Genomic DNA, 57,671 nt, shown 5'->3' with positions numbered 1-57,671 from the left:
GTTTGCTTGCTTCCTTCGAAGCTCGGTCATGTAGGTGTCACGCATGTGGCTGCGAGTGTGAAAGTTTGCGGGATTTGCTGTGCGCTTCCCCGCAAGTGGTGTGTATGGCCCCGCAGGAGCTGTGTACGGCCCCGAAGCAGAGGTCGGCCCAGCGGTCGCCGTGGCGTCCGCTGGGCCGATTCCCTTCATCTCATGTCCCTCGGGTCGCCGACGGGCTCAGCCCCAGGTCGAGGCGTTGCTCTTCTCGGTGGCCTGGTAGTTCTCGGCGGCGTTCTGGAGCGCCGTGGAGATCTTCAGCAGGGTGGCGTGCAGGTCGGCAGCGGTCTGGTCCCACTCACGCTGCTTGCGCTGGTAGCCCTCCTGCGCCTCGCCCTCCCAGGAGTTGGCGACGCGCTTGACGGCGGCCTCGAGGTCGTCGAGCTGCTGCTTGATGCGGCCGGCGGTCGACTTCACGTCCGTGGACGCGTTGGTGATCGTGGCGTAATTGACGAGAATCGACATCGTCATTCCCTTTCAGGAAGATTCGTTGGAAGTCTGTGGAGATCGACTGGATCGACCGGGCCTGTTCCCTGGGCCCGGACCGACCCGGAGCGGCTGGAACAACCGGATTCGCTCGGTTGGATCAACCGGATTCCGCTCGGCTCGATCAGCCGAAGTCCGACATGATCTTGCTGATCTCGGAGTTCTGCTGCTCTTCCGACGCGGAGTAGTTGCTCCGCGTGGAGTCCACGGCTTCCTTGATGTCGTTGAGGATGTCGCTCATCCGCTTCGCGTCGGCGTTCCAACGGTCCTGCAGCTGGCGGTAGGACTGGGCCGCCTGGCCCTTCCAGCCGCCGGCGATCTGGTCGATCACTCCGTTGAGGCGGCGGATCTCGCCCTGAAGCGACCCGTTCACGGTGCTGATGTCACCGGAGAGCTTGGTGAGTTCGTCCTCTGTTACCCGGAACTGGCCGGCCATGTGAACCTTCCCCCATGTCGTCGTTGGTCCGGGAAACCTGCTTACGGTGCCCGGAGGTACTTCGCACGCTTGAGCGCTGCAAACACTCTATCGTCAGCCTGTCACTCAACCACAGGCAAGGCCAATCAGTTACACGGCTCACACACTTGGGCGACGATCCTGTGACCCGTGGATCGTCTTACCTTCAAGTGCCTTTGCCCACCGGCCCGTTGGCCACCGGGAGGGTGACCGGAGGACCGGCGGGCGGCACGCGTCACTGGCTCTGCGGCTGCGTCGCGCTCGTCGTGTCCAGCGTCGGGCCCTTCGGGATGAAGGTCGCCCAGGTCTGCGGCACGATCGACGGGCTGGACAGGTCCTCGTAGCCCAGTCGCGTGCGTGCCTTGTCCGTCTCGCTCGGCCCGTTCTGCGACGAGCCGCTGTCGGAGGACGACGAGGACGAGCCGGCATCGCCCTTCTCCGCCTCGCTGTCGTTGGTCGCCGGCAGCGAGTAGCGCAGACCCGTGTCCGTCAGCAGGTACACCGCGCCGCCGCCCTCGGCGGTACCGGCCACCTCCTGGAAGAGGAGGCCCGAGCCGGAGGACACGTAGGCGCTCAGCGAGTCACTGATGACCTTCTTGGGGTAGTTCGTCCCGGCCCAGGCGGCGAGCTGCGGCTTCTTGTCCGTGCCGAACTCGCCCGTGTAGACGCTGCACGAGGTGTCGCGGGCGTCGCCGGACGCCGTGGCCGGGGAGTTGGCCTGCTTCGGCACCACCTGGGGCCAGCCGTTGTCCTTGTAGAAGGCCTCCGCCGGACCGCCGTTCGCCGTGATGATGTCCGGGGTGCTGGCCTTGATGGGAGTGGTCCCGTCGTGGGCGACCAGCAGGGCGGCCACGAAGGGCGTGATGGAGGCGACCTCGTCCTTGAGGACGACGTAGAACTCGTCGGTCTGCGCGTCGCGGGCCCGCAGCACCTGGCCGACCGTGCTCACGCCGGAGAGCCCCTGGACCGAGGTCGCGGCGCCGGCGGACGGGACCGTCGGGAACTCGATGTCCTCGCCCTCGTTGAGGGTGCTCAGCCACTCCTGGCTCACCGGCTGCGGCTTGGCCGTGGTGCTGCTTCCGATGACGGCGGAACGCAGCTGCTCCATCGAGACATCGTCCAGGCCCGACTCGCCGCCCATCCGGAAGCGGTTGCCCTTGCCGTCGACCAGGTACTCGCGTGAGGTCTTGGTGTCCTTGACGTACAGGGCCTCCAGCGGGTCGACCTTCCCCGAGTTGCCGAGCGACTTGGCGTCGTCGGAGTCGAAGACGAAGACCGCGCGGTCGATGGAGCCCTCCGAGCCCGGCGCCGGACGCTCGCACACCGCCCAGGTCTTGGCCTTCTCCGCGTCCTCCTTGGAGGGCAGCCGGTCGGGGGCGTACGGAATGCCGATCGTCGCGCCGTGCCGGATGCCGCTCTTGTCGATCTCCTTGCCGGGGACCTCGAGCACGGTGCCCTTGCCCTTGTCGAGCAGGAGCTTGGCGGAGGCGTAGTTGAGGACGGGGTGGAGGACCTTCTCCACCTTGCTGTCCTTCGGGTTCGGGTCGAGCACGACGTAGCGCGTCGTGGAGTCGCTGTCCACGATGATGTACTCGCCGGGGGTGTCCCAACCCTTGGGCGCGGTGGGCTTGATGACGCCCCAGGCGATGAAGCCGATGACCAGCACGACACCCACGGCGAGGCTGGGCATCACCGTACGGACCGGACGCGGCGCGCCTTCCTCCGAACCGCCGGGTGACGGCGCGAGGAACGCCGCGACGGTGCGCTTGCGAGCGAAGGTGTAGGCGGCGAGCTCATCCCGACGCTGCTTTGCCATGGTCCCCGTTTCTCCCGTTTGTGATGCTCGATCGTGTTGCGGTACTCCGCGGCACTTCGCCGTACTCGATCGCGTTCGTGATGACCCGACCGTGCTCATGAGGCCGCGCGGGTCGCGCAGGCACCTACTATGCCCTGCGCCGCGCGAGGGGGATTCATCAGGTGCGCCGCCGCCCCCGCATCTTCACAGAGCTTCACCACTGCGCTCCACCACGCGGGACCGGTCCATGACAGGCTGGACCACCTGGGGTTTCGGTGTCCCCTGTGTCGCCTCGCGTTCCGCAACGGGTACCGTGAGCCACTCGCATGGATGTTGTGGGCCATCGGTGCCCCTGGCCCGTCGCCGGGATCCCGCACAGAGGATCTCGCCTACGTACGGCCATACTTCGCGAAAGGGATGTCCCGGGGGATGACCAGCGCTACGAGCACTCGGCGCGGACGCCGCGCACAGCAGCAACAGGGAGGGTCGAACGGCAGACGTACGTCGCCTGCTCCCGCCGCCCCCGCCGCCGCGTCGCCGCGCACGCTGCCCCGCCCGGGCGGTCTGGGCCCGGTCCGGCTGCAGCAGCTGATCCTGGTGGAACTCGCGGCCGCGGTCATGCTGGGCGCGTGGGCCGCCGACGCCTCCTGGCTGCTGGCTCCGGCCGGCGCCGTCGCCGCGCTGCTGCTCCTGATGGCGGTGCTGCGCCGCGGCCGGCGCCCGCTGCCCGAGTGGTACGAGACGACGCGGGCGCTGCGCCGGCGCAAGCGTGACGCCAAGTTGCCCGTCCCGCCCGGCACCGACGCGATGCTGGTGCCGGTCGTGGAGTGCGACCCCGCGCTGCGGACGTACTCCTTCGTCTCCCGAGACGACCGCTCCGTCGGCATGATCGGCGACGGCACGTTCCTGACCGCCGTCCTCTTCGTCCAGCCGGCCGACCAGCCGCTGCGGCCCGGGGCTGCCGGGCGTCAACTGCCGCTGGCGCTCGTCCAGGACGCGCTGGAGGTCGACGGGATCCGCCTCGCCTCCGCCCAGGTCGTCCAGCACACCCAGCCCGCGCCCGCACCGCATCTGCCGCAGCAGTCGCTCGCCGCGCGTTCCTACGGCCCCCTTCAGGCGCAGGCCGGTTCTCCCGCGCTGCGGCTCACCTGGGTCGCCCTCAAGCTCGACCCGGAGCTGTGCCCCGAGGCCGTGCAGGCGCGCGGCGACGGTGTTCCCGGCGCGCAGCGCGCACTGCTGCGCGTGGCCGACCAGTTGGCGAGCCGGCTGGCCGGCGCCGGTTTCAAGGCGACCCTGCTGGACGAGACCGAGCTGGTGCAGGCGCTCGCGACCTCCAGCTGCCTCAACCCGCGCGCCAACGCGCAGCACGGGCAGGACGGCCGCACCCAGCGCCGTACGGTCGAGGCGGTGCGCACCTGGCGTGTCGACGACCGCTGGCACAGCACGTACTGGGTGTCCCGCTGGCCGCAGTTGGGCAGCGGCGGTGCGGCGCTGCCGGAGCTGGTGACGCGGTTCACCTCGCTGCCGGTGCTCGCCACGACGTTCAGCATGACCCTGAGCAAGGCCGGCAACCGCGGTGTCTCGCTCACCGGCCACATCCGCGTGACCGCCCGCGGCGACAGCGAACTGGGCCAGGTGGGACGGGAGTTGGAGCGGGCCGCGAGCGCCTCGAAGGTCGGCCTGGTCCGCCTCGACCGGGAGCAGGTCCCCGGAGCTCTCGCCACTCTGCCGCTCGGAGGTACGTACTGATGTCCCACCCCGCTCCGCCCGTGCCGCAGGGACAGCAGGGCCGTCACCCCGCACGCACGCCCGCGCACGTGGCCTCGCCCACCGACACCGGCCTGATCCCGATCATCCGGGCGGAGACCCCGCAGCAGCAACGGCGCATCTTCAGCCCCGGCTTCGGGCTGCGCGGTCCGCGCCGTAACCGCCATGTCGTCACCGCCGACGAGCTCGCCGCGATCAGCATGCCGATCGGCGACGACGGCGTACTCATCGGCACCGACCCCGAGTCGCACCCCGCGGTGCTCGGGCTGGCCCGTCCGACCCCGTTCGACGTCGTGCTCGTGGGCGGGCTGTGGCTCGCCCAGGTGCTGGCGCTGCGGGCCGCCGCGACGGGTGCGCGCGTGGGTGTGGAGACCGGTCGTCCGCAGGCCTGGCAGCAGTTGGCGCAGGCGGCGGGCGGCGATCAGCAGTGCGTGACCGTCTACCCGGTGGGCCGGGTGCCCGCGCAGGGTCCCTCCGTGTCGAGCCCGGTCGTGCTGTTCCGGGACTGCGGCATCCGCCCGCCGCGCGGCCGGGTGACGTCCGTGCCGTGGCAGTCCGTCGTGACGGTGCTCCCCTTCGTCAGCGAGCACGCGCCGCGCTGGCTCTCGCAGGCCCATCTGGTGGGTATTCAGCGCATTTCGCCCTACGAGACCGAGGCCGTACGGGACACGCTGGGCATCCCGGAGGACCAGCTCCAGCACCTGCCGACCCTGCACGACGGGGTCGCCCTGTGGTGCACCCGCAAGCACCAGAAGTTCGTGATGACCGAACCCACCGATGCCGAGACGGGCCTGCTCGGTGTGGCCCGCCGTATGGACTGAGCCGTCGTCGTCGACGGGCGCGGACCGCGAACTGCGCCGCGCCGCAGGGGCGTTCCGTCCACACCCAGCAGACTCTTCCGTCCAGGCACCCGGGGCTATACCGTCCGCGCCCATGGGGGCTTTTCCGTAGCGCCATGCGAGTGATTAGGCTTCTGGTGGTGCGGTGACGATCGCAGTCGCGTGGGACTCGCCACTCGGTCCGCCCGGCCGCGACGACGACACGCTCAGCAGCAGTGGCTGACCAGGAGGCAAGCAGTGAACAGGGATCGGTCCGAGTACAACGGCGGGAGCCCTTCCTCGGACGGGGACGATCACGAGGTGGATCTCACCGGCGAGTTCGAAATCGTCTACACACCTCCCGCCTGGTACGCCCAAAGCACGCAGGGTGGTTCGTCCGGAGGCGGACAGCAGGACGCCGGTCAGACCTCACCACCACCGCCGACCGGTCCACCTGTCGGCACACCCACCGGGCCGCCCGGCGTCCCGGCGCAGGGGCCTCCGCCGGGTACTCCCGCGCCGGCGCAGCCCCAGAACTTCGGCGTTCCGTCGCAGCAGCCCGCCCAGCCGTCGCAGCCTGCTCAGCCGCCCCAGAACACCCCGGCACAGGGCACGCCCGCGGGTCAGCAGGGCGGCTACGGCTTCCCGCAGCAGCAGTCCGCCGCGAGCGGCACCCCGGCGGCCGGCGGGTACGGCTATCCGCAGCAGGGGCAGGACACCTCGGGCGGTCCGGGCGCCTACGGCTACCCCCAGCAGCCCCCGGCCGGTGCGCCGCAGCCGGGCCAGGACACGTCGGGTGGCTTCGGCGTGCCCCAGCCGGCTCACGACACCTCCGGCGGCTTCGGCGTACCCCAGCCCGGCCAGGACACCTCCGGCGGCTTCGGCGTACCCCAGCCCGGCCAGGACACCTCCGGCAGCTTCGGCGTACCCCAGCAGCACACGCCTGCCCAGCCGCACACGCCTGCCCAGCCGCCCGCCGCTGCCGCCGCCCCCACCCCGCCGCCCGCCGCTCCCGCCGCTCCCGCTCCCGCGGCTCCGCAGCAGCCGTCGCCCGGGCCCGCCGCGCCCGGTTTCCCCGTGCTGCGTCCGGTGGACGACGACGCACAGGCCGCCGCCCCGGCCCCGACCGCCACCCCGGCGGCCGGCGTCCCCGCGGCGCCCGCTCCCGAACAGCCCACCCCGGTACCGCCGGTGGCGGAGCAGTCCGAGGCCGAGCTGAACCACGCCGCGGCGGACGCCGAGGCGGCTCGGCTGTTCGGCGGTGGCGACGATGACGACGAGCCGGAGGCGGAGCACGCGACCGAGCCGGAGCCGGGCGAGGCCACCGGATCGGTGCCGGCCGCCGAGGGCGACGAGCCCGCACACGTCCAGCCCGACGCGGACTCCCCCGCGCAGGCGGAGGCCCAGGCCGCACCGGCGACCCAGGAGCCGCAGCCGGAGCCCCAGCCCGAGCCGCAGGCCCAGCAGGCCCCGACGCCTCCCGCTCCCGTGACCCCGCCCACGGCACAGGAGCCGCAGCCGCAGCCGCAGGCACACCCCACCGGCCAGGCTCCCGAGCAGCCGCAGCACCAGCCCCAGCCGCCCGTCGGCCAGGTCCCCCCGCAGCAGCAGGCCGGGCAGGGACTCCCCCCGCTGCCCCAGGGCTTCGTGCCCGCGCACCCCCAGCAGGGCGCGCCGCAGCAGCCGGGCCACCCGGACCCGCAGGCGGCTGCCGCCGGCCAGGGCCCCGGTTACGGCTACCCCCAGGGCCAGCCGCACCCCGACCAGCCCGCCCAGCAGCCCCCGGCGCAGGGCGCGTTCGGCCCGGCCCAGCCGCAGCCCGGCTACCCCGCACAGGCCGGGCAGCCCGGCTACCCGGCCGAGGCCGGACAGCCCGCGCAGGCCGGACAGCCCGCGCCGGTCGACCCCCGCCAGGCGGCACAGCAGCCCGGTTACCCGCAGCAGCCGGCACCGCCGCAGGGCGCCGGGTACGGCTACCCCCAGCAGGGACAGCAGCAGCCGCAGCAGCACCCGGGCCAGCCTCACCCTGCCCAGCCGCAGCCCCAGCCCCAGCCCGACGGCTACGGCTACCCGCAGCAGCAGCCCCAGCCCGGTTACGGCTACCCGCCCCAGCAGCCGCAGCCCGGCTACGGCTACCCGCAGCAGCCCGGCCAGCAGCCGCAGGCCCAGCCTCAGCCGCAACCCCAACAGCAGCCGCAGCAGGCCCCGCAGCCCCAGGCCCAGCCGCAGCAGCCGCCGGCCCAGCAGAACCCCGCCGCCTACGGCAACCAGGGCTGGAGTGCCCCGCCCGGTCCGCAGGCCGGACCCGGTGCGCCCCAGCAGCAGCAAGCGGCGCCCGGGACCCCGCTCGGCTACAACGCCGCGGTGGAGCTGTCCTCGGACCGGCTGCTGCGCAACCAGCCCAAGGCACGCAAGAACAACCAGGGCCCCTCGCGCTTCAAGCTCGGCGCCAAGAAGGAGCAGGCGGAGCGCGAGCGGAAGCTGGGTCTGATCCGTACGCCGGTGATGTCCTGCTACCGCATCGCGGTCATCAGCCTCAAGGGCGGCGTCGGCAAGACCACGACGACCATGTCCCTGGGCGCGACCCTCGCCACCGAGCGTCAGGACAAGATCCTGGCGATCGACGCCAACCCGGACGCCGGAACCCTCGGTCGCCGCGTGCGGCGCGAGACGGGCGCGACGATCCGTGACCTGGTGCAGGCGATCCCGCAGCTCAACAGCTACATGGACATCCGCCGCTTCACCTCGCAGGCGCCCTCCGGACTGGAGATCATCGCCAACGACGTGGACCCGGCGGTCTCCACCACCTTCAACGACCAGGACTACCGCAGCGCGCTGGACGTGCTGGGCCGCCAGTACCCGATCATCCTCACGGACTCCGGTACCGGTCTGCTCTACAGCGCGATGCGCGGCGTGCTGGACCTCGCCGACCAGCTCATCATCATCTCCACGCCGTCGGTGGACGGTGCGAGCAGCGCCTCGACGACGCTCGACTGGCTGTCGGCGAACGGCTTCGCCGACCTCGTCCAGCGTTCGGTCACCGTGATCTCCGGTGTCCGCGAGACGGGCAAGATGATCAAGGTCGAGGACATCGTCGCGCACTTCGAGACCCGCTGCCGCGGTGTCGTCGTGATCCCGTTCGACGAGCACCTCTCGGCGGGCGCCGAGGTCGACCTCGACATGATGCGTCCCAAGACCCGCGAGGCCTACTTCGACCTCGCGGCGCTCATCGCCGAGGACATCGCCCGCACCCAGCAGGGCTTCGGCAACCCGAACATGCAGTACCAGCAGCAGCCGCAGCAGGGCTACCCGGCTCCGCAGCAGCAGCCCCAGCAGCCCTACGCCCAGCCCGGCGGCGCCCCGCAGCCGGGTCAGGGCTGGGGACAGCAGGCCCCGCAGCAGCCCGCCCCGGGCCAGGGCTGGCAGCAGCAGGCACCCCCGCAGGACCCGCAGCAGGGCCAACAGGGTCAGCAGGGCCAGCCGGGGGCCGTACCGCCCGGCTGGACCCAGCAGTAGCGGACGTCCGAACGAGACGAAGGGCCGGCACCCTCACGGTGCCGGCCCTTCGCCGTCGTACGCCTGAAGCCGTCGTACGCCTGAAGCCGTCGTACGGAAGCCGCAGTACGTCTGGAGCCGTCGGGCGTCTCAGCCCGCGTTCTCGATCAGCTCACGGCAGCGCTGCACGTCCTTCGCCATCGCCTCCAGGAGCGCGTCCAGCGACTCGAACTTCTCCTGCCCGCGGACGTAGGCGAGGAAGTCCACGGCCACGTGCAGGCCGTACAGATCGAGCCCGACGCGGTCGATGGCGTACGCCTCCACCGTGCGCTCCGTGCCGTCGAACTGCGGGTTCGTGCCGACGGAGATCGCGGCCGGCATGATCTCGCCCTGGGCGTGCAGCCATCCGGCGTAGACGCCGTCGGCGGGGATGGCGGTGTGCGGCAGCGTCTCGACGTTGGCGGTCGGGAAGCCGAGCTCCCGGCCCCGCTGCGCTCCCCGGACGACGACACCCTCCACGCGGTGCGGGCGGCCGAGGATCTCGGCGGCGCCCGCGACATCGCCCTCGCCGACCAGGCGCCGGGTCAGCGTGGAGGAGAACGGCTCGCCGCCGCCCGCCTCGCCGGTCACATACAGGTCGACGACCTCGACCTCGAAGTCGTAGACCTTGCCCTGCTCGGCGAGGAACTCCACATTGCCCGCGGCGCGGTGGCCGAAGCGGAAGTTCGGGCCCTCGACGACCGCCTTCGCGTGCAGCTTGTCGACCAGGACCTTGACGACGAAGTCGGCCGGCGACAGCTTCGAGAACTCGGTCGTGAACGGCAGGATCAGCACCGCGTCCACGCCCAGCTCGGCCATGAGGTCGGCGCGGCGGTGGTGCGGGGCGAGCAGGGGCGGGTGGCTGCCGGGACGGACGACCTCGCTGGGGTGCGGGTCGAAGGTGACGACGACCGCGGGAACTCCCAGCTCACGGGCGCGGTCCACGGCATGCCGGATGATCAGCTGGTGCCCGCGGTGCACTCCGTCGTAGGAGCCGATGGTGACGACGCTGCGCCCCCAGTCCTGGGGGATGTCCTCCAAGCCACGCCAGCGCTGCACTGTGCCTGCTCCTTGTCGCAAACTCGTCGAACCCGTGTCCGTCTTTGCTCATACGGTCTTACGCAGCTCTAAGGGTGCCATGCCGGGCGCTCCCGGCCCGCATCGGCATGGACGCTGTGACGGGGTGCACGTGCCGAGGAGGGCGTCAGGCGGGGACCCGCACTCCGGCCAGGTTCTCGATCATCCGCCGGGTGCTGGGGCCGACCACGGCCGACCAGTCCTGCGGGGTGTCGGTGAGCCAGCCGGCGACCCGTACCGCGAACCCGGGGACGTGACGGCCCAGGTCGACCAGGCCGCGGTCGAAGCGGGCGGCGCCGTCCGGGGTGCGCACGAGCAGCAGGCCGGTGTGGTGGACCAGGCCGCGCAGGTCGTCGTCCGGCCGCTCGCCGCCCTCCTGGACGGTCGCGTGCAGGAAGGCGTCCAGGACGACGGGGGCGCGTTCGTGGGCGAGGAGGAATTCGCGCAGCTCGCGGCGGAGCGGACGGGACGCGGCGGTGCCGGGTGTGGCGAGTACGGCGGCGAGGGCGGCCCGCACCTGTTCGGCGCCGCCGTCGAGCAGGCCGGTGACCAGCGGGAAGAGGACGACGCGGGCGCTCGGGCCCTGGTCCAGGCGCCGGTCGACGTAAGCAGCCATGTCGGCCGCCGTCCCCGGCTGCCGCTCCACCGCCTCCTGGACGAGGGCGGCGACACGGCGGGCGAGGGCGGGTGTGGTGACGTCGGCGAGGGTGCGCAGCGCGTCCTTGGCACCCGGCAGTTTCAGACGGGCCCGGAAGGCTTCGAGGACCGGCTCGGTGTGGGTGGCCAGGGCGGCGACCAAGGCACTGGCCGGGAACTGCGGGTCGGCTGCCGCGAAGTGGGCGAGCGCCTGCGGGAGATGAAGGGCACGCGTGCGTGGATCTCTTACGAGAAGGGCGAGCGCGCCGCCGTGCAGGGTGCAGTCGTCGGGGCGGGCGAGCAGGGCGAGGGCGGCGTAGCGCAGCAGCTCACGGTCGGCCTCGGTACGGACGTACGGGGCGACCCGCAGCCCGTACGCCACCGCGGCGACCCGTCGCGCGGGCCGTTCGTCGTGCGCCCAGCGGTCGACGGCCCGGCAGATGGCGGACGTCTCGTCCTCGGACAGCACGGCGAGGAGTTCGTCGGCCTTGCGGTGCGCGCTGTCGACGAGCGTCTCGGTGAGTTCGTCCAGGGCGCGGTGCCGGTGCGTGTGCAGCAGGGCCTGGGCGGCACACGCGACGGTCGCGTGCGGTGTCGCGGGCAGCGGCCGGTCGTCGTCGAACCAGCGCGTGAGGAGACGCTGTACGGCGGTGGGGTCGGCGGCGAGGAGCCGGGCGGCGGCGTCCAGGTACCGGGGCCGGCCGGGTTCGTCGGCGTCGGTGGGCGGGTCGTCGGCGAGGACGAGGCGGCGGAGCAGGTCGAGACGCTCGCTCTCCGGGAGCGGCAGTGCGGTCCAGAAGTGCGGGCCGAACTCCGGCGACACGGAGCGGCGGTGCCGGCGCCAGGCCACGATCCGGTCGGTCAGCAGGTGCAGCACGTCCAGGTACGGCGTCGCGTCGGGGACGCGCAGCAGGGTCCCGGTGAGCAGCCGGGCGGCCCACCAGCAGTGCCGGTCGGCGTCCAGCGCGTGGATCAACTCTTCCAGCCGGTGGGCCAGTTGGCAGTGTCCGTGGTGTCGTGGGAGGAGCAGGAGAGCCTGGATGACGGGGCCGACCCGGTGGTGCGGGACGGGGAGGGGGTGCGCCGCGTCGGGGTGGGTGCGGCGGCGGTGCACCAGGGCGTGCAGGGCCTCGTCGAGGTCGAGGTGCATGCCCTGGATCCAGTCGGCGACCTCCTCGTGGGCGAAGCGGTAGCCGTTGCCGGCGGGGACGAGGAGGCCCTCGGTGAGGACGGCGGACGCCCAGCCGGTGCCGCCGCCGAGCGCGGCGGGGGCGGGGCCCCAGGGGAACACGGCTTCGAAGGACGCCCGGTCCAGCTCGCCCTGGCCGGGGCCGAGGCTGCGGCGGGCGGCCTCGTGGACCTGCCCGGAGACCTTCGCGGCGAGTCGGCGCACGGCGGTGCCGCGCAGGCCGTTCTCGGCGGCGAGGCGGACGGCGATGCGCAGGCACATGAGGTCGAGATGGGCGGAGAGGACGTCGTCGCGGTCCAGTGGGGGGTGGGGGGTGTCGGGGAGTGCGGCGCGGACCTCGGAGAGGAGGCGGAGGGTGAGGGGGTGGCGGGCGTCGGGGGCGGCGAGGGCGTCGTCGGGGATGCCGTAGCGGGCGCGGGCGTGCTGGGCCTCGTCGGGGGTGAGGTCGCCGAGCAGTACGCAGGCCGGGAGCCGTGGGTTTGACTCGCCCCCGCCGCCCCTACCCGTCCCGTCCCCAGGAGCTGCCGCCCCTTCGACCCCGCCCAGGGGCTCCGCCCCCGGACCCCCATCGGCCTGAACGGCCTCGTCCTCAAACGCCGGACGGGCTGAAAGACGCTGCCCGGCCTCGCCCACGAAGGCCGGACGAGCCGAGTGGCACGACCCGGGATCGTCCACGAACCCCGGGCGGCCTGAAAGGCATGGGCCGTCGGTTTCAGTGGCCTCGGTCTTCCGGTGCAGCACCTCCCCCGGAAACTCCGCCCCCGCCGTCTCCCAGTACTCCGCACGGCACGCCAGCATCAGCCGTGCCCCCGTCTGCCGCAGCCACTGGGTCGTGCCGTCGGTCCAGTCCGTGAGGCGGTGGGCCAGTACGGGAGGCATTTCCTCCGGGCCGTCCAGGAGCAGCAGGAGGGGGCGGCCGGTGTCGAGGGCGAGGCGGGACAGGCGTTCCGGGGTGGTGTCGCCCAGGGTGGAGAGGTCGGACGGGGCGGCCACGATCCGGGCGGCCCGGGCCAGGGCCCTGCGCGCGGCGTCGGCCACCGACGCGTCCTCGTCCTGCAGGTCGGCGCCGCGCAGCCACAGCGTGGGAGCGGGGCGCGGACCGCGGTGGCGGCGTGCGGCGAGGGCCGCGAGTTCCGTCGTACGGCCGCTGCCGGGCGGCCCGACCAGGGCGAGCACCGAGGCGTCGCTCTCGGCGAAGGCGTCGAACTCCCGTGCCGTAGCGGCCCGTTCGACCGGTTCGACGGCCCCTGCCGCTCCCCCGGCGTCCGGCCGGCCCACGTAGCCCGCCAGCGTTCCGGGCGGGCCGTCCTGCCCGATGGAGGTGGCCGTCAGTTGCAGGACGCCCGCGAGGTTCAGGTCGGCGCCGAACGCGGGCACCGTCGCCGCGTTCTCGGCGAGCAGCTCGGCCAGCGGTCCGTCCGGGGGCGGGCACAGGGGGACGGCGAATCCGGCGTCGCGCTGACCGGACTGCAGGGCCGTGCCGAGGACGCCGACGACCGCGCCGGTCCCGGCGTCGAGCACGGGCCCGCCGGCCGCTCCCCCGCCCAGCCGCAGCGCGTCCCGGCCGGCGGTGCCGACCGCCAACTCCAGGACCTGGCCGAGGAGATGGACGCGGTCCGTCGCCGTGTACGTCGCGGTCGTCGCGCCCAGCACCCGGGCCTCCCGCCAGCCGCCGGCCGCGATCCGCACGTACGCGCCGCTCTCGATCCGCTCCCGCACGCTCACGGGCAACGGGTCGACACCCAGGCCCTCGGTGCGCACCAGGGCCAGATCCAGGCCGGGCAACGAGGTCACCGCGCTCGCCGTCACCACACAGCTGCGGTCGCCGCCCGCGGCGAACAGGACCAGCCTGGGAAGGCCGTCGACGACTTCGTGGCTGGTGACGACGGTGCCGTGGTGATCGGCCACGAAGCCGAGGCCCCGGGGCCGGCCGGCCAGGTCGTGGACCCGGACCAGGGCGTCGTCGCGGGCATCGGAGCGGAGCGCGTCCTGCGTGCCGGCGTCCCCCTCGCCCCAGCGGTCCTCGTGCCGGCGGTCCTCGTGCCGCATGCCCTCCGACGTCCGGTGGGCGCCGCCCGCCCGGGGGCCTCGTCCCGCCATTGTCGAACCTCCCCGCGCCGCGCCGTTCGCTCATCCGCCCCCGTCTTCGTTCCCGACGGTAGGCGCCGGATGATCAGCGGGACAGATCACGTGGCGAACGCGCCCCCTTCCGCTCCCTCGGTTCACTCCGAGCGCCTGCCCGGACGGGTGAACAGGCGGGGGTCGTTGGATACACCCTAGAGGTGGGGGAACCGAGGGGGGACCGTGGAGCGGCGGGCAGAGGACGACCCCGTGGCCGCCGCTCCACGGGCAGGCCCTCGAAGGAGGGGTGGATCAGCCGAACACGGCCAGGCTCTTGGCCTTGCCCTTCTGCTCCTCGACGAGCGCGAGGAAGCGCCCCTCGGGGTCGAACACGGCCACGGGCCCTGAGCCCGCGTACTCGTCGGGCATGTCGAGCCGCACGCCGTTGGTGAGCAGTCGGGCGCGCCGGTCGTCCACGTCCCAGCGCGGGAACGCGGCCGCGGCGGCCTCGGCGACCGGCAGCACCGTCAGCTCCTGCTGAAGCTGGTCGAGCGTCTTGGCGGCATCCAGCTTGTACGGCCCGACGCGGGTGCGGCGCAGTGCCGTGAGGTGGCCGCCGACGCCCAGGTCGGCGCCGAGGTCCCGGGCGAGGGCCCGGATGTAGGTGCCGGAGGAGCAGACCACCGACACGACCAGGTCGAGGACCGGGGTTCCGTCGTCGGCGACGGCGTCCCGGACGTCGTACACCGCGAACGAGGAGATGGTGACCGGCCGGGCCGGGATCTCGAACTCCTCGCCCTCCCGTGCCCGCTTGTAGGAGCGCACCCCGTCGATCTTGATGGCGCTGACCTTGGAGGGCACCTGCATGATGTCGCCGCTGAGCTTGGCGATCCCGGCGTCGATGGCGTCGCGGGTGACCTTCGAGGCGTCGGTGGACCCCGTGATCTCGCCCTCGGCGTCGTCGGTGACCGTGTTCTGGCCCAGGCGGATGGTGCCCAGGTACTCCTTCTCGGTCAGCGCCAGATGACCGAGCAGCTTGGTCGCCCTCTCCACGCCGAGGACGAGGACGCCCGTCGCCATGGGGTCGAGGGTGCCGGCGTGCCCGACGCGGCGCGTGCGTGCGATGCCGCGCATCTTGGCGACCACGTCGTGCGAAGTGAAGCCCGACGGCTTGTCGACGATGACAAGGCCGTCGGGCGTGGTGTGCTTCTGCGTCATTCCGCGGTGTCGCCGTCCGTCTCGTCCTCGGACTCCGGCTTGCGGTAGGGGTCCGCCTCACCGGCGTAGTTCGCGCCCGCGGAAGCCTCACGCACCTTCGCGTCGGACTGACGCGCCTTGTCGAGGAGGTCCTCGATGGTGCGCGCGTTGTCCGGGAGGGCGTCGGCGACGAAGGCGAGGGTCGGCGTGAACTTCACACCGGCGGCCCGGCCGACCTCCGACCGGAGAACGCCCTTGGCGCTCTCCAGGCCGGCCGCCGCTGCCGCCCGCTCCTCGTCGTCCCCGTACACCGTGTAGAAGACCGTCGCCTCCCGCAGGTCACCCGTCACACGGGTGTCCGTGATGGTGACGTGCGAGCCGAGCCGCGGGTCCTTGATCCCGCGCTGCAGCTTCTGGGCCACCACCTCTCGGATGAGGTCCGCCAGCCTTTTCGCCCGCGCGTTGTCGGCCACTGGTCCGTCTCCTTCGTCACTTCTCTTGCTGCTTGCTTCAGTCTTCGTCGCTGTGGAGTCTGCGTCGAACGCAGAGCAGTTCCACCTCCGGCCGTCCGGCGACCAGCCGCTCACAGCGGTCCAGTACGTCGGAGAGGTGTCCCGTGTCCCCGGAGACCACCGCGAGCCCGATCTCGGCCCTGCGATGGAGGTTCTGGTGCCCTGTCTCCGCCACACTCACCGCGTACTTGCGCTGCAGTTCGGCCACGATCGGACGGACGAGAGAGCGTTTCTCCTTCAGTGAGTGCACGTCACCGAGGAGCAGATCGAAGGACAGAGTCCCCACATACATGTGTGTATCCGGATGTCCCGCCGGTTCGGGGTACGGGCGCCGTGCGACGCCGATACGGGAACCGTACACGCAACGGCCGGGGCCGATCGACGGAAATTCTGCTCCCGCCGATCGGCCCCGATCGCGTGCTGCACAGGTCAGACGCGCGGCTTCTCGCGCATCTCGTACGTCGCGATGACGTCGTCGACCTTGATGTCGTTGAAGTTTCCGAGGTTGATACCACCCTCGTAGCCTTCGCGGATCTCGGTGACGTCGTCCTTGAAGCGACGCAGACCATCGATGTTGAGGTTCTCCGCGATGACCTTGCCATCGCGGACCAGGCGCGCCTTGGTGTTGCGCTTGACCTCGCCGGAGCGGATGAGAACACCCGCGATGTTGCCCAGCTTGGACGACTTGAAGACCTCGCGGATCTCCGCCGTGCCGAGCTCGACCTCTTCGTACTCCGGCTTGAGCATGCCCTTGAGGGCGGCCTCGATCTCCTCGATCGCCTGGTAGATGACCGAGTAGTACCGGACGTCCACGCCTTCGCGCTCGGCCATCTGCTGCGCACGCCCGGCGGCGCGCACGTTGAAGCCGATGACGATGGCGTCGGAGCCCATGGCCAGGTCGATGTCGGACTCCGTGACCGCACCGACGCCGCGGTGCAGGACGCGGATGTCGACCTCTTCGCCGACGTCCAGCTGGAGCAGCGAGGACTCGAGAGCCTCGACCGAACCGGAAGCGTCACCCTTGATGATGAGGTTGAGCTGCTGGACCTCGCCGGCCTTGAGCACCTTGTCCAGGTCCTCGAGGGAGACACGACGCGTGCGCTTGGCGAACGCGGCGTTGCGCTCACGGGCGGCGCGCTTCTCGGCGATCTGACGGGCCGTACGGTCCTCGTCGACCACCAGGAAGTTGTCACCCGCACCCGGGACGTTGGTCAGGCCCAGGACCTGAACCGGCGTCGACGGGCCGGCCTCGGCGACGTTGTTGCCGTTGTCGTCGAGCATGGCGCGCACGCGACCGTAGGCGTCGCCCACGACCATCGTGTCGCCGACCCGCAGCGTGCCTCGCTGGACGAGGACCGTCGCCACGGCACCGCGGCCGCGGTCGAGACGGGACTCGATCGAGATGCCCTGCGCGTCCTGGTTCGGGTTGGCCCGCAGGTCGAGCGAGGCGTCCGCGGTGAGGACCACGGCCTCCAGCAGGGAGTCGATGTGCAGACCCTGCTTGGCGGAGATGTCGACGAACATCGTGTCGCCGCCGTACTCCTCGGCCACCAGGCCGTACTCGGTCAGCTGACCGCGCACCTTGGTCGGGTCGGCACCCTCGACGTCGATCTTGTTGACCGCGACGACGATCGGGACGTCGGCCGCCTTGGCGTGGTTGAGCGCCTCGACCGTCTGCGGCATGACGCCGTCGTTGGCCGCGACGACCAGGATCGCGATGTCGGTCGACTTCGCACCACGGGCACGCATGGCGGTGAACGCCTCGTGACCCGGGGTGTCGATGAAGGTGATCTTGCGCTCTTCGTCGTTGACCTCGGTCGCGACCTGGTAGGCACCGATGTGCTGGGTGATGCCGCCGGCCTCGCCCGCGATGACGTTCGTCTTGCGGATGGCGTCGAGGAGCCGGGTCTTACCGTGGTCGACGTGACCCATGACGGTGACGACGGGCGGACGGACCACCAGGTCGTCCTCGTCGCCCTCGTCCTCGCCGAACTCGATGTCGAAGGACTCGAGCAGCTCGCGGTCCTCCTCCTCGGGGCTGACGATCTGAACCGTGTAGTTCATCTCGCCCGCGAGGAGCTGCAGCGTCTCGTCGGAGACGGACTGCGTGGCCGTGACCATCTCGCCGAGGTTCATCATGACCGCGACGAGCGACGCCGGGTTGGCGTTGATCTTCTCCGCGAAGTCGGTGAGCGACGCACCGCGCGACAGGCGAATGGACTCGCCGTTGCCGCGAGGCAGCATCACGCCGCCGACCGACGGGGCCTGCATGGCCTCGTACTCCTGGCGCCTCTGCCGCTTCGACTTGCGGCCACGGCGCGCGGGACCACCGGGACGACCGAAGGCGCCCTGCGTGCCACCACGACCGCCCGGACCACCGGGACGACCGCCGAAGCCGGGACGGCCACCGCCGCCACCGCCGGGACCACCCGGACGGCCGGCGAAACCGCCGCCACCGCCACCGGGACCACCGGGACGACCGGCGAAGCCGCCACCGCCACCGCCGCCACCGGGACGGCCGGCGAAGCCGCCGCCACCGCCCGGACGACCGCCGCCACCACCGGGACGACCGCCGCCACCGGGACCACGGCCACCGCCGGGGCCACCGCCGGGACGCGGGCCGGCAGCCGGACGCTGCGGCATCATGCCGGGGTTGGGACGCGGGCCACCGGGGCCGCCGCCGGGACGCGGGCCGCCGCCCTGCGGACGGGGCATGCCGCCCGGCGAGGGACGCGAGCCGCCCGGAGCCTGCGGACGGGGACCGCCCGCCGCACCCTGCGGACGGGGACCGCCCTGGCCCTGGCCCTGCGGGCGCGGGGCGCCGCCGGGGGCACCGGGGCCACCCGGACGCGGGGCACCGCCCGGACGGGGCGCCTGCGGGCGCGCCATCCCGGTGGAGCCACCAGAGGTGAACGGGTTGTTGCCCGGACGGGGACCAGCAGGACGACCACCGGGACGCTGGGCACCGGCACCCGGACGCGGAGCGCCGGGACGGTCACCACGGTCACCGCGGTCACCACGGCCCTGACCACCCTGGCCACCGGGACGCGGGGCGCCGGGACGCGGCGCCTGGCCGGCCGGACGCGGGGCGCCCGGACGCGGGCCGGAGCCCTGACCCTGGCCCTGAGCCTGACCCTGACCCTGGCCCTGCGAGGCGGCCGGAGCAGCGGGAGCCGCCGGCGGTGCCGTGAACTCGGGCGCGCTCGGAGCCGGGGACGCCGGGGCGGGCCGCGGCGCGGGCTTCGGGCCCGGGGTGGGACGCGGGCCGGGAGAGGCCGGCGCGGCCGGGGCCGCGGGCTTCTCGGCAGCCGGCTTGGGAGCCGCGGGGCGCGGCGGAGCCGGACGGGCCGCCTGCGCCGGAGAGGGGGCTCCCGGCTTCGCCGGGGCAGCCTTGCGGGCGGAAGCGGGCTTGCCGCCTCCGTTGCCCTGCTGGAGGGCGTCCGTCAGTTTGCGGACGACGGGCGCTTCGATGGTCGAAGACGCCGAACGGACGAATTCACCGAGTTCCTGGAGCTTGGCCATGACGACCTTGCTCTCCACACCGAACTCCTTGGCGAGTTCGTATACCCGGACCTTAGCCACTTCGCTCCTTTTAGGTCCGGGTTGCGGCCGGACCGTCGCTACTTCATGGGCGTACTCATCGCGTGCTCATCGAGTGCTCATCGCAATCTCGACCTACTTCCAACTCGCGGGGTACCTGGGCCGCACGGCGGTTCCGCGCGACGCTTTCTTACGGTGTTGCCTGCTCGGCAACTGTTGTCTGCTCGACGTACCGGCGCAACGCCTTTGTGTCCAGCGCTCCCGGGGCGCGCAGCGCCCGCGTGAACGCCCGACGGCGCACCGCCTGGTCGAGACAGACCAGGGCGGGGTGTACGTACGCACCCCGGCCGGGCAGCGTACCGCGTGGATCAGGGACACACTCGTCCTTGATCGCCACGATCCGCAGCAGATCAGTCTTGGCCGCTCGCTCCCGGCACCCCACACAGGTTCGTTCAGGGCAGGCCCGAGCGCGTGTCCGGCCAGACATCACTAAGTCTACCTCCCCGTAGCGACCTCACCCCTTTGGGGCAGGATTCGAACAGTTGCCGCCCGGTAACCTGACGTGATCTGAGCGCCGGGCGGCTTGGATCTATTCCCCGGCCTGCTCGGTGTCGGGACGGATGTCGATCCGCCAGCCGGTCAGCCTGGCCGCAAGTCGGGCATTCTGCCCTTCCTTGCCGATGGCCAGTGACAGCTGGTAGTCGGGCACGGTCACCCGCGCGGAGCGGGCCGCCATGTCCACGACCTCGACCTTGGAGACCCGCGCCGGGGACAGCGCGTTGGCCACCATCTCGGCGGGGTCGTCCGACCAGTCGACGATGTCGATCTTCTCGCCGTTCAGCTCGCCCATGACGTTGCGCACCCGGCCGCCCATGGGGCCGATGCAGGCGCCCTTGGCGTTCAGACCGCTGCGGGTGGACCGTACGGCGATCTTGGTGCGGTGGCCGGCCTCGCGGGCGATGGCGGCGATCTCCACCGAACCGTCGGCGATCTCCGGCACCTCCAGGGCGAAGAGCTTCTTCACCAGGTTGGGGTGCGTGCGCGAGAGGGTGACGGAGGGGCCGCGGACGCCCTTGGCCACCCGGACGACGTACGAGCGCAGCCGCATGCCGTGCGGGTACGTCTCGCCCGGGACCTGCTCCTGCACCGGCAGGATGGCCTCCAGCTTGCCGATGTCCACGAGCACGTTCTTCGGGTCGCGGCCCTGCTGGACCACACCGGTGACGATGTCGCCCTCGCGGCCCGCGTACTCGCCGAGCGTCGCGTCGTCCTCGGCGTCACGCAGGCGCTGCAGGATGACCTGCTTGGCGGTGGTGGCGGCGATCCGCCCGAAGCCGGACGGGGTGTCGTCGAACTCGCGGGCCTCCTGGCCCTCCTCCAGATCCTCGGGATCCTCCTTCGCCCACACGGTCACATGGCCGGTCTCCCGGTTCAGCTCCACGCGCGCGTGGCGGCGGCTTCCCTCGGTGCGGTGGTAGGCGATGAGGAGGGCCGACTCGATCGCCTCGACCAGCAGGTCGAAGGAGATCTCCTTCTCCCGAACCAAGCCCCGCAGGGCACTCATGTCGATGTCCACGGCTACGCCTCCTCTTCCTTCTTGTCCTTGCGGTTGAACTCGACCTGCACACGCGCCTTGTCGATCTCCGGGAAACCGAGTCTGCGACTGGTGGGCTTACGGCCCTTGACTCCCGGCACTTCGAGATCGAGGCCCTCGTCGTCGACGTCCAGGATCCGGGCCACCAGTTCCCCGCCCTCGGCCAACTGGAACTTCACCAGCCGGTCGACGGCTCGCACGTAGTGGCGGTGCTCCGTGAGGGGGCGCTCCGCGCCCGGGGTGCCGACCTCGAGGGTGTACTCGCCCTCGCCCATCGCGTCGGTCTCGTCGAGCTTCGCCGAGAGCCCGCGGCTCACATCGGCGATCTGGTCCAGGTCCGCGCCGGTGTCGGAGTCGACCACGACGCGCAGCACACGCTTGCGTCCGACGGAGTCCACTGCGATCTCTTCGAGATCGAGGCCCTGAGAGTTGACGAGCGGTTCCAGAAGTTCTCGCAGCCTCTCGCTCTGGGTGGTGCTCATCCGGGTGACTCCTCGGCCGCGTGTGCTGTTGTGGGATGGGTCGCGTGTCTGGTCAAAGGGTATCGGGTCGCGGGGAGTGTTGCGTCCAGCCACCGGCGGTGAGGCCGCGTCGCCGAAGGGGGCGGGGCTGCGGCTTTGTGGCCGCGTGCGGATCGCCCGTGGCTGATCGCGCCCGCACGGCGGAGCCGCATGTCGGCACAGCCCGCGCCCCTTGAGGTCGGCTGCCGAGCCGGTGACATGACTCTGCCGGACGCGCGGGTACGGTGATCAGCGGCGGGCGCGTCCCGCCTGCGTGTTCGTACGAGTCCCCGAGGACGTGTGCCGTGCCGTACCCCCCGCCCTCGCGCCACCCCTCGGGGCCGCGCAGAAGAACCCTGCTCGCCTCGGCGGCCGGTGCCGCCCTGCTGGTGGGCTGCACCTCCCGCTCCGACGACTCGGACGGCGGCACGAGCGGCAGCCCGTCGCTCGCCGAGAAGGCACGCGCGCGTGCGGCCCGCGACAGCGAGGACCTGGTCGGGCACTACGACGCCGTACTCGCCGCCCATCCGGTGCTGGCGGGACTCGTGGGGCCGTTGCGGGCGGAATCCCTGCGGCACGCGGCGGCGTTCGGCACGGGTCCGGCCGGCCCGTCCACCGGATCGCGCACACCGTCCGGATCGCCCGCACCGTCCGAGACGCCCGAGGGGGTTACGGCGTCGCCGTCGGACTCCCCGTCACCGGGCGTGTCCGTTCCCGCGAACGAGCGGGACGCGCTGGCCGGGCTCGCCGCCGCCGAACGGACGCTGGCGGACCGCCGCGCGAAGGCTCTGCTCGACGTGCCCGGTGAACTCGCCCGACTGCTGGCCTCGGTGGCCGCCGCCGGCGCGGTGCACGCGTATCTGCTGGCGGAGGGGGCCAAGTGAGCGAGACGAAGAAGGCGACCGTCAAGGCCCTGCAGGCGGCGCTCGCCGCCGAGCACGCGGTCGTGTACGGATACGGCGTCGTCGGCGGCCGGATCGGCGAGGACCGGCGCTCGGAGGCACGTGCGGCGTACGCGGCGCACCGGGCGCGGCGGGACGCGCTGGCGCGTGAGGTGCGCGACCGGGGCGCCGAGCCGGTCTCCGCGAGCGCCGCGTACGCGCTGCCGTTCCCGGTGCCGGACTCCGCGTCGGCCGTCCTGCTCGCCGCCGAGCTGGAGGACCGGGTGGCCGGGGTGTACTCCGACCTGGTGCGGGCAGCCGAGGGGGAACTGCGGGGTACGGCCGCCGAGGCGCTGCGGGAGGCCGCGGTGCGGGCGGTGCGCTGGCGGGGCGGGAGCGTAGCCTTCCCTGGGCTCGCCGAGCGTGCGGGCACGAGGTCCGCGTCGGCGGCGCCCACCGCGTGACGCGGACGGCAGCACACGTACGGGCAGTACGGGAAGGGAACGACTCGCGCATGGCTTTCGAACCGCCGCAGCGTCTGGTCAGGGCGCTCGGTGAGACGGCACCGGACGGTGACGACTGGTTGGAGAAGCTGCCGGAGGCGGCCCACCAGGCCGTCTCGCTGCGCGAGTTGACCGTCGAGCGGGTGCAGATGCCCGGCGGCCGCAGCAGCCTGGTGATCCTGGTCCGGCAGCCGGACGGCGCCCCGGCCGTGCTCAAGCTGGCGCCGCCGCGGGCCCGCCCGGAGAGCGAGCGGGCCGCGCTCGCGCACTGGGGCGGCACCGGTGCCGTACAGCTTCTGGGGCCCGCCGTGACCGAGGGTGTGCTGCTGCTGGAGCGGCTGCGTCCGGATCTGTCGGTGCGGTCGCTGCCGGAGGCGAAGGCGCTGCTGGAGGCGGCGGGGACGCTGCGGCGGCTGTGGGTGGAGCCCCCGGCCGACCATCGCTTCGAGACGGTGGCCGAGCGGACGGGGCGGCAGGCCGAGGCGATGCGCGCGACCGCGTCGGCGGACGCGGAGGTGGCGGTGCTGGTCGACGCCGCGCTGGCCGCCCGCGCGGAACTGCTGGCCGCGCCGCCCGAACGGCGTTTGCTGCACGGGACGTTCCGGCAGAGCAAGGTGCTGGCCGGGGAACGGATGCCGTGGCTGGCGGTGGGGCCGGACCCGGTCGTGGGCGAGTGCGCGTTCGACCTGGCGCGCCTGGTCCGGGACCGGGTGGAGGACCTGATCGCGTCACCGTCGGGCGCGGCAACCACACGCCGGCGCATCAAGCGGCTCGCGGAGTCCCTGGACGTGGATCAGGAGCGACTGCGCGGCTGGACACTCTTCCGGGCCGTGGAGTCGGGCGTACGGGCCCGGCGAGTCGGACGCCCGCAGGACGCCGAACTGCTGCTGGAGTTCGCGGGCTGGCTGTGACGTCCGCGCCCGGCGCCGGATGCCAGGACCGGGCTGTCGAGTGGGGAGTGCTCGCCAGGTAGGTAGGTCGGCTGGCTGGCCGGCTGGCTGGCTGGCTGGCTGGCTGGCTGTAGCCAACCGTGCCCGGTACCGGGTGCCAAGAGACGGCCGTCGGGCCGGGAGTGTGCGCGCCGGGGTCGGGCGATCGCGGGACGCCGGGGCGCTGGTCGAGTTCGCGGGGCGGATGCAGGCGGCCGTATCCCGGCGGTGTCCGGCGTCATGGGCAGGGCCACGCCCCCCTGCCGTGGTCGGAGCAGAGGGGCGTGGTGGGTCCGATCGACTTGCCTCCCGAGCCTGCCGACCGGAGTCTCGCGGGGCGCCGGGACGGCCGTCCGGGCGCCTTCAGTGGTCGCCGGGCCGCGGAGGTCGCCGGGACGACCGTCCGGGCGCCCTCAGTGATCGCCGGGCCGCGGAGGCGTCACCGCCGCCCATGTCTCGGCCGTCGCGCCCGACAGGATCCCCTCCATCGCCAGCAGCCGGGTGTGCCGGTCGATGTGCGCCGCCTGGTCAGGGGGCGCGGGACGGTCGGCGGCAGCCGGGTGCGCGTACGGGACATGGACGAACAGCGGCAGTTCGGCTGGTGCCAGCCGCCAGCACAACTGCCCTCCCCCGGCGTCGATACGCAGCAGGTGAGCCCCGTCCGGACCCGCACCGGTGTCGGGCGTCAGGACGGCGCTCGACGGGTGCAGCGCCGCCAGCCAGGCCAGCAGATGGGCACGTTCGCGCCGGGCGTCGGTCAACTCCCGTTCGTAGGAGTCGGCGTGCCGCTGCCAGCGCTCGCGCTCCTGCCGGCAGTCGTCCAGATCGCGCCCGAGGCGGTGCCGCGGCCCGGACCCCGGGGCCAGGGGCGTGCCGCGGCCCCGCAGGACTCGGAGCAGGGCGGCCGTCGCGCGGCCGAGGGGACCGGGACTCCGGGGCAGGCCGGGTCCGGGGGCGTCGGGCAGGGGGTCCGACGAAGGCGAGGACATGAAGTACTCCGGTTGCGGTGAGGGGGGTGTCGGGGAGTCAGCTCGGGTCTCCGGACGCTCCGGCCCGGTGCCGGGCACGGGCGCTCTCGCGCTCGTCGCGCGTGGAGCCGGTACGGCGATAGCGGCCGGCTTCCCGGGCGTTGGCGGCGCGGCACGCCTCGTCGACGGGTTCGCCCCGTCGCAGGTGCCGTTGGTAGGCGGCGCGCGTGCCGCAGGGAGCGGGCCCGACGCGCGAGGGGCCGGCCGGGTCGAGGGGTGCGGAGCGCGAGGGACCGGCCGGCTCGAGGGGTGCGGAGCGCGAGGGACCGGCCGGGTCGAGGGGTGCGGCGCGCTCGAAGGGCTCACCGGGCGGCGGTGTCTGCCGGCGCTGCTGCGCCCACGGCGGGTTCGCGCCGCGCTCCAGGTCATGGCGCTGGGGACCGGTCAACCCGGCGACGACGCCTTGGCGACGGCAGCGGGGAAGGCCCTTCTCCCGCTGCAGAACGGCGGCCCGGCACGGGTCGAGCACGGGACAGGCCGCGCAGATCGCGACGGCCGTCGGCCAGGAGTCGCGCGAGAACCAGAGGTCCGCGTCCCGCTTTCCGCAGGCGGCCCTCGCCTCCCACACCCTGGAGCCGCCGTCGGCCCCCGCGTCCCGGACCCGTGAGCCACCGCTTGGCCCCGCGTCCTGCACCCGTGAGCCGTTGCCAGGCCCGGCACCCCGCGTCCGTGAGCCGGCGTCCGCCGCCGTATCCCGGCCCCGTGAGCCGCCGTCCGCCCCGGCATCCCGCATCCGTGGGCCACCGTCCGCCCCGGCATACCGCATCTGTGAGCCGCCGTCCGATCTGGCATCCCACACCCGTGAGCCACCGTCCGGCCCCGCATCCCACACCCGTGAGCCCTCGTCCGCCCCCGCCTCGTCCCGGCTCCGCGCACCCGTCCCACCGCGCGTCATACCGCCGGCCCGATCGGGCCGCACACCGGTCCGGACGGCACGCCCGGCGGACGTACCGGCGGGGGTAACGCCCGGGCGTCGGCGGCCACGACGTCCGCTGCACCGGCCCGGACCGGTGTCAACGGCCCCAGATGGATGGCCACGTTGGCGAGGGAGCACCGCTCGGGCCGGCCGTCCAGGGACAGCAGGGGCATCGCGTCGTGGCTCCGGCAGCCCTGGAAGTACCAGAGGTCGCCGTGCGCGTCGCGCTGCGGGAACGCCAGGTCGTAGGTGACGCCGCCGAAGCGGAAGAGACGCGTCGGCGGTCGGGGCGACGAGGACACGGGAGCCTCCGTCGGGGGCGTCCCAACCGGGGACGCCCCCAGCGGTAGTACCGCCAACGGGGGTACCGCGGACGGGGGTACCGCGGACGGGAGTACCGCGGACGGGGTCGCCCCGGACGCCTGCGCCGCCAACTGAGGAACCGCTGACGGGGAAACCGCAAACGAAGACGCGCTCGACGAAGACGCAGGGGAAGGCGATGCCGGGGACGACCCCGACAAAGGCGCCGCGGAAGGGGATGCCGCCAACCGGCTCGTCGCGGGCGCGGACACCTGGGTGCCGGACCCCGCAGAGCCGGACTCAACGGAGGCGCACCCCGCGAAGTCTGGCGCGACGGGCCCGGGCCTCACCGAAGCAGCCCCCACAGGGCCGGACTCCACCGACGTAGCCCTCACAGAGTCAGACTCCACCGACGCAGACCCCACAGAGCCGGCCCCCACCGACGCAGACCCCGCCAACGCGGAGCCCGATGGCGGTGGAGTCGAGGTCGGGCCGTGGGCCAAAACCGTCACGCGGACGCCGTCGCGCTGCCCCTCGCCGACCACCGTGTGGGGGCGGGCGCCCGCGGCGACGGCTGTGATGCCCAGGTAGGCCCGCCAGCGGGCCCATAAGAGGGGGCCGTCGACGCGGAGTACCACCCGTACCCGGTCTCCGTCGACGCGGACGCCGGAGGGCCCGGTGTGCCCGGCCAGCCGGCGTTCGATGGCGTGTGCGACGGAGCGTGCCCGTGCGCAGGCCGCGTCCCAGGCCAGGGCCTTGCGCTCCAGGTCGGTCAGCGGCCGCGGCGCCGGGGACCAGCCGCCGTCCGGCGTCCGGTGCAGTACGACGCCGAAGGTGCGCCCGGGGTCGACGAGGAGGCGGGCGGTGTCGAGCGCGTGCGCGACCGCGGTCGCCCGGTCGGCTCCGGTGGACTCCAGCGCCGCGCGGATCACGCCGACGGCGTGCGGGAAGTTGCTGTTCACACGGACACCGCCCCGGCCGGCCGGCGCAGTTTGCGCAGGGCGCGGTAGGTCAGTGTCTTGACCGCGCCGACGCTCCGGCCCATCGCCAACGCCGTCTCCTGCGGCGTCAGTTCGTCGAGGAAGCGCAGCTCCACGCAGTGCCGCTGCTGGGCGTTGAGGGTGTGCAGGGCGGTGCGGACCGCCTCGTGGGCCTCGACGGCCTCCAGTGCGCGCAGGGCGAGCGCCTCCGTGTCCCGGCCGGTCTCCCCGGGGTCGTCGAACTCGGCGACCGGGGTCTCCAACCGGGTGCGGCCACGGCCGAGTTCGTCGAGGTAGAGGTTCTTCGCGATGGTGGTCAGCCAGGCGGCGAAGGCCGTGCCCTGCCAGGTGAAGGCGTCGATGCGCCGCAGGGCGCGGGTGAACACCTCCTGGGTCAGGTCCTCCGCCTGATGTCTGTTGTGTGTGCGGACCAGCAGGAACCCGTACACCACGCGGTAGTGCTGGTGGTACAGGGCCGCGAACGCCTCCCGGTCGCCCGTGCGGGCACGGGCGACGAGCTCGGGTTCCGGGTCGCCCGGAACGGTGATGACGTTGTCCGGTAGGGACACGATCGGTTCTCCCGTCGAGTCGTGGTCTCAAATCTTCAATATTCATGTAGATGTAGATTCCCTGGGCGCACGGCGACAGCCCACGCCAGGAGCCGCGATCCACATCCGGAGCCATCTACAGTCTTCATGTAGATGCAGATAGTGTCAAGATACCTACGGAGCGTGAAATCGGCGGTGCTCGGGGGCGCGCGGTTGCGCGGTCGCCCACACGGCACTCCCGCGCGCTCCCGACGCCTCACGAGCGATCTGCGATCTACTTGCGCTTGTAGATATTGATGCCGGATCCTCGATGCGTGACGACCCAGCAGAGCAGCCCAGGAGACCCGGACCCCGGCCAGGATTCCCCTCGCCAGGACGAGGACCTGGCGGCTCTGCTCGAACGTCTCCTGGCCCAGGTGCCGGACCGGACACAGAAGGACCTGGCGGGCGAGGCCGGCATCTCCTATCCGACGCTGAACGCCTGGATGAACCGCACCCGCGGTACCTCACGCGTCGACCCGGAGAAGCTGCGGGCCCTGGTCGAGGTGTTCCGGCGCTGGGGCGTACGGACCACACCCCGGGAGTTCTTCGAGGCGGTCGGCCGCCCCGTTCCGGGGCCCAGCGGGGACGAACGCGAGGCCCGACTCCTCAAGCTGTACCGGCAATTGCCGGAGGCACGTCAGCGCGCACTGCTGAAGGACGCCGAGGCGATGCTTCAGGTGAGCCGCATCGGCTGAGGTCAGGGGCACGTTTTCGGCCATCGGGCGGCGTCTCGGGCGCGTGCCGGGTGGGGCGGGCGCTTTTGGTGCGGCGGGAGAATATGACGAAACCCCTCACGCACCCGACCGCCGTCGGTACCATCAGTCAGCCGCTGGCCTCCCGGAGCGGATCACTCCATGCCGTAGTGCATCCCTGGGGAGACAGTTGTGTGCGTCCATATTTCCGTGACGGACGGCCTGGCGAGCATCGCAGTCTGGGACCCGGACGAGGTCAGCATCCGCGTCGCCAGAGGTGCCCCGGCGCGTGACGTGCTCCGGGAAGTGGCGGACATCCTGCTCATCGACCTCGGCGCCCCGGGCTCACGCGGCGGGCCCCTGCGCTGCTTCTGCGGTATGCGCGTCGATCTTCCGCACGAACTCCTCCCCCGCGTCCTCACGGCCGAGGCCGGCTGAACCGGTTCGCGGCCCGAACAGCACGACCGTCCCTCGCCGTATGACGCCGTGTCACACCGCGAGGGACGGTCGGGGGGTCCGCCGGGTCGCGTTACGCCGTCAGTCGGGCGATCGCCTCGTCCACCGTCAGTTCCTCGCGCTCACCGGTCCTGCGGTCCTTGAGCTCGACGACGCCCTCGGCCGCGCGCCGCCCGGCCACCAGGATCTGCGGTACGCCGATCAGCTCCGAGTCGGTGAACTTCACGCCCGGCGAGACACCCGCGCGGTCGTCGCACAGCACGCGCAGACCGGCGGCCGACAGCTTCTCGGAGACGTCGAGGGCGAGTTCGATCTGCAGCGCCTTGCCCGCGGCGACCACGTGGACATCGGCCGGGGCGACCTCGGCCGGCCAGCACAGGCCCTTGTCGTCGGCGGTCTGCTCGGCGAGGGCCGCGACGGCACGGGTGACGCCGATGCCGTAGGAGCCCATGGTCACCCGGACCGGCTTGCCGTTCTGGCCGAGGACGTCGAGCTTCAGCGCGTCCGCGTACTTGCGGCCGAGCTGGAAGATGTGGCCGATCTCGATCGCGCGGTCCAGCTTGAGGCCGGTGCCGCACTTCGGGCAGGGGTCGCCCTCCTGGACGACCACGACGTCGACGTACGCGTCGACCTCGAAGTCACGGCCCGCGACGACGTTCTTCGCGTGCATGCCCTCCTTGTTGGCGCCGGTGATCCAGGAGGTGCCGGGGGCCACGCGCGGGTCGGCGAGGTACTTCACCTTCTCGCCCAGGCCCTGCGGGCCGACGTAGCCGCGGACCAGGTCCCGGTTCTCCGCGAAGTCCGCCTCGGTGACCATCTCGACGACGGCCGGGGCGAAGTGCGCCTCGACCTTGTCGATGTCCACCTCGCGGTCGCCCGGGACACCGACGGCGACGATGTCGCCGTCGACCTTGACCAGCAGGTTCTTCAGGGTGGCGGAGGCCTGGACGCCGAGGTGGGCGGCGAGGGTCTCGATGGTGGGGGTGTCCGGGGTCGGGATCTCCTCGAGCGCGGCCACGCCCGTGGCGTCGACCGGCTTGAGCTCGTAGGTGATCGCCTCGGTGTTGGCCGCGAAGTCGCAGTTCGGGCAGTCGGCGAAGGTGTCCTCGCCGGCCTCGGCCGGGGCCAGGAACTCCTCCGACTTCGAGCCGCCCATCGCGCCCGCGGTGGCGGCGCAGATGCGGTAGTCGAGGCCGAGGCGCTCGAAGATCCGCTGGTAGGCCTGGCGGTGCAGGCCGTAGGACTGGGCGAGACCCTCGTCGTCGAGGTCGAAGGAGTAGGAGTCCTTCATCAGGAACTCACGGCCGCGCAGGACACCGGCGCGCGGGCGAGCCTCGTCACGGTACTTGTTCTGGATCTGGTAGAGCGTGATCGGCAGGTCCTTGTAGGACGACGCCTGGTCCTTCACCAGCAGGGTGAAGATCTCCTCGTGGGTCGGGCCGAGGAGGTAGTCGCCGCCCCTGCGGTCCTTGAGGCGGAACAGCTCCTGGCCGTACTCGTCCCAGCGGCCGGTCGCGTCGTACGGCTCACGCGGCAGCAGCGCGGGAAGCAGCACCTCCTGGCCGCCGATCGCGTCCATCTCCTCGCGGACGATCCGCTCCACGTTGCGGAGGACCCTCATGCCGAGGGGCAGCCAGGACCAGATGCCGGCCGCCGTGCGGCGCACATAGCCGGCGCGGACGAGCAGCTTGTGGCTGAGGACCTCGGCGTCCGCCGGGTCGTCGCGCAGCGTCTTCGCCATCAAATGGGACATGCGCTGGACCGGTGCGTTGGCCATGGTTCTCGTACTCCTGCCGGATGTGGGTTATGGCAGGAGGTTAGCCGGGTGGTACGGGACGGTGGAAATCGGTTAACGGCGACGCAGCGGAAGAGGGGCGCCCATCACGGCGTACGGCTTGGGTGCGCTGGGGAAGAGGACCTGGCGGGCGAGGTCCTCGTAGCCGAGGGAGTGGTAGAGGCCGCGCGCCGGGCTGTCCACGTCGATGGCCGAGAGGATCGAGCGGGGTTCGGCGGCGCCGTCGGTGATCGTGGTGATCAGTGAGCGGCCGACGCCTCGGTTCTGGTAGCGGGGGTGGACGTGGAGCTCCGTGATGACGAAGGAGTCGTCGAGCCAGCTGTCGTGGCCCTGAGCCCGCAGGTAGGGCTCCACGACGGTGGACCACCAGTGGGTACGGTCGTTGGGCATGCCGTAGACGAATCCGACGAGGCGCCCCGCCGCGGTGGCGCCGAGGGCGCGGGCGCCGGGGTACGCCATGTGGCGCAGCACGATCTGGCGGCGTACGGCGACCTCGTCGGGGCCCAGTCCGAAGGCCACGGCCTGGACGGCGAGTGCCTCGTCGACGCGGGACGACAGATCAAGCGGGCCGATCACGATGTCGTCTGGTTGGCGGCGGTGTGCGTGACCGGGAAGGCGCATGTGGGGAGCCTACAGGGGGGTTCGCGCTGTGTTCCGGGTGCGGCTCGTCCGTGGTGGCCCGCGCAGTTCCCCGCGCTCCGGAGGGTGTTGCGCTGCCGTCGCTCGGAAGGGGACGGGGTCAGAACAGGACGCTCATGAAGGCGCCGACCTCTTGGAAGCCCACCCTCTGGTACGTCCTTCGTGCCGCGGTGTTGAAGTCGTTGACGTAGAGGCTGACCACCGGGGCCACGTCCGCGAGGGCGTAGCGCAGTACGGCGGCCATGCCGGGGGCGGCGAGGCCCTGACCGCGGTACTCGGGGGCCACCCAGACGCCCTGGATCTGGCAGGCACGGTCGGTGGCGGCGCCGATCTCGGCCTTGAAGACGACCTTGCCGTCCTGGTCGAGGCGGGCGAAGGAGCGGCCGGAGCCGACGAGTTCGGCGACCCGGGCCTGGTAGAGGAGGCCCCCGTCGCCGGCCAGCGGGGAGACGCCGACCTCCTCGGTGAACATCGCCACGCACGCCGGCATGATCGTCTCCATCTCGTCCTTGCGGATGCGGCGGACGTACGGATCCGGGGTGATGTCGGTCGGCATGCGGTCGGTGATCATCAGGGGCTGGTGGGAGCGGATCTCGCGGGCGGGGCCCCAGTTGGGCTCCAGCAGGCGCCACAGCTGGGCGGTGGATTCGGAGGGGCCGACGATGGAGGAGCAGCGGCGGCCCGCGCGGCGGGCGCGGTCGGCGAAGGCCCGTACGGCTCGTGGGGTGGCGCAGATCGGGACGAGGTTGGCGCCCGCGTAGCACAGGGACGTCAGCATGCCGTCCTCGTACCAGCCCCACATCTCGCCGCCGAGGCGCCAGGGGTCGAGTCCGGCGATCTGGACGCGGGACGTCACGAAGGCGTTCGCGACCGGCTCGCGGTCGAGGACGGCGAGCGCGGCGTCCAGGTCACTCGGTTCGAGCACCCGTGAGGTGGTCTGGGTCAACACGGTGCGGGGCCTCACGCTGGGGTTCTGCTGGTCCCCGCACTGTACCTGCGGAAGCTGAGCCACGCCGCCCTGTGTAGGTTGCCGCCGCTTTGGACGTGACTGTCGGCTGCGGTCGCCGCCTGGGGGCTGCCGCTCCCAGACCCCCGCTTCGGCCCTGAACGGGCCTCGTCCGCGTACGCCGGACGGGCTGAGATGGCCTGCGCCGGAGCCCGAGAAGCCGGACCGGGCGCCCCTGAACTCGGGCCGCTCCGGGGCGTGGGCGGCTGCGAGTGGTGGGGCTGGTCGCGCAGTTCCCCGCGCCCCTGGGGGGCCTGCGGCCCCCATAGCCCGTCCGGCGTTTGAGGACGAGGCCCGTTCAGGGCCGACGGGGGTCCAGGGGGCGGAGCCCCCTGGGGACGGGACGGGTGGGGGCGGTGGGGGCGAAGAACCCTCTCAGCCCGCCACGGCCACCGACGGCTCGCCCGACGCCACGCCCTCCGCCTCCATCTTCTCGGCCAGCTTCATGGCCTCCTCGATGAGCGTCTCGACGATCTTGGACTCGGGGACCGTCTTGATGACCTCGCCCTTGACGAAGATCTGTCCCTTGCCGTTGCCGGAGGCGACGCCGAGGTCGGCCTCGCGGGCCTCGCCGGGGCCGTTGACGACGCAGCCCATGACGGCGACGCGGAGGGGGACCTCCATGCCGGTCAGGCCCGCGGTGACCTCTTCGGCCAGCTTGTAGACGTCGACCTGGGCGCGACCGCAGGACGGGCAGGAAACGATCTCCAGGCCGCGCTGCTTGAGGTTCAGGGACTCCAGGATCTGGATGCCGACCTTGACCTCCTCGGCGGGCGGCGCCGACAGGGAGACCCGGATCGTGTCGCCGATGCCCTGCGAGAGGAGGGCGCCGAAGGCGACCGCGCTCTTGATCGTGCCCTGGAACGCCGGGCCCGCCTCCGTCACACCGAGGTGGAGGGGGTAGTCGCACTGGGCGGCGAGCTGCTTGTACGCCTCGATCATGACGACCGGGTCGTTGTGCTTGACCGAGATCTTGATGTCCCGGAAGTCGTGCTCCTCGAAGAGCGACGCCTCCCACAGGGCCGACTCCACGAGGGCCTCGGGCGTCGCCTTGCCGTACTTCTGGAGCAGGCGCCGGTCCAGCGAGCCGGCGTTGACGCCGATGCGGATCGGGGTGCCGTGGTCCTTGGCGGCCCGCGCGATCTCCTTGACCTTGTCGTCGAACTGCTTGATGTTGCCCGGGTTGACCCGGACCGCGGCGCAGCCGGCCTCGATGGCCGCGAAGACGTACTTCGGCTGGAAGTGGATGTCCGCGATCACCGGGATCTGGGACTTGCGGGCGATCGTCGACAGGGCGTCGGCGTCGTCCTGTGTGGGGCACGCCACACGCACGATCTGGCAGCCGGACGCGGTGAGCTCGGCGATCTGCTGGAGGGTGGCGCCGATGTCCGACGTACGGGTCGTGGTCATCGACTGGACCGAGACCGGTGCGTCCCCGCCGACCGGGACGGATCCGACCTGGATCTGACGGCTCTTCCGGCGCTCGGCGAGCTTGGTCGGTACGGACGGCATGCCGAGAGAAATCGCAGTCATCTGCTGTGCAACCCCAAGTCGTGGATCAAGGTCCGGTCCCGTCAGCAGCGGGCTCCAGGCTTCGAGATTACGGCACCGGACCAGACCCCAGCACTCCCCCACCTCGGATGCACTCGGCGGGGGGACCCTCATCGCCCGTAAACCCACTCAATGGAAGGCGGCCCGGGACATACGATCCCGGGCCGCCTCGAACTCCGTGCGACTAGGAGATTCTGACCGGGTTAACAACGTCCGCGACCAGCACCAGCAGCGTGAAGCAGACGAAGATCCCGGCGACCACGTACGCCACCGGCATCAGCTTCGCCACGTCGAACGGACCGGGGTCCGGGCGGCGCAGGACCTTCGCGGTGTTGCGGCGCAGCGACTCCCACAGGGCGCCCGCGATGTGGCCGCCGTCGAGCGGCAGCAGCGGGAGCATGTTGAACAGGAACAGCGAGAGGTTGAAACCGGCCAGCAGGAAGACGAAGGTGGCCAGCTGTTGCGAGGCCGGGATGTCCAGCGTCGCGATCTCGCCGCTCACCCTCGCCGCGCCCACGATGCCCATCGGGGAGTCCGGTTCGCGCTCGCCGTCGCCGAAGGCGGCGTCCCACAGGGCGGGGATCTTGGAGGGCAGGGCGACCAGGGAGTCGACGGCCTCGCCGACCCGGTCCGTCATCCAGGACACGGACTCGCCGAAGTCCTGTTTGACCACGCCGGTGGCCGAGCTGAAGCCGAGGAAGCCCGCCTTGACGTACTCGCCCTCAACGTACGCCCCGGCCGCGTCCTTCTTGACGACCCGGTTGGTGGCGATCGTCGCCTCCAGGGTCACCTCCCGGCCGTCGCGGTCGACCACGATCGGCACCTGCTTGCCGGCGCTGTCGCGGATGAGGTCGGAGAGGGTGTTCCACTCCTCGGTACGCACCCCGTCGAAGGCGACGATCTTGTCGCCTGCCTTCATGCCCGCCGCCGCCGCGGGCGACTTGGGGTCGGACGCCTTGCACTCGTCGCGCTTCTCGGTCTGGGCGATGACGCAAGGGGAGACCGAGCTCACGGTGGTGGTCTGCTGCTGGATGCCGAAGCCCATCAGCACGGTGAGGAACAGTCCGAAGGCGAGGATCAGGTTCATGAACGGGCCCGCGAACATCACGATGACCCGCTTCCACGGCTTGCGCGTGTAGAAGAGCCGGGTCTCGTCGCCGGGCTTGAGCTCCTCGAACGCGGCCGAGCGGGCGTCCTCGATCATGCCGCGCCACGGCGAGGTGGAGCGGGCCTCCAGGCGGCCGTCGGGGCCGGGCGGGAACATGCCGATCATGCGGATGTAGCCGCCGAACGGGATCGCCTTGACGCCGTACTCGGTGTCACCCTTCTTCCGCGACCAGAGGGTCGGGCCGAAGCCGACCATGTACTGCGGCACCCGGATGCCGAACATCTTGGCCGTGGACAGGTGGCCCAGCTCGTGCCAGGCGATCGAGGCGAGCAGCCCGACCGCGAACAGCACTATGCCGAGGATGAACATCAGGGTCGTCATGCACGGGCCTCCGCCGTGTGTGCCGCCAGTTCCCGGGCCCGCTGACGGGCCCAGCTCTCCGCTTCGAGGACGTCCGCGACGGTCAGCGAAGTTCCCGCGCGCGGGGTGCCGTGCTCCTCCACCACCCGCGTCACGGTCTCGATGATCCCGTTGAACGGCAGTGCGCCGGACCGGAAGGCCTCGACGCACTCCTCGTTGGCCGCATTGAACACCGCGGGGGCCGTGCCCGCGAGCTTCCCCACGTGGCGCGCCAGGTCGACCGAGGGGAAAGCCTCGTTGTCGAGGGGGAAGAACTCCCACGTCGACGCCTTGCTCCAGTCGAAGGTGGGCGCGGCGTCGGGGATGCGTTCCGGCCAGCCGAGGCCGATGGCGATGGGCCCGCGCATGTCGGGGGGCGTCGCCTGGGCGATCGTGGATCCGTCGGTGAACTCAACCATCGAGTGAACATACGACTGGGGATGCACGACCACCTCAATGCGGTCGAAGGAAATGTCGTAGAGCAGGTGCGCCTCGATGACCTCCAGGCCCTTGTTGACCAGGGTCGCGGAGTTGATCGTGATCACCGGGCCCATGGCCCAGGTGGGGTGCGCGAGGGCGTCCTCGACGGTGACCTTCGCCAGGTCCGCCTTGGTGCGGCCGCGGAACGGGCCGCCGGAGGCGGTGACCACGAGCTTGCGCACGTCCGCGCGTGTGCCGGACGCCAGCGCCTGGAACAGGGCGGCGTGCTCGGAGTCGACCGGGATGATCTGCCCGGGCTTGGCGAGCGCCTTGACCAGCGGGCCGCCGACGATGAGGGACTCCTTGTTGGCGAGCGCGAGGGTGCGGCCCGCCTCCAGGGCGGCGAGCGTGGGGGCGAGGCCGATGGAGCCGGTGATCCCGTTGAGGACGGTGTGGCACTCGGAGGCGGCGACCTGGGTGGCCGCGTCCGGTCCGGCGAGGATCTCGGGGAGCGGCTCCCCCGTGCCGTACTGGGCGTCGAGTGCTGCGCGCAGCGCCGGTACGACGTCCTCGCGGGCGACCGCGACGGTCCGCGCCTTCAGCCGGTACGCCTGTTCGGCGAGGAGGGCGACCCGGCCGCCGTTGGCGGACAGTGCGGTGACCCGGAACCGGTCGGGGTTGCGCAGCACGAGGTCGATGGCCTGGGTGCCGATGGAGCCGGTGGAGCCGAGGATCACCACGTCCTTGGGGCCGTCGCCCGCCACGGGGTCGTAGACGAGATGCGGGTCGGCGAGTGGGGCTGGACTGTCGCTCATCCCCCCATTGTGGCCGCAAGGACCGACGGGGAGGACAGGGCGTCCCCATCCGGCAGGTAACAGGATGGTGAGGGGTCGCCGCCGACAGTGACCCGTGGGCGGTGACCCCTCACCGTGACGGTCACCGGATCGGGCGGTGCACGTTCTCCCGCTCGCTCGGGCCCGGGGTCGCGTCCGCGATCCACACACCGCCGTCGTCCGAGGGGTCGACGATGCCCGATTCCAGCCACTCGTAGGTGCCTGCCATGACTCCCTTGACGACCTTGCGGTCGAGGTCGTCGGTGTTGGACCACAGTCGGCCGAAGAGCTCCTCGACGCGCAGCCGGGACTGCCGGCAGAAGGCGTCGGCGAGCTGGTAGGCCTCGCGGCCGTGCTCGCCCCTGGCCCGCAGGTGCTCGGCGCGGACGCAGGCGGCGCTCATCGCGAACAGTTCGGCGCCGATGTCGACGACCCGGCCCAGGAAGCCCTGCTTGGTCTCCATGCGGCCCTGCCAGCGTGACATGCCGTAGAAGGTGGAGCGGGCCAGCTTGCGGGAGGTGCGTTCGACGTAGCGCAGGTGCGGCGACAGATCGACGCCGCGTTTGAACTCGCCGTAGGTGTAAGGCAGTTGTCCCTGTCCGGCGACCAGCTTCGGCAGCCACTTGGCGTAGAAGACGCCGGCGTTCGCGCCCGCCTTGGCCTTGTCCTGCAGGGACTTGTCGGGGTCGATGAGGTCACCGGCGACCGACAGGTGGGCGTCGACGGCCTCGCGGGCGATCAGCAGGTGCATGATCTCCGTCGAGCCCTCGAAGATGCGGTTGATGCGCAGGTCGCGCAGGACCTGCTCGGCGGGGACGCCGCGCTCGCCGCGCGCCCGGAGCGAGTCGGCCGTCTCGAAGCCCCGGCCGCCGCGGATCTGGATGAGCTCGTCGGCCATGAGCCAGGCCATCTCGGAGGCGTACAGCTTGGCGAGGGCGCCTTCGATGCGGATGTCGTTGCGGTCCTCGTCGGCCATCTGCGAGGCGAGGTCGGTGACGGCCTCCAGGGCGAAGGTGGTGGCCGCGATGAAGGAGATCTTCGAGCCGACGGCCTCGTGCGCCGCGAGCGGCTTGCCCCACTGCTCACGCGCGGCCGACCACTCGCGGGCGATCTTCAGACACCACTTGCCGGCGGCGACGCAGGAGGCGGGGAGCGAGAGCCGGCCGGTGTTGAGGGTGGTGAGCGCGATCTTCAGGCCGGCGCCCTCGGGGCCGACGCGGTTGGCGGCGGGGACCCGGACCTGGTGGAAACGGGTGACGCCGTTCTCGATGCCGCGCAGGCCCATGAAGGCGTTGCGGTTCTCGACGGTGATGCCGGGTGAGTTGGTCTCCACGACGAAGGCGGTGATGCCGCCCTTGTGGCCCTCGGACTTCGGCACCCGCGCCATGACGACGAGGAGGTCGGCGACCACGCCGTTGGTCGTCCACAGTTTGACGCCGTCGAGGACGTAGTCGTCCCCGTCGGGTACGGCGGAGGTGGCCAGGCGCGCCGGGTCGGAGCCGACGTCGGGCTCGGTCAGCAGGAAGGCGCTGATGTCGGTGCGGGCGCAGCGCGGCAGGAAGCGTTCCTTCTGCTCGGGGGTGCCGAACAGCTTCAGCGGCTGGGGGACGCCGATCGACTGATGGGCGGAGAGCAGGACGCCGATCGCCGGGCTGGCCGAGCCGGCCAGGGTGAGGGCCTTGTTGTAGTAGACCTGGGTGAGGCCGAGCCCGCCGTACTTGGTGTCGATCTTCATGCCGAAGGCGCCGAGTTCCTTGAGGCCGTCGATCACCTCGTCGGGGATGCGGGCCTCGCGTTCGATGAGGGCGCCGTCGACCTTCGTCTCGATGAAGTCGCGCAGTTTGGCGAGGAACTCCTCGCCACGCTGGGTGGCTTCGTCGGTGGGCATCGGGTGGGGGTGGATGAGGTCGAGGCGGAAGCGACCGAGGAACAGTTCCTTGGCGAAGCTGGGCTTGCGCCAGTCCTGTTGCCGGGCCTCCTCCGCCACCTGGCGGGCCTCACGTTCGGTGACGGTGGGTTTCGTGGGTGCTGCCGACATGAGGCTCACCTCGACGCGAATCGGGATCTTGGGCCGTTTGGTTACCGACGGGTGCTACCCGATCGTATGTACCCGATTGCGGACGTGCCCACCACCCCGCGCGCGCCCGTTCGGCCGATGTCGGCGGATTCGCGGGCCCGTGTCCGGCGGACCGTACGCTGAGACCTCGCTCGCGAACCTCGCCGGGCGGCTTGCGCCGAACGGGTGCTGACGCCGCCGTAGAAAAACTGTCGAAGCGCTTCGACAACCTATGGACACCCACGCGCGCCAGAGCTAGTGTCGAACCACCCTCACAACCACCCCTGTTCCCGTTGCGCACTGTCGAAGCGCTTCACACAAGCTTGGAGAGCTGGATGGTCACCCTCGCCGAGGTCGCCCAGCACGCCGGAGTCTCGGCGAGCACGGTGAGCTATGTCCTCAGTGGCAAGCGGTCCATCTCCACGACCACCCGGCAGCGGGTCGAGCAGAGCATCCGCGAACTCGGCTACCACCCGAACGCGGGCGCGCGGGCCCTGGCCAGCAGCAGGTCGAACATCATCGCGCTGATGATCCCGCTGCGCACCGACATGTACGTGCCGGTGATGATGGAGATCGCCATCGCGGTGGCCACCACCGCCCGCACACACGGCTACGACGTCCTGCTGCTGACCGGCGAGGAGGGTCCCGACGCCGTGCGCCGGGTCACCGGCAGCGGGCTGGCGGACGCGATGATCCTGATGGACGTCGAGCTGGACGACGAGCGGCTGCCGCTGCTGCGCGGCTCGCACCAGCCGTCCGTACTGATCGGGCTGCCCGCCGACACCGCAGGGCTGACCTGCGTCGACCTCGACTTCAAGGCGACCGGCGCGCTGTGCGTGGAGCATCTGGCGACGCTGGGGCACCGCGACATCGCTGTCATCGGGGAGGCCCCGGCCGTCTACGAGCGGCACACCGGTTTCGCGGAGCGCACGCTCGACGGACTCAGGCTGCGTTCCCAGGAGTTGGGGATGCGGCTGCTGCTGCGGCCGTGCGAGGGCGGCTACGACGCCATGGCCGTCACCCTCGCCCGCATCTTCGACGAGCGCCCGGGCACCACGGGGTTCGTCGTGCAGAACGAGTCGGCCGTCGAGCCGCTGCTCGCCCTGCTGCGCCAGCAGGGCCGTGCCGTGCCGGAGGACGTGTCGGTCGTCGCGATCTGCCCCGACCAGGTCGCCACGCAGGCGTCGGTACGGCTGACGTCGGTCTCCATCCCCGCGCAGGAGATGGGCCGGCATGCCGTGGAGCGGCTGGTGGCCAAGCTGGACGGGCGCGGCAGCGACGAAGTCGTGCTCATCGCGCCCGAGCTGACGGTCCGCGCGAGCACGGGCCCGGCGCCTTCCACCGCCCACTGATCACCAGACGTTCCGCAGCCGCCCGATCACCGCACCACCGTGCCCCTGCCCGGGCACCGGCATGCCCGCACCCGCCGCCCTCCCCAGGAGCGCCCCCGTGAATCTGTCTGCCGAGAACCAGCCCCAGCCGGGCACGGTCAGCCTCGCCCAGTCGTCCCCGACCGTCGGCACGTTCCGCGAGCGGGACGGCGCGCTGGAGTGGAGCGGCCGCCAGGAGACCGTACGCATCGAGCCGTGGGGCCCGGACGCGGTCCGGGTGCGTGCCCGGCTCGGCGGACCGGTCCTCGACGCGCTGCCCGGCGCGCTCCTTCAGTCCGCGCCGCCGACCGAGTCGACCGTCAAGATCGAGGACGGTCTGGGGGTCCTGACGGTCGGCGCGCTGACCGTGCGGGTCGACCCCGAGGGCCTGATCCGCTTCCTGCGCACGGCGGACGGCACGGAGATCCTCGCCGAGGAGCGGGCCCACTTCTGGTGGCCCGGCCCGCGCCTGTACACCGCCGTCGGCAACGGCCACCACCGCCTGGAGCAGCGGTTCGCCGCCTACGACGACGAGCGGCTGTACGGCCTCGGCCAGCACCAGCACGGCCGGTTCGACCAGAAGGGCCTGGTCCTGGACCTGGTGCAGCGCAACGCCGAGGTCTCCATCCCGGTGCTCGCCTCCAGCCGCGGCTACACCCTGCTGTGGAACAACCCGGCGATCGGCCGTGTGGAACTCGCGCACAACGGCACCCGCTGGGTCGCCGACTCCGCCCGCCAGATCGACTACTGGATCACCGCGGGCACCCCGGCCGACGGCCAGCGCCGCTACAGCGCGGTGACGGGCCGTACGCCGATGCTGCCGCGGTGGGCGGCGGGCTTCTGGCAGTGCAAGCTGCGCTACCGCACCCAGGACGAACTCCTCGCGGTGGCCCGGGAGTACAAGCGCCGGGGCCTGCCGATCTCGGCGATCGTGTGCGACTTCTTCCACTGGACGCACCTGGGTGAGTGGAAGTTCGACCCGGCGGAGTGGCCGGACCCGGCGGCCATGGTCCGCGAACTGGACGAGCTGGGCATCAAGCTGGTCGTCTCCGTGTGGCCGTCGGTGTCACCGCTGAGCGAGAACCACCCCGTGATGGAACAGCGCGGCTACTTCATCGGCACCCAGTACGGCCCGATGGCGCACGCCGACTGGCCGGACAAGGGGGTCGCGTCCACCGTCCAGATCGCCTTCTACGACGCCACGAACCCCGAGGCCCGGGAGTTCGTGTGGGCGAGGATCAAGGAGAACTACGTCGACCCGTACGGCGTCACCGCGTTCTGGCTGGACGCCTGCGAGCCGGAGCTCAAGCCCGGTTTCCAGGAGAACCTGCGCTACTGGAGCGGCCCCGGTCTGGAGGTCGGCAACAGCTACCCGGCCGAGAACTCCCGCACCTTCCACGAGGGGCTCCTCGCGTCCGGCGAGGACGAGATCGTCACCCTCAACCGCTCGGCCTGGGCGGGCAGTCAGCGTCATGGCGCCGCCCTGTGGTCCGGCGACATCGGCGCCGACTTCCCGACCCTGCGCCGCCAGATCGCGGCCGGCCTGAACACCGCGCTCTCCGGCATCCCGTGGTGGAACACGGACATCGGCGGCTTCCACGGCGGCGACCCGGACGACCCGGCCTACCGCGAGGTCATGATCCGCTGGTTCCAGTTCGGCGCGCTGTCGCCGCTGATGCGTCTGCACGGCTTCCGCGACCCGGGCATGCCGCTCGGCCCGGAGATGACCGGCGGCCCGAACGAGGTGTGGTCCTACGGCGAGCAGGCCGGCCCGATCCTGGAGAAGTACCTGCGGCTGCGCGAGCGCCTGAAGCCGTACGTCCTCGACGTCATGCGCGAGGCCCACGAGGAGGGCCTGCCGGTGATGCGGCCGCTGTTCCTGGAGTTCCCCGGGGACAGGGCGGCCTGGCAGGTCGCCGACGCCTACCTGTTCGGGGCGGACCTGCTGGTGGCGCCGGTCCTGGAGCCGGGCGCGACGGTCCGGACGGCGTACCTTCCGGCCGGGGCGCGGTGGACGGACGCCTGGACCGGTGAGACGTACGAGGGCGGACAGGCCGTCACCGTCGCCGCCCCGCTGGACCGTATCCCGCTCTTCCTGCGGGACGGGGCGCGGCTGCCGATCACGGAGTAGCTCGCGCCGCGCGCCGGGGCCGACCCCGCCTGAGGCGAGACGTGGGCCGGCCCCGACCGCGGTGACACGTCAGCTGCTGCTGACGGTCAGGTTGTTGGTGACGAAGTCGAGGCCGCCGGACGACGAGGTGATCTCGTAGCCGAACTGGACGTCGCCGATGGTCTCGCTGCTGGACATCCAGCCCTTGGTGCCCGAGATCCAGGTCAGGATCGGCTTGATGTTGACGCTCCCCGAGCTGGAGTCGGAGGTCCGCAGGAACGAGAACACCTCGTTGGCGCCGTTGCTGCCCTTGTAGACGGTCCAGGTGTGACCGCCGAGGGTGACGGTGCCCTGCGAGGTGCCGAGCGGGCCGACGGCTCCGTTGTAGTTGACCCAGAGCATGATCTCGTAGTCGTAGTCGGTGTCCCAGATGTCGTACGACGTGTTGTACGCGCCGGACGACGGGACGGAGACGTTGTAGTTGCTGGTGAGCGAGCCGAGGGAGGCGATCGTCTTGTTGATCACCTTCTTGGAGTTCGGGTAGGACTTGATGCCGCCGGTGTTGGGGTGGTCGGCCCAGACACCCCAGTTGGTGCCGGAGTTGGCCCAGACACACTGGCTGCCGGCGCCGGAGCCCCAGATGTTGTTGTAGAGCGTGTAGCCGTTCAGAGTGGTGTTGCCCCACTGGTCGCAGGAGTTCCAGACGGCGGCCGAGGCGGGGGCGGAGGCGAGGCCGACGACGGCGCCGAAGGCCGTCGCCGGGGCCAGCACCGCCGTGACGATCTTGCGCAGTGCGCTCTTTTCCATGGTGTCCCTTTCCATGGGTGGGGGGAGTTGCCTGGGAATTACGGGGAGGTCACCACGCCCCGAGGCTGAGGACGTGGTCTTCTCCGGCGACGAGGTCGAGCCGTTGCGCGGCGCGATCGCCGTCGTCGGCGGAAGTCCGGAGTTCGACGCGCAGGGTGCGGGTCGGTTTGAGGACGGCGGTGGCCCCGTCGGGGCCCCAGGTCAGGTCGAGCCGCGCGCCGAACCGGGTGCGGATGCCGCTCAGCCGCCCCCGCGGGCAGGTCTCCGGGACCGCGGGAAGCAGGACCAGCCGGTCCGGGGTCGACTGCACGAGCATCTCGATCAGTACGGCGGGCAGTGTGTGCGCGGCGTCCGCGTTGTAGACGTCGCGGCGCGGGTAGTGGGCGCTCATCAGGGAGGCGTGGAAGAAGTCGCCGCCGAGGACCTGGTCGAGGGCGTGGGCCACCCGTGCGCCGTCCCGGAGACGGGCCGCGATCAGGGCGTGGTGGAGATGGCCGTGCGCGGAGTCGTTCTCACCACCGCGCAGTTCCAGGGCCCGGTGCGCGGCCGCCGCGAGGTCGGGGGTGTCGTACGGGGTGATCTCCTCGAGCGGCCAGACGCCGTAGAGGTGGCTGAGGTGCCGGTGGTCGTAGCTGTCCGCCAGGCCGGGCGCGGCCCATTCCGCCAGGGCGCCGTCGGCGTTGGTGCGGTGCGGCGGGAGACGGTCGGCGAGGGCACGCCAGCGGCCGGCCTCGGGCGTGTCCGGGTGATAGCGGGCGGCGGTGAGCAGGGCGTGCCGGGCCGCCGAGAGGTCCATGGCGGCGTTGACGGTGCCCCAGCTCGCGTTCGCCGGGCGGTTCTCCGGCGAGTAGGAGGGGACGACGACGAGACGGCCGTCGTCGTCGGTGCGGGTGAGGAAGTCCTCGTAGAACAGGGCGACTTCGGCGAGCAGGGCCGCGGTGCGCGGGTCGCGCTCGCCCCAGGTGTCGTCGTGGTCGACGAGGGGCTTGAGGAGCCAGTCGGCGCCCGCGGTCCACAGGTGCAGGGGGTACTCGCGGCTGAAGTGGTAGACGTGCCCGGACTCGCCGTCGGTGTGGGCGGGCGCCACCACGCCCCGGGCGCCGAAGATCGCGCGGGCGTTGTCGCGCCAGTGGTCCACCTGCCCGTGCACGAGGGCGGCGTGGGCCTCGGTGACCTCCGGGAGCGCGGCGGCCGCGGCCGAGGAGGTCTGGAGGTTGAGGTTGGCGTCGGTGGTGAACGCGCCGGACCACGCCGTGTTCCAGTCCCCGGTCCACAGGCCGGTGAGGCGGGGCGGCAGCATGCCGGAGGCGGAGAGCAGGTGGTAGCGGCCGGCCGCGAAGAGGCGCTCCAGGAGGGCGGCGCTCTTCGGACGGCGGACCAGCTCCGAGCCGGGCAGCGCCCTTTCGTGCCCGTCGCCGCCGAGGTCAAGGCCGGCGCGGAGGTAGGCGGGACGGTGCAGGGCCGTGTGGCGGGCGAGGAGAACGGAGTACGGGTCCTCGTCGGGGCTGTCGGGCAGCAGTGCGCGCAGTGCGCGTGCCTCGGCGAGCACGTCCGGCTCGCCGTTGTGGCGGCGGACGCGGGTGAGGAGGAGCAGGGCGCCGGCGTTCTCGATCCCGATGCCGGGGAGGGAGGTGCGGGTGCGGCCGCCGGTGACGACGGCGAGCGTGACGCCCGTGTAGGCGCGGTCGCTGCCGGGGTGGCGGACGCGGAGGGTGAGGAGCGCACCCTCGGAGGTGAGGACGGTGCCGTGCCCGACGGACAAGGTGCCCGGTGCGCCCGGGAGTTGGTGGTCGAGGGTCACCTCGGTGGTGAGGCCGGGCTCGGTGACGCGGTGGACGATGACGTCGTCGGCCCGGGAGACGAACACCTCGCTCTGCCAGGCGCCCCGCACGGCCGTGCAGACTCCGGTGGTGAAGTCGACCTCGCGGCGGTAGTCCTCGCGGGCCTCGGTGGTCGAGCCGCTCAGGCAAATCCGGAAGGCGGGGTGGAAGGGCTGCACCCACTGCAGTTCCCGCCCGTCGGTGAAGGTCTCGGCGGCGGTGAGGTCCCCGGACAGCAACCTGTCCTGGAGCGCGGGGAGTTCGGCGGCGAGGGCGGGCGGGCGCGCGTGTTCCCCGCCGTTGGGGCGGACCAGCGTGTGATGGTTGACGATGACCCGGTCATCGTTCGGATCACCGAACACCATGACGCCGTGCCTGCCGTTCCCGCTCAGGAAGGCGTCCTCCCAGCGGGCGGCGGGCGCCGGCTCCCAGGTGCCGTGCACCGGCCCGCTCATGAGACGGCCTCCAGCACGGCCACCCCGTACCGCCCGAGCGCCACCGCGTCGGTGACCTCGGTGCCGGTCAGCAGATCGCGATGGCGGCCCGGCACCGGCACGGTGACCCGGTCGCGCCCGTGGTGCAGCAGGAACAGCTGCCCGCCCCGCCGTACCGCCTCCACCCCGGCCGGAAGCCCGGCGAGGGTCGGCCGGACGCCCGCCTCGGCGGCGACGTCGGCGAGCAGCGTGCGCAGGGCGTCCGGCTCGGGAAGCGTGGAGAGGTACCGGGCGCGGCCCCTGCGCAGGATCGCCGGGAGTCCGTCCAGTTCGCCGCCCTTGTACGGGATGACGGTGTCGACGTCGTCCGCCGCCTCGATCTCCTCGGACCACAGCGTGCCGCGGAATCCCTCGGCGTCCACCGTCTCCCCCGCCTCCAGCGGCCACCACTCGTGCAGGACGCGGATGCCGAACAGTTCCCTCAGCCGGGCGTCCATGCCGCCGTCGCGGACCCGGTCGTCCTCGTCGGCGACGCCGGTCTGGAAGCCGGCGACCAGGGTGCCGCCGCCCTCGACGTAGGCGACGAGGTTCTCGATCGCCGCGTCCGTCATCAGGTACAGCTGCGGGACGACGACCAGCCGGTAGCGGGACAGGTCGTGCTCGGGGTGGGCGAAGTCGGCGACGGTGTGCGCCTCCCACAGGGCGCGGTGCCAGGCACGCACGACCTGCGCCTGGTCGACCTCGCGGGAGAGACGTCCGTCCTGCTCGCTCGCCCACCAGGCGTGGTGGTCGAGGAGTACGGCGACCTCGGCGGCCTCGACCCGGGTGCCCGCCAGTTTCCCGCTCAGCGAGGCGAGTTCGGCGCCGATCCGCTTCACCTCCTGGAAGGTGCGGCCCCGCTCGCCCGCGTGGCCGACCATGCCGGAGTGGAACTTCTCCGAGCCCTGCCGGGACTGCCGCCACTGGAAGTAGCAGACGGCGTCGGCGCCGCGGGCCACCGCCTGCAGGGACCAGAGCCGGTTGAGGCCGGCGGGCTTGGGGTGGTTGACCCCGCGCCAGTTGACCGGCCCGGCGGCCTGCTCCATCACCATCCAGGGGCCGCCCCGGGCCTGTGAGCGGGTCATGTCGTGCACCAGCGCACCGTACTGCCCGCCGTACGGGTCCCTCGGATCCGGGTAGACGTCGACGGAGACGACGTCCTCCTGCCCGGCCCACCGCCAGGCGTCCAGGCCCTGCCACAGCGCCATGAAGTTGGTCGTCACCGGGATGTGCGGAGTGTGCCGGGCCACGATGTCCCGTTCGGCGAGGTAGCACTCCAGCAGGGCGTCGGAGGTGAAGCGCCGGAAGTCCAGGACCTGGGTGGGGTTCTTCAGGTAGTGCGCCCGGCGCGGCGGCAGGACCTCGCGCCAGTCGCCGTAGCCCTGGCTCCAGAAGGCCGTTCCCCAGGCCCGGTTGAGGGCGTCGAGCGTGCCGTACCTGGCCCGGAGCCAGCCGCGGAAGGCGGTCTCGGCCTCGTCGCCCCAGTCGTACGTGCAGTACTCGTTGTTGATGTGCCACATCCGCAGCGCGGGGTGGCCGCCGTAGCGGGCGGCGAGGTCCTCGGTGATGGCGGCGGCGTAGCGGCGGTAGGTCGCGCTGGAGTGGGAGAAGTGCTGGCGTGAGCCCCACCACTCGGTGCGGCCGTCCTCGTCGCGCGGGAGCGTCTCGGGATGCAGGCGGCCCATCCAGGGCGGGGGCGAGGAGGTGGGGGTGGCGAGGACGACGCCGATGCCGTTCTCGTGCGTCAGGTCCATCAGCCGGTCCAGCCAGCCGAACTCCCGTGCGCCCGGGCGGGGTTCGAGTTTCGCCCAGGCGAAGACGCCGAGGGTGACCGAGTTGACCCCGGCCTCCTTCATCAGCCGGACGTCGTCGCGCCAGGTCTCCTCGGGCCACTGCTCGGGGTTGTAGTCGCCGCCGAAGAGAAGGCGGCCGCGGGTGGCGTCGCTCAGGTCCGGCATCAGGCGGGCTCCCCGTACTGCACGCCCCGCCCGTTGGTGGCGAGGTAGACACGGCCGTGGATGCGCGGGTCACCGGTGACCGCCGCGCCGATCCACCCCCACTGGTGCCGGTCGTCGTTGATCCGCACCCAGGTCCTCGCCTCGTCGTCGGAGCGGTACACGGCGGTGACGCTGTCGGTGGAGCCGACCAGGTAGACCGCCGGGTAGGAGGCTCCCCGGGCGGCCTTGCCGAAGCCGAGGGTGTACGAGGCGCGGCAACCGGCGACCTTGGTGAAGGTCGTGCCGCCGTCGGTGGAGCGGTACAGCCCGTTCCCCTTGAGGCTCAGCCACAGGTCGCCGGACCGGCCCGGCGCCACGGCCAGTTGGAACTCCTTGTCGCCCGAACTCAGCCCGCCGGCCCGCGCGGCGAAGGTCAGACCGCCGTCGGTGCTGGCGTGGAGGGTGCCGGTGGCGGTGTCGAAGGCGTAGAGGACGGACGGGTCGACCGGGTCCGCGACCGGCGTGGCGCCCTTCGGGAAGGTGGCGACCTCGGACCAGGTGGCGCCGTTGTCGGCGGAACGGTGCGCCGGGTAGGGGGTGCCGTCCCAGTGCACGAAGCACCACAGCAGCACGCTGCCGTCGGCGTTGGCGGCGATCGGCCCGGGCGCGTCCTTGGCGATGGCGGGCTGCGCCGGGAAGGGCGCCCAGGTCCGCCCGCCGTCGACGGAGAAGGCGCCGTTGCCGTGGTCGCCCCAGCCCGCGCGGACGACGTGGGACGGCCTGGCCGCGGCCTGCGCGAGCCCGGTGGCGGTTCCGAAGAGGGGGTTGGCGGCCATGCCGCGCGCCGGGGAGGCGGTGAGCGAGTCGTGGTACATCACGCCGATGTCCCCGTTGCCGCTGATCAGATGCGCCTGCCCGGTCGGCGGCGAGATCAGCTGCCGGACGGAGGTCTCCTCCAAGCCGTGGATCTGCGGAGCCCAGTGCCTGAGATCCCGGGTGCCGTAGAGCGTCGCGCCCGTGCCGTACACGATGTGCCGCGAGTCGTACGGGTCGAGCGCGACCGCCTGGATCCACCAGCCGAACTTGGGCTCGTCCTCACCCCACTTGAGGTAGGGCGTCTCGGAGACGTCGAGGACGGCCGTGTCCTTCAGGGACGTCCAGGTGCGGCCGCCGTCGGTGCTCCGGTACAGGGTGTCGACCGCGGCCCACCGGTTGTTGGTCGAGACGACGACGGTGCCGGGGCGCCGGGCGTCCACGGCGACCCCGCCGTACCCGAAGGTGTCGGTGCCGCCGGGCTTCACCGGTGTGACGTCGGTCCACGCGCCGTCCGTCGTGCGCAGCCGGTGCACACTGCCGGCCGACTGCCCGTTGGGCCCGGGCACGTCGGCGTACGTCACATACAGCTCGCGGGTGTGCTGGTCGTACGCGGCACGGATCGGAACCTTGGCGGCGATGCCGGTGGGCCGGCCCGGGACGGGCTCCCAGGCCACGCCGTCGGACGTGCGGTACAGGTTGGGCCGGTCCGCGGTGCCGTCGGAGTCGCCCCAGCCGGCGTACACGGCACGGCCGGCGGCGGCCAGGAAGGTGACGCCCTGACCGGTGCCGCTCGGGTCGGCGGGGAAGTCCGCGGCCCGCCAGGTCGCGCCCCGGTCGGCGGACTTGAGCAGCCCGTCGTGCCGGGTGCCGAGCCACAGCGTGTCACTGTCCCGCGGATCGACGAGCAACCGCTCGCCACAGCCGCGCCCGTCCTCGTTGGCCCCCAGCTTCACGGCGAGATCGGTGCGCTGCCAGGTGCTCCCGCGGTCCTCGGAGCGCAGCACGGCTCCGTTGCCGGCCCAGGACTGGGCGTAGGTGCCGAGGGCGAGATACAGCCGGTCGGGGTGTCGTGCGTCGACGGCGATCGCCTCCACCCCGAGCAGGTTCCAGTCGTCCCACCCGATGTGATCGGTCAACGGCACCCACCGCTCGCCCCGTTCGTCCCAGCGGTAGGCGCCCCCGATATCGGTACGGGCGTAGGCGAGTCCGCGAACGGAGGGGTGGAAGAGCACACCGGTGACGAACCCGGTGCCTCCCATGACGACGGTGCGCCAGCGGTAGGCGGGGGCGGCGGCCAGGGCGCGCCCGGACAGAAAGGGGACGCTGGTGAGCGCGGCCGCGGCAGCGGTGCCGGCAAGGACTGCTCTCCTGCTAGGCATGACATACCTCGTTCATACGAATGGGGTGCGGAAACATACCCAGGGGCGCGGGGAACTGCGCGACCAACCACGAACCACCCGCAGCCGCCGACCGACCGGAGCACCCCATCGAGAGGGCCTCGGTCAACCCTTCACGGCGCCGGTGAGCATGCCTTTCTTGAAGTGCTTCTGGACGAAGGGAGAAAGCACGGCGACCGGCAGCAATGCCATGACCATCACGGCCATCTGAACGGCCAGCCCCGACAGTTGCCCCGTCTTGATGGCCTGTCCGAGGCCGACCGGCGCCTCCTGCTTCTGCACGAGCTGGATCATGACGTTCTGGAGCGGCATCATGTCCTGGTCGTTCAGGTACAGCGAGGCGTTGAACCAGGCGCTCCAGTACCCGACCGCGTAGAACAGCGTGATCACCGCGATGACGGCCCGCGACAAGGGCATGACGATCTGCCAGAGGATCCGCAGCTCCCCCGCCCCGTCGATGCGCGCGCTGTCGATGAGTTCCTGCGAGATCCCCATGAAGAACCCGCGCAGGACGAGGATGTTGAACACGCTCACCGCGCTGGGCAGGATCAACGCGAGATAGGAGTCCGTCAGCCCGAGGGTCTGCACCAGCAGATACGTCGGGATGAGCCCGGCGCTGAAGAACATCGTCGCCAGCAGGGTCATCAGGATCCAGCGGTGCCCCAGCGACCCGGTCCGCGACAGCCCGTACGCGCACAGCACGGACAGGGCCATCGAGAACAGCGTGCCGACAAGGGTGACGAGGACGCTGATGACCGCCGCGCGGGTGACCTGCCCGCCGCTCAGCAGCTCCTTGTAGGCGATGAAGGTGATGTCCTTCGGCACCATCACCAACCCGCCGGCCTCGTCGATCGTCCTGCGTGACGAGAGACTGGTGACGACCACGATCCACAGCGGGAAGAGGATCCCGAGGCAGGCCAGTGTCAGCGCGAGGCCCTTGCCCGCGAGGCCGGCCCGGGAGGGCTCCTCCTCCCAGGTGGGCCGGGGCGGCGCCGCCCACCGGCCGGGTCCGCGCACCGTCTTGTCGATCACGGCGGTCACTTCTTGTACACCCCCTGCTCGCCCATGAGATGGGCCACCTTGTTCGCGGCGAGGACCAGTCCGAGGCTGACGACGCCCTTGACCAGGCCGGCGGCGGCCGCGTAGCCGAAGTCCTGGTTGCGCACGCCGTTCCACCACACGAAGGTGTCGAGGACCTCCGCGGCGCCCGGTCCGACCATGTCCCGTTGCAGCAGGATCTGTTCGAAGCCGACGGTGAGGGCGTCACCGACGCGCAGCACCAGCAGCAGGGCGATCACCGGACGCAGTGCGGGCAGCGTGACGTGCCACATGCGGCGCCACCGGCCCGCGCCGTCCATCGCGGCGGCCTCGTAGAGGTCGGGCGGCACCGAGGCGAGCGCGGCGAGGAAGACGATGATCCCCCAGCCGGCGTCCTTCCAGACGCTCTGCGCGGTGATGAGCAGCGGGAAGGTGTTCGGGTCGGTCATGAAGTCGAGGCCGTCGTAGCCGTGTTGCCGCAGCATCTGGGAGAAGATCCCGGCGCCGCCGAACAGTTGCTGGAAGACGGCGATGACCAGCACCCACGAGAAGAAGTGCGGCAAATACAGGATCGCCTGGGAGACCGCCCGGATCCGGGGCCTGACCACACTGTTGATGAGCAGCGCGAGCAGGATCGGGATCGGGAAGAACAGCACGAGCTGGAGGAAGAAGAGGATCAGCGTGTTCTGGACGGCGTTCCAGAACGCCGAGTCCTCGAAGATCCGCTGGAAGTTCTCCATGCCCACGAAGGGGCTGTTCAGGATGGAGACGACGCCGTTGTCGCTGATGTAGGGGTCGTAGTCCTGGAAGGCGACGACGTTGCCGAGGATCGGTACGTAGTTGAAGAGCAGGACCAGCACGACGGCCGGCAGCGTCATCAGGAGCAGCAGCCGGTCGCGCCGGAACCTGACCTTCAGGCTCGCCTTCCCCGAGCGGTCCTTCCCGGGGGAACCGGTGGCGCCGCCGGACGCCACCGGGGTCTTCTCCCGCGGGGTCTTGCTCTTCGCCTCGGTTCTGCTCCGAGGCACCGTGCTGTGCGACACGGCCTTCTCCTCGTCTCGAACCCGGATCAGTCGGCCGCGCTGCCGTTCTCGTCGAGGATCTTCCGGTACCAGTCGCGCAGCTTGTCGCCGCCCTTGCTCTTCCAGTCGGAGACGGCCTGCTGCATGTCGCCGATCTTCTTGCGGCCGCGGACGATGTCGTCCTCGAGCTGCTCGAAGTCGTTGGAGAGGTTGGTGTAGCGGGCGGGCTCGGTGATCTGCATGCCCCAGAACGACGACTTCTTGGTGAGCGCGCCCATCCGCTGCTGCCACTCGACCTGCGCCTTGGCGATGTCCGGGAAGTCCGGGTGGGCGAGGGTGGAGGCGGGGCTCGCGACCATGACGTAGGCGTTGAGGACCTCGTTGTTGCCCTGGTCGGTCTTGACCGGGACGCCGTCCTTGAGGGTGTAGTGGGTGCCCTCGACGCCGTAGTTGGTGAGCATGTACTCCTTGGTGCCGTACGGCGCCGCCGTCACGTTGGCGACGGCCAGCGCGTCGCGGACCACGGCCTCGGAGGCGTTCTTGTTGATGAACGCGAAGATGCCGGCGGGCTGCGCGGCCCACGGGACGGGGGCGCTGCCGCCGGCGCCGAAGATGTCCATGCCGGAGACCTTGAAGTCCGGGTTCTGGGTGGCCTGGGAGGCGGTCAGGCCGTACCAGCTGGAGATGTCGTTGTTGTAGATCAGGAACTCACCGGCGGCGAACTTGGTCGACGGGTCGGTGGCCTGGCTCTTGCCGAGCTTGAAGTCGGGGTGGACGACACCGGCCGCGAACAGCTTGCGCGTCCACTCCAGTGCCTCCAGGTACTCCTCGGTCTCGATGCGGTAGACCAGCTTGCCGTCGACGAGGTTCCAGCCGAGCGGCTTCTCCGAACCGGACAGCACACCGAAGGAGTTGAACGCGGTCCACTTCATGTCGCCGCAGGCCCACACCTTGGCCTTGGCGTTGGTGATGTCCTTCGCCAGCGCCAGGAACTCGTCGGCGGAGGAGGGCACTTCGTACCCCTCCTTCTCGAAGACGTCCTGGCGGTAGAGGGGCACGATGTTGGTCACGTACGACGCGGGCATCGGCAGACCGCGCAGCGCGCCGCCGAATATCGAGCGCTGCCAGGCGTCCGTCGGGATCGCGGCGAGGTTGGGGTACTCCTTGACCTCGTCCCCGGAGAGGTAGGGGCCGAGGTCGGCGAACTTGCTGATGATGGCGCTGGGTATCTTGCCGCCCATGTTCCAGCCGGGGACCACGACGATGTCGGGGACGTCGCTGGAGGCGAGGACCGCGCCGAGCTTCTGGTCGTAGGTGTTGCCGTCCTGGTTCTGCCACCGGACGTCGACGCCGATCAGGTCGTTCATCGCCGTGTAGTACGGGTTGCCGCCCTTCGGCGGGGAGCCCCAGAACGGCGACATGACCGTGACCTTGCCGCCCTTGCCGAGCTTCTTCGTGACCGACGTCTTCAGGTCCGCGAGGTCGAGTTTGCCGGTGAAGCCGTTCGAGGAGCCGTTCTTCGAGGGGATGTCCGGCGTCACCACGTTGCTGGCCACGTACGTCGGCAGGATCTTCTTCGCGTCCCTGCCCGAGGTGGTCCCCTCACGCGAACCGCTGTCCGAGCCGCCGCACGCGGCGAGCAGCGGCATCCCGCCGGCCACCGCTGCGGTGGCGACCGCCGAGGAGGCGAGGAAGCTTCTCCGGCTCGGTCCGGAGGAGGCGGAGGAGGCGGCTTTCGGCGTCATTGCGTCAACCCCACTGTCGAAGCGCTTCGATGTTGCAGCGAGGTTAAGTGAACGCCCAGGGGTGCACAAGAGTCGCTTCCAAGATTCCTTCAGGTGTCTTGACACTCGCCGTACGGTCGAATCAGCATCGAAGCGCTTCGAAAGCGTCCAGCCGATCCATCGCAAGGGGATCCCCACGTGACCGCACACACCCCGCACACGCCGCCTTTCCGTGATCGGCGACTGCCGTTCGCGAAGCGCATCGACGACCTTCTGTCGCGGCTCACGCTCGACGAGAAGATCGGATTCCTGCACCAGTTCACACCCGCGGTCGAGCGCCTGGGCATCGCGGCCTTCCGCACCGGCCAGGAGGCACTCCACGGCGTGGCGTGGATGGGTCCGGCCACCGTCTTCCCGCAGGCGGTCGGCCTCGGCGCCACCTGGAACACGGACCTCGTACGGCGGATCGGCGAGGCCGTCTCCAAGGAGGCCCGCGCGATGCGCGCCCGTGACGACCGCGTCGGGCTCAACGTCTGGTCCCCCACCGTCAACCTGCTGCGCCACCCCCTGTGGGGCCGCGGCGAGGAGGGCTACTCCGAGGACCCGCACCTCACCTCCGCCCTCGCCACCGCGTACACCCGTGGCCTGCGCGGCGACCATCCGGTGTACTGGCGCACCGCGCCCGTGCTGAAGCACTGGCTGGCGCACAACAACGAGACGGGGCGCGACGTCACGTCCTCCTCGGTCCGCCCGCGCGTCCTGAACGAGTACGACCTGCGTGCCTTCCGCGCCACGGTCGAGGCGGGCGCGACGGCCGGGGTGATGCCGGCGTACAACCTGGTCAACGGCCGCCCCAACCATGTCTCGCCGTATCTTCGCGAGCACCTGCGCACCTGGACCGACGAGGACCTGCTGGTCTGCTCGGACGCGGGCGCGCCCTCCAACCTGGTCGACTCCGAGCACTACTTCGACACGCACGAGGAGGCCACGGCCGCCGCGCTGCTGGCCGGCGTCGACAGCTTCACCGATCACGGCACGGACAGCTCGAAGATCACCGCCCGGGTGCGCGGGGCCCTCGACCGGGGTCTCCTCACCGAGGCGGACCTCGACACCGCGGTCCGCCGTCAGCTCTCGGTCCGCTTCCGGCTCGGCGAGTTCGACCCCGAGTACGACCCGCACGCCCTCACCGGGGACTTCGACACCCCGGCCCACCGCGCCCTGGCCCAGGAGGCCGCCGAGCAGGCGGTCGTGCTGCTGAAGAACAGCACGGGTCTGCTGCCGCTCGCGCCCGACACCCGGCTCGCGGTGGTCGGCCTGCTCGCCGACGAGTGCAAGCTCGACTGGTACAGCGGCACCCTCATCCACCGCTCGACCCCGCTGGAGGGCCTGTACGAGCGGTTCGGCGCGCAGCGCGTGGAGTTCGCCGAGGGCGTCGACCGCATCCTGCTGAAGACCTCGGCCGGCGCGTTCCTGTACGTCCCCGAGGCGGACGCCGACGAGGAGGTGCGCGGCGCCGAGGGCGCGCTCGACCCGGCGCTGCTGGCCGGCCGCACCGACCTGCCCGCCCTGACCGCCGGCCCGGCCGGCACCGAACTCGCCCTGGTGGACTGGGGCGAGGGCGTGCTGACCCTGCGCGCGCCCGACGGGCGCTATCTCTCGGTCGCCGGGGACGGCAGGGTCCGCGCCGCCGCCGACCAGCCCGGGGGCTGGGTCGTCCAGGAGACGTTCCGCCTGGAACCGCACGCGAACGGACACCTCCTGAGGCACATCGGCACGGGTCACCACGTCTCAGTCGCCGCCGACGGGGTGCGGGTTGCCGAGGCGGACCCGGAAGTCTTCGAGGTGATCGTCGTCGAGCGCGGTGAGGACGCGGTGGCCGGGGTCGCCGCGCGGGCGGACGCGGTCCTGGTGGTCGCGGGCAACGACCCGCACATCAACGGGCGCGAGACCGAGGACCGTACGACGCTCGCCCTGCCCGCCCACCAGGAGCGACTGGTGCGGGCCGCCCGCGCCGCCAACCCGAACACGGTCCTGGCGCTGGTGTCGGCGTACCCGTACGCCGTCGACGCCACGGCACTCCCGGCGGTGCTCTGGACGTCCCACGGCGGCCAGGCGGCCGGCACCGCCCTGGCCCGGGTCCTGGCCGGCGACGTCTCCCCCGCCGGCCGCCTCCCGCAGACCTGGTACGCCGCCGACGCCGACCTGCCGGACCTCCTCGACTACGACGTGATCGGCGGCCGCCAGACGTACCTGTACTTCGAGGGCACCCCGCTGTTCCCGTTCGGCCACGGCCTGTCGTACGCGGCGTTCTCCTACGCCGGCCTCGCCACCCGTACGGCGAACGACGCCCTGCACGTCTCCTTCACGGTCACGAACACCGGCGACATGACGGCCGACGAGGTGCCCCAGGTCTACGCCCGTGCCGTGGATCCGACGGTGCCGCGCCCGCGCCGCGAGCTGCTGGCACACGACAGGGTGCGGCTGGAGCCGGGCGAGCGCAGGGAGCTGTCCTTCGAAGTCCCCCTGTCCGCCTTCGACTTCTGGGACGTGGCGCGGGGCGGATGGCGCCGCGAGCCGGGCGCGTACGAGGTGCTGGCCGGTGCCTCCAGCGAGGACGTCCGGCTGCGGGCGACCCTGCTCCTCGACGGCGAGCCCGCCGCGCCGCGCCCGGTCCTGCGGCACGGCCTGGCGGCGGCCGACTTCGACGAGCAGCGGGGCGTCGCGATCGTCGACCGCACGAAGACCTCGGGCGACGCGGTGACGGCGGCCGGCGGCTCGGGCGAACTGCTCTACCGCGCTTGCGACTTCGGTGCCGGCAGCACCGAGGTGACGGTGACGGTCGCGGGCGAGGGCACGGTCGAGGTCTCACCGGACGGCGGCCCGGTGTCGGCCGTCCTGACGTCGAAGGCGGCCGGGTCCGGCCCGTACGACTACCGGACGCTCACCGCCCAGCTCACCGCCGAGGGCGTCCGTGACGTCCGCGTCGGACTGCGCGGCCCGCTGCGGCTCGCGCACGTCGGCTTCTCCGGTTGAGGGTCCGGACGAGGCCGGCACACGGAAGGGGCCCGGCACCGGAAGGCATCGGTGCCGGGCCCTTTTTCATCCCGGGATGTGGAACCACCCTACCTGAAAACGATTGTCACAAGCCAGAGCGGAACCCGAACCTGTTCAGAGCGCGATGCCGGTGAGGACCATCACGCGCTCGTAGGTGTAGTCGTCCATCGCGAACTTCACGCCCTCACGGCCGACACCGGACTGCTTGGCGCCGCCGTACGGCATCTGGTCGGCGCGGTAGGACGGGACGTCGCCGATGACGACACCGCCGACCTCCAGCGCCCGGTGCGCCCGGAAAGCGGTCTGCAGGTCGTGGGTGAACACACCTGCCTGGAGGCCGTACTTGGAGTTGTTGGCGGCGGCGAAGGCGGCGGCCTCCCCGTCGACCTTCTGCACGGTGAGGACGGGTCCGAAGACCTCCTCGCAGGCGATCGTGACGTCGGCGGGCACGTCGGTGAGGACGGTCGGCGCGTAGGAGGCACCGTCGCGCTTGCCGCCGGTGAGGAGGGCCGCGCCGGCGGCGACCGCCTCGTCCACCCACGTCTCGACGCGCTGGGCGGCGTCCTCGCTGACCAGCGGGCCGACGTCGGTGGCGTCGTCGTTCGGGTCGCCGGTGACCTGGGACTCGACGGCGGCGACGATGCGCGGCAGCAGCCGGTCGTACACGGACGCGTCCGCGATCACCCGCTGCACGGAGATGCAGGACTGGCCGCCCTGGTAGTTGGAGAAGGTCGCGATGCGGGTCGCGGCCCAGTCCAGGTCCTCGTCGGAGGCGAAGTCGGCGAGCACGACCGCGGCGCCGTTGCCGCCCAGCTCCAGGGTGCAGTGCTTGCGCGGCACCGAGTCCATGATCGCGTAGCCGACCTTCTCCGAGCCGGTGAAGGAGATGACCGGCAGGCGCTCGTCCTGGACCAGGGCGGGCATCTTGTCGTTCGGCACCGGCAGGATGCTCCAGGAGCCGGCCGGAAGCTCGGTCTCGGCGAGCAGGTCACCGATGATCAGGCCGGACAGCGGGGTGGCCGGGGCGGGCTTCAGGATGATCGGCGCGCCGGCGGCGATGGCCGGGGCGATCTTGTGGGCGCACAGGTTCAGCGGGAAGTTGAACGGTGCGATACCGAGGACGACGCCCTTGGGGAAGCGGCGGGTGAGGGCGAGCCGGCCCTGGCCGCCGAGGTCGGTGTCGAGGCGCTGGGCCTCGCCGCCGTTGAACCGCCGGGCCTCCTCGGCCGCGAACCGGAACACGGACACGGCACGGCCGACCTCGCCCCGGGCCCACTTCATGGGCTTGCCGTTCTCCGCGGAGATCAGCCGCGCGATCTCCTCGGTGCGCTCGACGAGGCGCCGGCTGACGTGGTCGAGGGCGGCGGCCCGTACGTGCGCCGGGGTCGCGGCGAACTCGTCCCGCACGGCGTACGCGGCGGCCACGGCCTCCTCGACCTGCGCGTCGCTCGGCACGCTGACCTTGCCGACGACCCGCCCGTCCCACGGGGAGGTCACATCAAAGCTGTCCTCGCCGCTGACCTGGCGGCCGGCGAGCCAGAAGGCGTGGGTGGAAGTCATATCGATTTCCCGGCCCTTCCGCGTTGGGGGTGTCCTGTGTGTCGTGCTCCACGGTAGGGGCGCGAAGGCGGACCGGCGTTTGTCCGGCGTGTAGTGGTGACGGGTCGGGGTTCGACGGTTTGGCACAGCAGGGAAACCACCGACGCCGGTCCACGCCTCTCCGCCCGTCCGGCGTTCGAGGACGAGCCGGTCCGCACTCTTCCAGGCCGTCCGGCGCTCGAGGACGGGCCGGCCAGCGCCCATTTCAGCCCGTCCGGCGTTTGAG

General features: G+C 71.8%; 42 protein-coding genes and 1 pseudogene. 11 read left to right on the top strand and 32 right to left on the bottom strand.

The annotated features are described in order from the left end of the window. Positions 1–216 precede the first annotated feature (216 nt). The 3 genes from ACGFW6_RS37400 to eccB form a co-directional block, all read right to left on the bottom strand. A complete protein-coding gene (locus ACGFW6_RS37400; RefSeq protein WP_393520412.1) occupies positions 217–507 on the bottom strand; it encodes a WXG100 family type VII secretion target in 291 nt (96 codons plus the stop codon). A gap of 139 nt (positions 508–646) precedes the next feature. Next, positions 647–958 (bottom strand): WXG100 family type VII secretion target, encoded by a 312-nt coding sequence (locus ACGFW6_RS37395; protein WP_030943862.1) that lies wholly within the window; start codon positions 956–958, stop codon positions 647–649. 253 nt (positions 959–1,211) lie between these two features. After that, entirely contained in the window at positions 1,212–2,792 is a 1,581-nt protein-coding gene (gene eccB / locus ACGFW6_RS37390; RefSeq protein WP_393520410.1) for a type VII secretion protein EccB, read from the bottom strand. 408 nt (positions 2,793–3,200) lie between these two features. On the opposite strand from eccB, the gene eccE reads away from it, so the two are divergent. From eccE to ACGFW6_RS37375, 3 genes are all read left to right on the top strand, one after another. Next, positions 3,201–4,520: a type VII secretion protein EccE gene (eccE, locus tag ACGFW6_RS37385; RefSeq protein WP_393520408.1), complete on the top strand. Its 1,320-nt coding sequence runs from the start codon at positions 3,201–3,203 to the stop codon at positions 4,518–4,520. After that, entirely contained in the window at positions 4,520–5,359 is an 840-nt protein-coding gene (locus ACGFW6_RS37380) for a hypothetical protein (RefSeq protein WP_393520406.1), read from the top strand. Before eccE ends, ACGFW6_RS37380 begins: the two co-directional genes overlap by 1 nt. A gap of 255 nt (positions 5,360–5,614) precedes the next feature. After that, positions 5,615–8,872 carry an SCO5717 family growth-regulating ATPase gene (locus ACGFW6_RS37375; RefSeq protein WP_393520404.1) on the top strand — a complete coding sequence of 1,086 codons (3,258 nt, stop codon included), beginning with the start codon at positions 5,615–5,617 and terminating at the stop codon, positions 8,870–8,872. A gap of 129 nt (positions 8,873–9,001) precedes the next feature. On the opposite strand, the gene ACGFW6_RS37370 is transcribed toward ACGFW6_RS37375, so the two are convergent. The 9 genes from ACGFW6_RS37370 to rimP all read right to left on the bottom strand — a co-directional run bounded on the left by ACGFW6_RS37370 (position 9,002) and on the right by rimP (position 21,178). Continuing rightward, positions 9,002–9,949, bottom strand: coding sequence for a bifunctional riboflavin kinase/FAD synthetase (locus ACGFW6_RS37370; RefSeq protein ID WP_393520402.1), 948 nt, complete (start codon positions 9,947–9,949; stop codon positions 9,002–9,004). 145 nt (positions 9,950–10,094) lie between these two features. Next, on the bottom strand, positions 10,095–13,892 hold the full coding sequence (locus tag ACGFW6_RS37365) for a trypsin-like peptidase domain-containing protein (protein WP_393520400.1): 3,798 nt from the start codon (positions 13,890–13,892) through the stop codon (positions 10,095–10,097). Positions 13,893–14,165: 273 nt separating this feature from the next. Continuing rightward, a complete protein-coding gene (gene truB, locus ACGFW6_RS37360; protein WP_393520398.1) occupies positions 14,166–15,071 on the bottom strand; it encodes a tRNA pseudouridine(55) synthase TruB in 906 nt (301 codons plus the stop codon). After that, entirely contained in the window at positions 15,068–15,523 is a 456-nt protein-coding gene (gene rbfA / locus ACGFW6_RS37355; RefSeq protein ID WP_393520396.1) for a 30S ribosome-binding factor RbfA, read from the bottom strand. The genes truB and rbfA overlap by 4 nt, the downstream gene beginning before the upstream one ends. 37 nt (positions 15,524–15,560) lie before the next feature. Next, complete coding sequence (locus ACGFW6_RS37350; protein WP_393520394.1) at positions 15,561–15,854, bottom strand: DUF503 domain-containing protein; 294 nt, start codon at positions 15,852–15,854, stop codon at positions 15,561–15,563. Positions 15,855–15,991: 137 nt separating this feature from the next. Continuing rightward, on the bottom strand, positions 15,992–19,144 hold the full coding sequence (gene infB, locus ACGFW6_RS37345; protein ID WP_393520392.1) for a translation initiation factor IF-2: 3,153 nt from the start codon (positions 19,142–19,144) through the stop codon (positions 15,992–15,994). A gap of 148 nt (positions 19,145–19,292) precedes the next feature. After that, positions 19,293–19,589 (bottom strand): YlxR family protein, encoded by a 297-nt coding sequence (locus ACGFW6_RS37340; protein ID WP_393520390.1) that lies wholly within the window; start codon positions 19,587–19,589, stop codon positions 19,293–19,295. A gap of 102 nt (positions 19,590–19,691) precedes the next feature. Further along, positions 19,692–20,678 carry a transcription termination factor NusA gene (gene nusA / locus ACGFW6_RS37335; protein ID WP_030958814.1) on the bottom strand — a complete coding sequence of 329 codons (987 nt, stop codon included), beginning with the start codon at positions 20,676–20,678 and terminating at the stop codon, positions 19,692–19,694. A gap of 2 nt (positions 20,679–20,680) precedes the next feature. Beyond that, positions 20,681–21,178 (bottom strand): ribosome maturation factor RimP, encoded by a 498-nt coding sequence (gene rimP / locus ACGFW6_RS37330; RefSeq protein WP_393520388.1) that lies wholly within the window; start codon positions 21,176–21,178, stop codon positions 20,681–20,683. 323 nt (positions 21,179–21,501) lie between these two features. Between rimP and ACGFW6_RS37325 the strand changes: the two genes are divergently transcribed. Genes ACGFW6_RS37325 through ACGFW6_RS37315 form a run of 3 tightly spaced genes read left to right on the top strand, consistent with a single transcriptional unit; the run spans position 21,502 to position 23,491 of the window. Continuing rightward, on the top strand, positions 21,502–22,080 hold the full coding sequence (locus ACGFW6_RS37325) for a hypothetical protein (protein ID WP_393520386.1): 579 nt from the start codon (positions 21,502–21,504) through the stop codon (positions 22,078–22,080). Beyond that, positions 22,077–22,541 carry a ferritin-like domain-containing protein gene (locus ACGFW6_RS37320; RefSeq protein ID WP_393520384.1) on the top strand — a complete coding sequence of 155 codons (465 nt, stop codon included), beginning with the start codon at positions 22,077–22,079 and terminating at the stop codon, positions 22,539–22,541. The genes ACGFW6_RS37325 and ACGFW6_RS37320 overlap by 4 nt, the downstream gene beginning before the upstream one ends. A gap of 50 nt (positions 22,542–22,591) precedes the next feature. Continuing rightward, positions 22,592–23,491 (top strand): aminoglycoside phosphotransferase family protein, encoded by a 900-nt coding sequence (locus tag ACGFW6_RS37315; protein WP_393520382.1) that lies wholly within the window; start codon positions 22,592–22,594, stop codon positions 23,489–23,491. A gap of 431 nt (positions 23,492–23,922) precedes the next feature. Here ACGFW6_RS37315 and ACGFW6_RS37310 read toward each other — a convergent pair whose 3' ends face one another. The 5 genes and pseudogenes from ACGFW6_RS37310 to ACGFW6_RS37290 form a co-directional block, all read right to left on the bottom strand. Then, the gene (locus ACGFW6_RS37310) at positions 23,923–24,498 is read right to left on the bottom strand and encodes a hypothetical protein (RefSeq protein WP_393520380.1); all 576 of its coding nucleotides are present in this window, start codon (positions 24,496–24,498) and stop codon (positions 23,923–23,925) included. A 37-nt stretch (positions 24,499–24,535) separates the two neighbouring features. Continuing rightward, a complete protein-coding gene (locus ACGFW6_RS37305) occupies positions 24,536–25,105 on the bottom strand; it encodes a WhiB family transcriptional regulator (protein WP_393520378.1) in 570 nt (189 codons plus the stop codon). Positions 25,106–25,428: 323 nt separating this feature from the next. Then, complete coding sequence (locus ACGFW6_RS37300; RefSeq protein ID WP_393520494.1) at positions 25,429–25,755, bottom strand: BN159_2729 family protein; 327 nt, start codon at positions 25,753–25,755, stop codon at positions 25,429–25,431. Between the two features lie 498 nt (positions 25,756–26,253). Beyond that, positions 26,254–26,715, bottom strand: a pseudogene (locus ACGFW6_RS37295) (BN159_2729 family protein); the annotation flags it as partial. Then, positions 26,712–27,302 carry an RNA polymerase sigma factor gene (locus tag ACGFW6_RS37290; RefSeq protein WP_393520376.1) on the bottom strand — a complete coding sequence of 197 codons (591 nt, stop codon included), beginning with the start codon at positions 27,300–27,302 and terminating at the stop codon, positions 26,712–26,714. The pseudogene ACGFW6_RS37295 and the gene ACGFW6_RS37290, both read right to left, overlap by 4 nt. Before the next feature lie 293 nt (positions 27,303–27,595). Here ACGFW6_RS37290 and ACGFW6_RS37285 point away from each other — a divergent pair, with 293 nt between their 5' ends. Both ACGFW6_RS37285 and ACGFW6_RS37280 read left to right on the top strand, forming a co-directional pair. Continuing rightward, complete coding sequence (locus ACGFW6_RS37285) at positions 27,596–28,018, top strand: transcriptional regulator (RefSeq protein ID WP_393520374.1); 423 nt, start codon at positions 27,596–27,598, stop codon at positions 28,016–28,018. A gap of 207 nt (positions 28,019–28,225) precedes the next feature. Further along, positions 28,226–28,453, top strand: coding sequence for a hypothetical protein (locus ACGFW6_RS37280; protein WP_393520372.1), 228 nt, complete (start codon positions 28,226–28,228; stop codon positions 28,451–28,453). Positions 28,454–28,544: 91 nt separating this feature from the next. On the opposite strand, the gene ACGFW6_RS37275 is transcribed toward ACGFW6_RS37280, so the two are convergent. From ACGFW6_RS37275 to ACGFW6_RS37245, 7 genes are all read right to left on the bottom strand, one after another. Next, positions 28,545–30,248 (bottom strand): proline--tRNA ligase, encoded by a 1,704-nt coding sequence (locus ACGFW6_RS37275; RefSeq protein ID WP_393520370.1) that lies wholly within the window; start codon positions 30,246–30,248, stop codon positions 28,545–28,547. A gap of 72 nt (positions 30,249–30,320) precedes the next feature. Next, positions 30,321–30,887 carry a GNAT family N-acetyltransferase gene (locus ACGFW6_RS37270; protein ID WP_393520368.1) on the bottom strand — a complete coding sequence of 189 codons (567 nt, stop codon included), beginning with the start codon at positions 30,885–30,887 and terminating at the stop codon, positions 30,321–30,323. 118 nt (positions 30,888–31,005) lie between these two features. After that, positions 31,006–31,854: a GNAT family N-acetyltransferase gene (locus tag ACGFW6_RS37265; protein WP_393520367.1), complete on the bottom strand. Its 849-nt coding sequence runs from the start codon at positions 31,852–31,854 to the stop codon at positions 31,006–31,008. A gap of 432 nt (positions 31,855–32,286) precedes the next feature. After that, positions 32,287–33,444 (bottom strand): flavodoxin-dependent (E)-4-hydroxy-3-methylbut-2-enyl-diphosphate synthase, encoded by a 1,158-nt coding sequence (gene ispG, locus ACGFW6_RS37260; RefSeq protein ID WP_393520365.1) that lies wholly within the window; start codon positions 33,442–33,444, stop codon positions 32,287–32,289. 202 nt (positions 33,445–33,646) lie between these two features. Further along, positions 33,647–34,939 carry a M50 family metallopeptidase gene (locus ACGFW6_RS37255; RefSeq protein WP_393520492.1) on the bottom strand — a complete coding sequence of 431 codons (1,293 nt, stop codon included), beginning with the start codon at positions 34,937–34,939 and terminating at the stop codon, positions 33,647–33,649. Positions 34,940–34,947: 8 nt separating this feature from the next. Then, positions 34,948–36,204, bottom strand: coding sequence for a 1-deoxy-D-xylulose-5-phosphate reductoisomerase (gene dxr / locus ACGFW6_RS37250; RefSeq protein ID WP_393520363.1), 1,257 nt, complete (start codon positions 36,202–36,204; stop codon positions 34,948–34,950). Positions 36,205–36,325: 121 nt separating this feature from the next. Continuing rightward, complete coding sequence (locus ACGFW6_RS37245) at positions 36,326–38,260, bottom strand: acyl-CoA dehydrogenase family protein (RefSeq protein WP_393520361.1); 1,935 nt, start codon at positions 38,258–38,260, stop codon at positions 36,326–36,328. Positions 38,261–38,613: 353 nt separating this feature from the next. Here ACGFW6_RS37245 and ACGFW6_RS37240 point away from each other — a divergent pair, with 353 nt between their 5' ends. Then, the gene (locus ACGFW6_RS37240) at positions 38,614–39,630 is read left to right on the top strand and encodes a LacI family DNA-binding transcriptional regulator (RefSeq protein ID WP_393520359.1); all 1,017 of its coding nucleotides are present in this window, start codon (positions 38,614–38,616) and stop codon (positions 39,628–39,630) included. A gap of 97 nt (positions 39,631–39,727) precedes the next feature. Further along, positions 39,728–41,779, top strand: coding sequence for a TIM-barrel domain-containing protein (locus tag ACGFW6_RS37235; protein ID WP_393520357.1), 2,052 nt, complete (start codon positions 39,728–39,730; stop codon positions 41,777–41,779). Between the two features lie 69 nt (positions 41,780–41,848). On the opposite strand, the gene ACGFW6_RS37230 is transcribed toward ACGFW6_RS37235, so the two are convergent. From ACGFW6_RS37230 to ACGFW6_RS37200, 7 genes are all read right to left on the bottom strand, one after another. Beyond that, complete coding sequence (locus ACGFW6_RS37230; protein ID WP_393520355.1) at positions 41,849–42,565, bottom strand: hypothetical protein; 717 nt, start codon at positions 42,563–42,565, stop codon at positions 41,849–41,851. 49 nt (positions 42,566–42,614) lie between these two features. Further along, positions 42,615–44,840 (bottom strand): glycoside hydrolase N-terminal domain-containing protein, encoded by a 2,226-nt coding sequence (locus ACGFW6_RS37225; RefSeq protein WP_393520353.1) that lies wholly within the window; start codon positions 44,838–44,840, stop codon positions 42,615–42,617. Beyond that, the gene (locus ACGFW6_RS37220) at positions 44,837–46,816 is read right to left on the bottom strand and encodes a DUF4434 domain-containing protein (protein WP_393520351.1); all 1,980 of its coding nucleotides are present in this window, start codon (positions 46,814–46,816) and stop codon (positions 44,837–44,839) included. The genes ACGFW6_RS37225 and ACGFW6_RS37220 overlap by 4 nt, the downstream gene beginning before the upstream one ends. Continuing rightward, a complete protein-coding gene (locus ACGFW6_RS37215) occupies positions 46,816–48,990 on the bottom strand; it encodes a 1,4-beta-glucanase (RefSeq protein ID WP_393520349.1) in 2,175 nt (724 codons plus the stop codon). Before ACGFW6_RS37215 ends, ACGFW6_RS37220 begins: the two co-directional genes overlap by 1 nt. Positions 48,991–49,113: 123 nt before the next feature. After that, positions 49,114–50,049, bottom strand: coding sequence for a carbohydrate ABC transporter permease (locus ACGFW6_RS37210; protein ID WP_393520347.1), 936 nt, complete (start codon positions 50,047–50,049; stop codon positions 49,114–49,116). Continuing rightward, on the bottom strand, positions 50,046–51,089 hold the full coding sequence (locus ACGFW6_RS37205) for an ABC transporter permease (protein WP_393520345.1): 1,044 nt from the start codon (positions 51,087–51,089) through the stop codon (positions 50,046–50,048). The genes ACGFW6_RS37210 and ACGFW6_RS37205 overlap by 4 nt, the downstream gene beginning before the upstream one ends. Positions 51,090–51,115: 26 nt before the next feature. Beyond that, on the bottom strand, positions 51,116–52,813 hold the full coding sequence (locus ACGFW6_RS37200) for an extracellular solute-binding protein (protein ID WP_393520343.1): 1,698 nt from the start codon (positions 52,811–52,813) through the stop codon (positions 51,116–51,118). Positions 52,814–52,990: 177 nt separating this feature from the next. Between ACGFW6_RS37200 and ACGFW6_RS37195 the strand changes: the two genes are divergently transcribed. Further along, a complete protein-coding gene (locus ACGFW6_RS37195) occupies positions 52,991–55,825 on the top strand; it encodes a glycoside hydrolase family 3 C-terminal domain-containing protein (protein WP_393520341.1) in 2,835 nt (944 codons plus the stop codon). Between the two features lie 135 nt (positions 55,826–55,960). Here ACGFW6_RS37195 and ACGFW6_RS37190 read toward each other — a convergent pair whose 3' ends face one another. Further along, positions 55,961–57,406, bottom strand: coding sequence for an aldehyde dehydrogenase family protein (locus tag ACGFW6_RS37190; RefSeq protein WP_393520339.1), 1,446 nt, complete (start codon positions 57,404–57,406; stop codon positions 55,961–55,963). Between the last annotated feature and the right edge of the window lie 265 nt (positions 57,407–57,671).

Origin of the sequence: Streptomyces sp. Y7 (assembly GCF_043195415.1) — a bacterium.
Taxonomy (GTDB): domain Bacteria; phylum Actinomycetota; class Actinomycetes; order Streptomycetales; family Streptomycetaceae; genus Streptomyces.
Note: the sequence above shows the minus strand (reverse complement) of the source record. Positions and strands in the feature narration are given on the sequence as shown.

What these genes read in the sequence shown, in the direction of transcription:
- ACGFW6_RS37315 (WP_393520382.1), top strand. Translation starts at nt 22,592, where the DNA reads ATGGCTTTCGAACCGCCGCAGCGTCTGGTCAGGGCGCTCGGTGAGACG.
- ACGFW6_RS37245 (WP_393520361.1), bottom strand. Translation starts at nt 38,260, where the DNA reads ATGTCGGCAGCACCCACGAAACCCACCGTCACCGAACGTGAGGCCCGC.
- ACGFW6_RS37270 (WP_393520368.1), bottom strand. Translation starts at nt 30,887, where the DNA reads ATGCGCCTTCCCGGTCACGCACACCGCCGCCAACCAGACGACATCGTG.
- ACGFW6_RS37220 (WP_393520351.1), bottom strand. Translation starts at nt 46,816, where the DNA reads ATGCCGGACCTGAGCGACGCCACCCGCGGCCGCCTTCTCTTCGGCGGC.
- eccE (WP_393520408.1), top strand. Translation starts at nt 3,201, where the DNA reads ATGACCAGCGCTACGAGCACTCGGCGCGGACGCCGCGCACAGCAGCAA.
- truB (WP_393520398.1), bottom strand. Translation starts at nt 15,071, where the DNA reads ATGACGCAGAAGCACACCACGCCCGACGGCCTTGTCATCGTCGACAAG.
- ispG (WP_393520365.1), bottom strand. Translation starts at nt 33,444, where the DNA reads ATGACTGCGATTTCTCTCGGCATGCCGTCCGTACCGACCAAGCTCGCC.
- ACGFW6_RS37310 (WP_393520380.1), bottom strand. Translation starts at nt 24,498, where the DNA reads ATGTCCTCGCCTTCGTCGGACCCCCTGCCCGACGCCCCCGGACCCGGC.
- ACGFW6_RS37200 (WP_393520343.1), bottom strand. Translation starts at nt 52,813, where the DNA reads ATGACGCCGAAAGCCGCCTCCTCCGCCTCCTCCGGACCGAGCCGGAGA.
- dxr (WP_393520363.1), bottom strand. Translation starts at nt 36,204, where the DNA reads ATGAGCGACAGTCCAGCCCCACTCGCCGACCCGCATCTCGTCTACGAC.
- ACGFW6_RS37275 (WP_393520370.1), bottom strand. Translation starts at nt 30,248, where the DNA reads ATGGCCAACGCACCGGTCCAGCGCATGTCCCATTTGATGGCGAAGACG.
- ACGFW6_RS37340 (WP_393520390.1), bottom strand. Translation starts at nt 19,589, where the DNA reads ATGTCTGGCCGGACACGCGCTCGGGCCTGCCCTGAACGAACCTGTGTG.
- ACGFW6_RS37255 (WP_393520492.1), bottom strand. Translation starts at nt 34,939, where the DNA reads ATGTTCATCCTCGGCATAGTGCTGTTCGCGGTCGGGCTGCTCGCCTCG.
- ACGFW6_RS37215 (WP_393520349.1), bottom strand. Translation starts at nt 48,990, where the DNA reads ATGCCTAGCAGGAGAGCAGTCCTTGCCGGCACCGCTGCCGCGGCCGCG.
- ACGFW6_RS37225 (WP_393520353.1), bottom strand. Translation starts at nt 44,840, where the DNA reads ATGAGCGGGCCGGTGCACGGCACCTGGGAGCCGGCGCCCGCCGCCCGC.
- ACGFW6_RS37190 (WP_393520339.1), bottom strand. Translation starts at nt 57,406, where the DNA reads ATGACTTCCACCCACGCCTTCTGGCTCGCCGGCCGCCAGGTCAGCGGC.
- rimP (WP_393520388.1), bottom strand. Translation starts at nt 21,178, where the DNA reads ATGAGCACCACCCAGAGCGAGAGGCTGCGAGAACTTCTGGAACCGCTC.
- ACGFW6_RS37380 (WP_393520406.1), top strand. Translation starts at nt 4,520, where the DNA reads ATGTCCCACCCCGCTCCGCCCGTGCCGCAGGGACAGCAGGGCCGTCAC.
- ACGFW6_RS37240 (WP_393520359.1), top strand. Translation starts at nt 38,614, where the DNA reads ATGGTCACCCTCGCCGAGGTCGCCCAGCACGCCGGAGTCTCGGCGAGC.
- ACGFW6_RS37395 (WP_030943862.1), bottom strand. Translation starts at nt 958, where the DNA reads ATGGCCGGCCAGTTCCGGGTAACAGAGGACGAACTCACCAAGCTCTCC.
- ACGFW6_RS37400 (WP_393520412.1), bottom strand. Translation starts at nt 507, where the DNA reads ATGACGATGTCGATTCTCGTCAATTACGCCACGATCACCAACGCGTCC.
- ACGFW6_RS37350 (WP_393520394.1), bottom strand. Translation starts at nt 15,854, where the DNA reads ATGTATGTGGGGACTCTGTCCTTCGATCTGCTCCTCGGTGACGTGCAC.
- ACGFW6_RS37365 (WP_393520400.1), bottom strand. Translation starts at nt 13,892, where the DNA reads ATGGCGGGACGAGGCCCCCGGGCGGGCGGCGCCCACCGGACGTCGGAG.
- ACGFW6_RS37230 (WP_393520355.1), bottom strand. Translation starts at nt 42,565, where the DNA reads ATGGAAAAGAGCGCACTGCGCAAGATCGTCACGGCGGTGCTGGCCCCG.
- eccB (WP_393520410.1), bottom strand. Translation starts at nt 2,792, where the DNA reads ATGGCAAAGCAGCGTCGGGATGAGCTCGCCGCCTACACCTTCGCTCGC.